General features: G+C 64.9%; 42 protein-coding genes. All 42 read left to right on the top strand.

The features are described from left to right. Positions 1–1439, top strand: a 1439-nt coding sequence (locus ACIP0B_RS17080) for a calcium-binding protein (RefSeq protein WP_400834012.1), incomplete at its 5' end; no start/stop codon positions are given. Between the two features lie 271 nt (positions 1440–1710). After that, entirely contained in the window at positions 1711–3717 is a 2007-nt protein-coding gene (locus tag ACIP0B_RS17085) for a calcium-binding protein (RefSeq protein WP_400834015.1), read from the top strand. 255 nt (positions 3718–3972) lie between these two features. Then, on the top strand, positions 3973–4746 hold the full coding sequence (gene rfbF, locus ACIP0B_RS17090) for a glucose-1-phosphate cytidylyltransferase (RefSeq protein WP_400834018.1): 774 nt from the start codon (positions 3973–3975) through the stop codon (positions 4744–4746). Then, positions 4728–5810 (top strand): CDP-glucose 4,6-dehydratase, encoded by a 1083-nt coding sequence (gene rfbG / locus ACIP0B_RS17095; protein WP_085640304.1) that lies wholly within the window; start codon positions 4728–4730, stop codon positions 5808–5810. The genes rfbF and rfbG overlap by 19 nt, the downstream gene beginning before the upstream one ends. Continuing rightward, a complete protein-coding gene (locus ACIP0B_RS17100) occupies positions 5807–6367 on the top strand; it encodes a dTDP-4-dehydrorhamnose 3,5-epimerase family protein (RefSeq protein WP_085631121.1) in 561 nt (186 codons plus the stop codon). The genes rfbG and ACIP0B_RS17100 overlap by 4 nt, the downstream gene beginning before the upstream one ends. Beyond that, a complete protein-coding gene (locus ACIP0B_RS17105) occupies positions 6364–7590 on the top strand; it encodes a methyltransferase domain-containing protein (protein ID WP_400834022.1) in 1227 nt (408 codons plus the stop codon). Before ACIP0B_RS17100 ends, ACIP0B_RS17105 begins: the two co-directional genes overlap by 4 nt. Next, positions 7587–8444, top strand: a complete 858-nt coding sequence (locus ACIP0B_RS17110) for an NAD-dependent epimerase/dehydratase family protein (protein WP_400834024.1) — start codon at positions 7587–7589, stop codon at positions 8442–8444. Before ACIP0B_RS17105 ends, ACIP0B_RS17110 begins: the two co-directional genes overlap by 4 nt. Then, positions 8434–9504 (top strand): class I SAM-dependent methyltransferase, encoded by a 1071-nt coding sequence (locus ACIP0B_RS17115; RefSeq protein WP_400834026.1) that lies wholly within the window; start codon positions 8434–8436, stop codon positions 9502–9504. Before ACIP0B_RS17110 ends, ACIP0B_RS17115 begins: the two co-directional genes overlap by 11 nt. Positions 9505–9521: 17 nt before the next feature. Next, complete coding sequence (locus ACIP0B_RS17120) at positions 9522–10259, top strand: cephalosporin hydroxylase family protein (RefSeq protein ID WP_085577829.1); 738 nt, start codon at positions 9522–9524, stop codon at positions 10257–10259. A gap of 54 nt (positions 10260–10313) precedes the next feature. Then, complete coding sequence (locus ACIP0B_RS17125; RefSeq protein ID WP_085694623.1) at positions 10314–13229, top strand: TIGR00180 family glycosyltransferase; 2916 nt, start codon at positions 10314–10316, stop codon at positions 13227–13229. A 29-nt stretch (positions 13230–13258) separates the two neighbouring features. Beyond that, positions 13259–14260, top strand: coding sequence for a UDP-N-acetylglucosamine 4,6-dehydratase (inverting) (gene pseB, locus ACIP0B_RS17130; protein WP_085577827.1), 1002 nt, complete (start codon positions 13259–13261; stop codon positions 14258–14260). Further along, entirely contained in the window at positions 14257–15414 is a 1158-nt protein-coding gene (gene pseC, locus ACIP0B_RS17135) for a UDP-4-amino-4,6-dideoxy-N-acetyl-beta-L-altrosamine transaminase (RefSeq protein WP_085640295.1), read from the top strand. Before pseB ends, pseC begins: the two co-directional genes overlap by 4 nt. 28 nt (positions 15415–15442) lie before the next feature. Further along, positions 15443–16063 (top strand): pseudaminic acid biosynthesis-associated methylase, encoded by a 621-nt coding sequence (locus ACIP0B_RS17140; RefSeq protein WP_400834031.1) that lies wholly within the window; start codon positions 15443–15445, stop codon positions 16061–16063. Continuing rightward, on the top strand, positions 16060–16755 hold the full coding sequence (gene pseF, locus ACIP0B_RS17145) for a pseudaminic acid cytidylyltransferase (protein WP_400834034.1): 696 nt from the start codon (positions 16060–16062) through the stop codon (positions 16753–16755). Before ACIP0B_RS17140 ends, pseF begins: the two co-directional genes overlap by 4 nt. Further along, entirely contained in the window at positions 16752–18254 is a 1503-nt protein-coding gene (pseG, locus tag ACIP0B_RS17150; protein ID WP_400834037.1) for a UDP-2,4-diacetamido-2,4,6-trideoxy-beta-L-altropyranose hydrolase, read from the top strand. The genes pseF and pseG overlap by 4 nt, the downstream gene beginning before the upstream one ends. Further along, positions 18251–19303, top strand: coding sequence for a pseudaminic acid synthase (gene pseI, locus ACIP0B_RS17155; RefSeq protein WP_085577822.1), 1053 nt, complete (start codon positions 18251–18253; stop codon positions 19301–19303). Before pseG ends, pseI begins: the two co-directional genes overlap by 4 nt. 227 nt (positions 19304–19530) lie before the next feature. Then, positions 19531–20457, top strand: coding sequence for a ketoacyl-ACP synthase III (locus ACIP0B_RS17160; RefSeq protein WP_400834040.1), 927 nt, complete (start codon positions 19531–19533; stop codon positions 20455–20457). Positions 20458–20545: 88 nt separating this feature from the next. Next, positions 20546–21838 (top strand): motility associated factor glycosyltransferase family protein, encoded by a 1293-nt coding sequence (locus ACIP0B_RS17165; RefSeq protein WP_400834043.1) that lies wholly within the window; start codon positions 20546–20548, stop codon positions 21836–21838. After that, positions 21835–22101 (top strand): hypothetical protein, encoded by a 267-nt coding sequence (locus ACIP0B_RS17170; RefSeq protein WP_085577819.1) that lies wholly within the window; start codon positions 21835–21837, stop codon positions 22099–22101. Before ACIP0B_RS17165 ends, ACIP0B_RS17170 begins: the two co-directional genes overlap by 4 nt. Before the next feature lie 243 nt (positions 22102–22344). After that, a complete protein-coding gene (locus ACIP0B_RS17175) occupies positions 22345–23196 on the top strand; it encodes a flagellin domain-containing protein (RefSeq protein WP_085577818.1) in 852 nt (283 codons plus the stop codon). A gap of 73 nt (positions 23197–23269) precedes the next feature. Then, positions 23270–23626 (top strand): flagellar protein FlaG, encoded by a 357-nt coding sequence (locus tag ACIP0B_RS17180; protein ID WP_217893137.1) that lies wholly within the window; start codon positions 23270–23272, stop codon positions 23624–23626. A gap of 81 nt (positions 23627–23707) precedes the next feature. Next, entirely contained in the window at positions 23708–25150 is a 1443-nt protein-coding gene (gene fliD / locus ACIP0B_RS17185; protein WP_400834048.1) for a flagellar filament capping protein FliD, read from the top strand. A gap of 129 nt (positions 25151–25279) precedes the next feature. Next, positions 25280–25678 (top strand): flagellar export chaperone FliS, encoded by a 399-nt coding sequence (gene fliS, locus ACIP0B_RS17190; protein WP_400834051.1) that lies wholly within the window; start codon positions 25280–25282, stop codon positions 25676–25678. Between the two features lie 10 nt (positions 25679–25688). Beyond that, positions 25689–25985 (top strand): flagellar protein FliT, encoded by a 297-nt coding sequence (locus ACIP0B_RS17195; protein ID WP_085577889.1) that lies wholly within the window; start codon positions 25689–25691, stop codon positions 25983–25985. Between the two features lie 173 nt (positions 25986–26158). After that, positions 26159–27634, top strand: coding sequence for a sigma-54 dependent transcriptional regulator (locus ACIP0B_RS17200; protein ID WP_400834054.1), 1476 nt, complete (start codon positions 26159–26161; stop codon positions 27632–27634). A gap of 128 nt (positions 27635–27762) precedes the next feature. Further along, positions 27763–28956 carry a sensor histidine kinase gene (locus ACIP0B_RS17205; protein ID WP_400834098.1) on the top strand — a complete coding sequence of 398 codons (1194 nt, stop codon included), beginning with the start codon at positions 27763–27765 and terminating at the stop codon, positions 28954–28956. A 5-nt stretch (positions 28957–28961) separates the two neighbouring features. Continuing rightward, the gene (locus ACIP0B_RS17210; RefSeq protein ID WP_400834057.1) at positions 28962–30353 is read left to right on the top strand and encodes a sigma-54-dependent transcriptional regulator; all 1392 of its coding nucleotides are present in this window, start codon (positions 28962–28964) and stop codon (positions 30351–30353) included. Positions 30354–30482: 129 nt separating this feature from the next. Continuing rightward, complete coding sequence (gene fliE, locus ACIP0B_RS17215; protein WP_085577814.1) at positions 30483–30812, top strand: flagellar hook-basal body complex protein FliE; 330 nt, start codon at positions 30483–30485, stop codon at positions 30810–30812. A 15-nt stretch (positions 30813–30827) separates the two neighbouring features. Further along, entirely contained in the window at positions 30828–32612 is a 1785-nt protein-coding gene (fliF, locus tag ACIP0B_RS17220) for a flagellar basal-body MS-ring/collar protein FliF (protein ID WP_400834060.1), read from the top strand. Continuing rightward, entirely contained in the window at positions 32605–33624 is a 1020-nt protein-coding gene (fliG, locus tag ACIP0B_RS17225; protein WP_400834063.1) for a flagellar motor switch protein FliG, read from the top strand. Before fliF ends, fliG begins: the two co-directional genes overlap by 8 nt. A gap of 4 nt (positions 33625–33628) precedes the next feature. Then, on the top strand, positions 33629–34435 hold the full coding sequence (gene fliH / locus ACIP0B_RS17230) for a flagellar assembly protein FliH (protein ID WP_400834066.1): 807 nt from the start codon (positions 33629–33631) through the stop codon (positions 34433–34435). Beyond that, complete coding sequence (gene fliI / locus ACIP0B_RS17235) at positions 34425–35783, top strand: flagellar protein export ATPase FliI (protein WP_400834069.1); 1359 nt, start codon at positions 34425–34427, stop codon at positions 35781–35783. Before fliH ends, fliI begins: the two co-directional genes overlap by 11 nt. Before the next feature lie 6 nt (positions 35784–35789). Further along, entirely contained in the window at positions 35790–36239 is a 450-nt protein-coding gene (gene fliJ / locus ACIP0B_RS17240; RefSeq protein ID WP_400834072.1) for a flagellar export protein FliJ, read from the top strand. A gap of 101 nt (positions 36240–36340) precedes the next feature. Continuing rightward, on the top strand, positions 36341–36646 hold the full coding sequence (locus ACIP0B_RS17245) for an STAS domain-containing protein (RefSeq protein WP_400834075.1): 306 nt from the start codon (positions 36341–36343) through the stop codon (positions 36644–36646). Positions 36647–36651: 5 nt separating this feature from the next. Beyond that, on the top strand, positions 36652–38355 hold the full coding sequence (locus tag ACIP0B_RS17250; protein WP_400834078.1) for a SpoIIE family protein phosphatase: 1704 nt from the start codon (positions 36652–36654) through the stop codon (positions 38353–38355). A gap of 30 nt (positions 38356–38385) precedes the next feature. Next, a complete protein-coding gene (locus tag ACIP0B_RS17255; RefSeq protein ID WP_400834081.1) occupies positions 38386–38733 on the top strand; it encodes an Hpt domain-containing protein in 348 nt (115 codons plus the stop codon). Positions 38734–38838: 105 nt separating this feature from the next. Next, positions 38839–40209 carry a flagellar hook-length control protein FliK gene (locus ACIP0B_RS17260; RefSeq protein WP_400834084.1) on the top strand — a complete coding sequence of 457 codons (1371 nt, stop codon included), beginning with the start codon at positions 38839–38841 and terminating at the stop codon, positions 40207–40209. A 210-nt stretch (positions 40210–40419) separates the two neighbouring features. Further along, complete coding sequence (fliL, locus tag ACIP0B_RS17265) at positions 40420–40923, top strand: flagellar basal body-associated protein FliL (protein ID WP_400834087.1); 504 nt, start codon at positions 40420–40422, stop codon at positions 40921–40923. A 9-nt stretch (positions 40924–40932) separates the two neighbouring features. Continuing rightward, positions 40933–41901, top strand: a complete 969-nt coding sequence (fliM, locus tag ACIP0B_RS17270; RefSeq protein ID WP_085577803.1) for a flagellar motor switch protein FliM — start codon at positions 40933–40935, stop codon at positions 41899–41901. 57 nt (positions 41902–41958) lie between these two features. Further along, positions 41959–42417, top strand: a complete 459-nt coding sequence (gene fliN / locus ACIP0B_RS17275; protein WP_085577802.1) for a flagellar motor switch protein FliN — start codon at positions 41959–41961, stop codon at positions 42415–42417. Continuing rightward, the gene (fliO, locus tag ACIP0B_RS17280; RefSeq protein ID WP_400834091.1) at positions 42418–42870 is read left to right on the top strand and encodes a flagellar biosynthetic protein FliO; all 453 of its coding nucleotides are present in this window, start codon (positions 42418–42420) and stop codon (positions 42868–42870) included. Beyond that, positions 42870–43556 (top strand): flagellar type III secretion system pore protein FliP (gene fliP, locus ACIP0B_RS17285; RefSeq protein ID WP_400834094.1); only part of this gene is annotated, 687 nt, incomplete at its 3' end. The genes fliO and fliP, both read left to right, overlap by 1 nt.

The raw sequence follows: 43556 nt of genomic DNA on the forward strand, positions 1-43556 counted from the left end.
GGATGACACCGACCATCGTCGAGCAGGCCGGCGGCGGCAATGACGAAGTGCGCGTCACCGTGGTCAACCCGAGCGGCACCTACCTGGCAGATAATGTCGAACGCCTGACCTTCATCGGCAACGGCGCGTACACCGGTTGGGGCAATGCCGGCGACAACATCATCACCGGCGGTTCGGGCAACGACACGCTGTACGGTGGCGCGGGCGCGGACCAGTTCATCGGCGGCACCGGTTACGACACAGTGGGTTACCTCGACAGCAAAGTGGCGGTGACCCTCAACCTGAAGACCGGCGTGCACTCCGGGATCGCTGCCGGTGATACCTACACCGGCATCGAGGCGGTTCGCGGGTCGAACTACAACGACATCTTCTATGGCGCTGCTTCGGCCATGGGCCTGGATGGCGCGGGAGGCCAGGACCTGGTCAGCTACGAGCTCTCGGACAGCGCCGTGACCATCGACCTGACCACCGGCGCCAACGCCGGCGATGCGGCGGGCGACACCTACGTCAACATCGAGCTGTTCCAGGGCTCCGGCTTCAACGACACGCTGTCGGGCTCGCGCCTGGCCGACACCTTCATCGGCGGTGCCGGCGCCGACACCATCGACGGGCGCGAAGGCCAGGACAGCGTCTGGTACATCACCAGCGCCACGGGCGTCACGGTCAACCTGCAGACCAACGTCAACCAGGGCGGCGACGCCGAGGGCGATGTGCTGCGCAACATCGAGCGGGTGGTGGGCAGTCACTTCAACGACAGCCTGACTGGCGATGCCGGCGTCAACTACCTGGAAGGCGGCCTCGGCAACGATGTCATCTACGGCGGCGACGGCAACGATTACCTCTATGGCGGCCTGGTGTCGCAGATCGGGCCGTTCACCCTCGACGGCTTGACCAACGGGCCGCAGGCCGACGTGATCTACGGCGGCAACGGCAACGACACCATCGTCACCGCCGCCGACGACCACGGCAGCCGCGCCTACGGCGAAGCGGGCGGCGACGTCATCACCGTGACCTACGGCATGGCCGACGGCGGCGACGGCAATGACCTGCTGACCGGCACGGGCACCGGCTTCTCGCTGTTCGGCGGCGCGGGCGACGACCGGCTGGTGCTGCAGGGCAGCGGCTGGGCCAACGGCGGTGAAGGTGACGACACCTATACCGTCAACACCCGGGCGCTGGTCTCGATCCAGGATGACGGCGCCAGCCGTGGCGACACAGTGGTTCTGTCGTTCATCCGCAGTACGGATCTGCTCGCTGACCGCGTCGGCGACGACCTCTATCTGCACGATTCGAAGTTCGTGGCCGGGCAGACGCCGAAGGAGGGGGTGCTGCTCAAGGACTGGTTCGCCGGCTCCGCCACCATCGAGCAGATCCAGACGGCCGACGGACAGTTGATCAACCTGCCGGCCAACGGTGATGCGTTTGCCCTGTTTGGTTGATCGGCGCGCTGCGAAGGGTTGAAGTGTTTGCTTGAACACGCCGGCCTAAAAAAGGCACGCCCCCGGATCTGAAGATTCGGGGGCGTGCCTTTTTTGCGGCTGGCGTTCATACCCGACGACCACCGCAAAGTCCTTTTCGCGGCGGGTCTCAAGCTTTGGTTTTTTCGAGTCGATAGCTTCGTATTCGCCGTTTAGGTGATCAGGTGGCAGGCCTGGGAGAGAAGTCTGCGCCACCGGTTCAGGATTCAACAACCACGCAAGGAAGAAACACATGGCAGTGATAAATGGAACGAGTGATGCGGATTTCATGGGCGGCACTCAAGACAATGACGAACTCTACGGACTGGAGTCGGACGATCGGCTTTGGGCCAGCGCCGGCTCGGATCTTCTGGATGGCGGGGAAGGGTTCGATGCGGCGGACTATGGGCTGATGCAGGCGGGGGTCAGTGTCGATCTGCGCGAAACGCTGGCGACGGTCACCAAGGCGGATGGATCCGTCGATACGCTGGTCAATATCGAGAAAGTCATCGGCAGCTCCAACAACGACACGCTGGCCAGTTCGGTTGCCGGGGTGACGCTGGAGGGTGCGGGCGGTGACGATATCTACCTCATCGACAGCGAAGGCGTGACGATCATTGAAGAGGAACGGGGCGGCTATGACGAGCTGCGCACCAGCGTCAACACCATGAAGCTTGATCCGTTCCTGGAGAAACTCACCTTCACCGGCACGGGCGACTTCAAGGGCTACGGCAATGCCCAGATGAACGTGATTGTTGGCGGTGCCGGCAATGACGTGCTGTGGGGCGGCGATGGCGGCGATCAGTTCGTGGGCGGTGAAGGCTTCGATACTGTCAGCTACACCGACAGCCCTGAAGGGCTCAGTATCGAGTTGTCCAGCATCTGGGGCGCCACCGGTTTCGCTTTCGGCGATACCTACTCGAGTATCGAGGGCGTGCAGGGCTCGAATTTCAACGATGTGATCTTTGCCGGCGAGAGCGCCATGGTCATGGACGGCGCCGATGGTTTCGACGCTGCCGACTACAGCCGTTCGAACGATGCGGTCACCTTCGAATTCCACGATGGCAAGGCCTTTGGAACGGGTGGCTACGCCGAAGGCGACACCCTGATCAACGTGGAAAAAATCGTCGGTTCGGATCTGGCCGACCATTTCACCGCCAACTCGGCGGGCATCACCTTCGAAGGTGGCCGAGGCGGTGACATCTATACGGTCAACAGCATTGGCGTGAGCATCATCGAGGGCGAGACTGATGGCTTTGACGAGCTGTACACCAACCTGTCGCTGATGAAGATGGATCCGTTCATCGAAAAAATGACCTACACCGGCACTGCCGATTTCACAGGTTATGGCAATGACGGTGACAACATCATCGTCGGTGGCATCGGCAATGACGTGTTCTACGGTGGTCTCGGTCAGGATGTCTTCGACGGCGGCGAGGGGATGGATACCGTCAGCTATGAGGACAGCGATGTCGGTGTGGCGGTCGGGATGTGGCAACTGGGCCAGAACGGCACGGCCCAGGGCGATATGTATCTGAACATCGAGGCGCTGCGTGGCAGTCACTTCGACGACGTCATGACGGGCAGCATGGGCGACGATATCTTCGAAGGCAGCGACGGCAACGACACGCTGAACGGCGACTACGGCAACGACTACCTTTACGGCGGACTGAAGTCGGGGCTCGACAGCGATGCCGCGCAGGCTGACATCCTCAATGGCGGTGCCGGCGATGACGTGATCGTCGGTGCCAAAAATGACTTGGGCACCCTTGCCTACGGTGGCGATGGCAATGACACCATCACGGTCGGCAGTGGCAGTGCCTTTGGTGAGGAGGGCTTTGACCTGCTCACCGGTACCGGCAGCCATTACCTGTTGTCCGGTGGCGGCGGCAACGACGTGCTGGTGCTCAACCTTGCCGGGCAGTCGAACAGCGGCGGCGTCGCGATGGGCGGCAGCGGGGACGATACCTACATCGTCAACACGACCGGTCTGGTGACGATTCAGGACCAGCCCGGCTGGGAGATCAACGACACCCTGATCCTCAATACCATTGCCAACATCAGCCAGTTGAACGTCACCCGTGTCGGCGACGACGCGTACCTGCACAGCGTCAATGATGGCAGCGCCGGCGTTCCGGACAGCGGCGTCAAGCTGCAGGGTTGGTATGCCGGGAATGACAACATCGAGATCCTGCAGACCGCCGACGGCCAGTCCTACGACCTGCGTGCCACTGTCGACGGGTTCGCGCTTTTCGGCTGATCCACCGATGCATTGATGCAGCCACACGAAAGGGATGGCCCCGGCAACGGATCCATCCCTTTTTCATGCCCGCCGTCCCCGCCGACGCAACGCCCGCAGAGCTGGCGCGTTTCCTGCAAGTCCCCCTCAAATCGCCATAAAACGAGCGCTCGCGGCCATTGCCCCGGCGCCCGCACCGGCAAAAAGGTTTAGCCAGAAGGCCCGCCAGGCTCAAGAACGCCGCGCGCAGCCCTGTGACGAACGAGAGGGGAGACGATGAAGGCAGTTATTTTGGCGGGTGGGCTCGGTACGCGCATCAGCGAGGAGTCGCACCTCAAGCCCAAGCCGATGATCGAGATCGGCGGCAAGCCAATTCTCTGGCACATCATGAAGCAGTATTCCGCCCACGGGATCCACGACTTCGTGATCTGCCTCGGCTACAAGGGCTACGCGATCAAGGACTTCTTCGCCAACTACTTCCTGCACACCTCCGACGTCACCTTCGACATGCGCAACAACCGCATGGACGTGCACCAGAACTACAGCGAGCCATGGCGCGTGACGCTGGTGGACACCGGCGAAGACACCATGACCGGCGGCCGACTGCGCCGCGCCGCACGCTACCTGGAAGGCGAAGAGGCGTTCTGCTTCACCTACGGCGACGGCGTGTCCGACCTCAACATCGGCGAGCTGGTGGACTTCCACCTGAGCCACGGCAAGCTGGCCACCGTCACCGCCGTGCAGCCGCCGGGCCGCTACGGCGCGCTGGAGCGCGACGGCGACCGCGTGCTGGGCTTCACCGAAAAGCCCCGGGGCGACGGTGGCTGGATCAACGGCGGCTTCTTCGTGCTGTCGCCCAAGGTGCTGCCTTACATCGCTGACGATCAGACTTCCTGGGAAGCCGAGCCGCTGGCCAACCTCGCCGCCGAACAGCAGTTGCAGGCGTTCCAGCACGAAGGCTTCTGGCACCCGATGGACACCCTGCGCGACAAGAACCACCTCGAAGCGCTGTGGCAGAGCGGGGAGGCCCCATGGAAGCAATGGGCCTGAGTCCGGAGTTCTGGCGCGGCAAGCGGGTCCTGGTCACCGGCCACACCGGTTTCAAGGGCAGTTGGCTGACCCTGTGGCTGCAAAGCCTGGGCGCGCAGGTCAGCGGCTTCGCCCTCGACCCGGCGACCGAACCGAACCTGTTCGGACTGGCGCGGGTGCACGAAGGCATCAACGATCAGCGCGGCGACCTGCGCGACCTGGGCGCCTTGCTGGAGATCATCGCCGACACCGAGCCTGAGATCGTCCTGCACCTGGCGGCCCAACCGTTGGTGCGCGAAGGCTACCGCGATCCGCTGGGCACCTACTCCAGCAACGTCATGGGCACCCTCAACCTGCTTGAGGCGATCCGTCAGGTCGGCTGCGTGCGCGCCTGCGTGCTGGTGACCACCGACAAGGTCTACGCCAACAAGGAATGGCTGTGGCCGTACCGCGAGGACGAAGCCCTCGGCGGGCATGACCCTTACAGCAGCAGCAAGGCCTGCTGCGAACTGTTGGCGCAGTCTTACGCGGCGTCGTTCTTCCCGGCGGACAAGTACGCCGAACACGGCCTGGCGCTGGCCACCGCCCGCGCCGGCAACGTGCTGGGCGGCGGCGATTTCGCGCCGGAGCGTCTGATCCCCGATGTGCTCAAGGCCTGGACCGCGGACGAGCCGGTGACCCTGCGCTACCCGCAGGCCGTGCGTCCGTGGCAGCACGCGCTGGAGCCGTTGGCCGGCTACCTGCAACTGGCGGCCGGCCTCTACGAAGAGGGCCCGGAGTACGCCGGTGCGTGGAACTTCGGCCCGGGCGAGGCGGACATGTGCAGCGTCGGCGAAGTGGTCGAACTGCTCGCCAACCGCTGGCCCCAGGCCCGCGGCCTGCGCATCGAGCCGAGCGAGCTGCACGAGGCCGGCCTGCTGCGCCTGGACAGCAGCCGCGCCCGTCAGGTGCTGGGCTGGCAGCCGCGCTGGACCTTGCAGCAATGCCTGACCCAGACCCTCGACTGGCACCTGGCCTGGCAGAACGGCGATGACATGCGCCGGGTCTCCCTCGGCCAACTGAACCTGTACCGGGGCGCGCTGTGAGCGAATTCTCCTTGCAGGCCCTGCCGCTGGCCGGGCTGTTCAACGTCCGCCACAAACGCTTCGAAGACCAGCGCGGGCACTTCGCCCGGCTGTTCTGCGAGGGCAGCCTGAGTGCGTTCGGTCGCGAGTTCCACATCCGTCAGATCAACCACTCCTGCACCCGCGAGAAGGGCAGCGTGCGCGGCCTGCATTACCAGAACGCCAATGCGCCGGAAGCCAAGCTGATCACCTGCCTGCGCGGTGAGGTGTGGGACGTGGCGGTGGATCTGCGCCCGGACTCCGAGACCTTCCTGCACTGGCACGCCGAACACCTGAAGGCCGGCGACGGCCGCAGCCTGCTGATTCCGGCCGGCTTCGCCCACGGCTTCCAGACCCTGACCGACGACGCCGAACTGCTTTACCTGCACAGCGCCGACTACGCGCCGGAGCACGAGGGCGGGCTGTCGGTGAACGATCCGCGGCTGGCCATCGCCTGGCCGCTGCCTGTCAATAATTTGTCGGCGCGGGACTCCAGCCATCCCGCGCTCGATCAACACTTCGCTGGAGTGCGTCTATGAATTGCCGTGGGTGCGCCGCACCGCTGAGCCTGCCGCTGATCGACCTCGGCACCTCGCCGCCGTCCAACGCCTACGTGCATGCCGACCGCCTGGAGCAGGCCGAGCAATGGGTGCCTTTGAAGGTCGCCGTGTGCCAGCAATGCTGGCTGGTGCAGACCGAGGACTACACCCGCGCCGACAGCCTGTTCGACGCCGAGTACGCCTATTTCAGCTCGTTCTCCAGCACCTGGCTGGCCCATGCCGAGCGCTATGTGGCCGAGATGGCCGAGCGCTTCGGCCTGGACGCCGACAGCCGCGTTGTCGAGGTGGCCGCCAACGACGGCTACCTGCTGCAGTACGTGGCCGGTCGCGGCATCCCGTGCCTGGGCGTCGAGCCGACCCGCAGCACCGCCCAGGCGGCACGGGAAAAGGGCCTGGAGATCCGCGAGCTGTTCTTCGGCCGCGACACCGCCGCGCAACTGAAGGCCGACGGCTGGGCCGCCGACCTGATGGCCGCCAACAACGTGCTGGCCCATGTACCGGACATCAACGATTTCCTCGGCGGTTTCGCCACGCTGCTCAAGCCCACCGGCGTGGCCACGTTCGAATTCCCGCAACTGCTGACGCTGATGGCCGGCGCGCAGTTCGACACGCTGTACCACGAGCACTATTCCTACCTGTCCCTGACCGCCGTGCAGACCCTGTGCGAGCGCAACGGCCTGGAAGTCTTCGACGTCAGCCAACTGAGCACCCATGGCGGTTCGCTGCGGGTGTTCGTGCAGCGCCGGGACGGCGAGCGCCGCGCCGTGCAGCCGTCGGTGCAGCAGCAGTTGCAGGCCGAGCTCGACGCCGGGGTGAAGACCGCCGGCTACTACGCGACGCTGGCGCCCGCCGCCGAACGCATCAAGCACGACCTGCTGCGCTTCCTGCTCAAGGCCAAGGCCGACGGCAAGCGCGTGGTCGGCTACGGCGCGGCGGCCAAGGGCAACACGCTGCTCAACTACGCCGGGGTCAAGCCAGACCTGCTGGCGTGGGTGGCCGACGCCAACCCGCACAAGCAGGGCAAGCTGTTGCCGGGCAGCCGCATTCCGATCGTGGCGCCTGAGCGCATCGATCTTGAGAAACCGGACTACGTGCTGGTGCTGCCGTGGAACCTGCTGCACGAAGTCAGCCAGCAACTGGCGCACGTGCGTCAGTGGGACGGGCGCTTCGTGATCGCCGTGCCGGAGATGAAAGTCCTGTGAAGGTCCTGGTCACCGGAGCCACCGGCTTCGTCGGTCGCCACCTGGTCGCGGCGCTGCTCGCCCGCGGCTGCACGGTGCGGGCGGTGGCGCGCAATGCGCAGACTGCGCAAGGCATGCCGTGGATCAACGACGTCGAGTTCGTGGCGGCGGATATTCACGCACCGGACCTGGATGCCGTGGCCTTGACCGACGGCGTCGACGCCCTCGCGCACCTGGCCTGGCCGGGGTTGCCGAACTACCGCGCGCTGTTCCATTTCGAACACAACCTGATGGCCGACTACCGCTTCGTCAAAAGCGTGGTGGAGGCGGGCGTGAAGCAAGTGCTGGTGACCGGCACCTGCTTCGAGTACGGCATGCAGAGCGGCCCCCTCAGCGAAGAGACCGCGCCGCAGCCGGCCAACCCGTACGGCCTGGCCAAGCACACGCTGCACCTGTTCCTGCGCACCCTGCAGCAAGAGCTGCCGTTCACCCTGCAATGGGCGCGGCTGTTCTACCTGCACGGCGAAGGGCAGAACCCCAACAGCCTGCTGGCGGCGCTGGACCGGGCCATCGAGGCCGGAGCGCCGTCGTTCGACATGTCGGCGGGTGAGCAACTGCGGGACTTCCTGGCGATCGAGACGGCCGCCGGGCACCTCGCCGCGATCCTCCAGCGGCGCGGTTTCGACGGCACGGTCAACTGCGCCAGCGGCCGGCCGGTGTCGGTGCGTTCGCTGGTCGAGCAACGCCTGCGCGAGCGCGGCGCCCGTCTGGACCTGAACCTGGGCCACTACCCGTACCCGACCCACGAGCCGATGGCGTTCTGGGCGGTGACCGAGCGTCTGCAACAGTTACTGGGAGACCGCCATGAAGCATGAGTTGTACCGCGCCACCGACCTGCCGGTGCTGCAGAACCGCACCTTTGCCGATCCCGAGTCGGCGAAGGCGTCGGCCCGCGCCGACATGCTGCTGGTCCAGGACGAGCGCAGCGGCCTGATCTTCAACGCGGCGTTCGACGCCGACAAGCTCAGCTACGACGCCGACTACCAGAACGAGCAGGCCCACTCCGGCCAGTTCCAGAAGCACCTGCACGACGTCGAAGGCATCATCGCCAAGCACTTCAAGGGCCGGGAGCTGATCGAGGTCGGCTGCGGCAAGGGCTACTTCCTTGAGCTGCTCAAGGGCCTGGGCTACCGCATCACCGGCATCGACCCGGCCTACGAAGGCAACAACGCCGACGTGATCAAGGCCCCGTTCACCCGTGGCCTGGGCCTGGCGGCGGACGCCGTCGTGCTGCGCCACGTGCTGGAGCACATCCAGGATCCGGTGAGCTTTCTGGCGGTGATCGCCGAAGCCAACCAGGGCGGGCAGATCTACATCGAAGTGCCGTGCTTCGACTGGATCCTCGAACACCGCGCCTGGTTCGACCTGTTCTACGAGCACGTCAACTATTTCCGCCTCGACGACCTGCGCCGGATGTTCGGCACCGTGCACGAGGCCGGCCACCTGTTCGGCGGCCAATACCTTTACATCGTCGCCGACCTGGCCACGCTGCGCCTGCTCCCGGAGCAACCGGTGCCGCGCCTGGCCCTGCCGGACGGCTTCACCGCCAGCCTCGAGCGGGCGGTGCAGATCATCCAGGCCGCGCCCGGACAGGGTTCGGCGATCTGGGGCGCGTCCTCCAAGGGCGTGATCTATTCGCTGTTCCTGCAACGGGCGGGCGTGGCGGTGGACCGCGTGGTGGACATCAACCCGGCGAAGCAGGGGCGCTACCTGCCCCTGAGCGGCGCCCGGGTGTCCTCGCCGCAGGAGGCCATGGACGCCTTGCCCGAAGGCGCCAACCTGTTTGTGATGAATTCCAATTACCTCGAAGAGATCAAGCGGATGACCGATGGACGCTACGTCTATCACGCCGTTGACAGCGCTTCGTTCCAGTGACTACCGAGATCGTGAACATGACCGACAACAGCATCAACAAAGCCTTCGAAGCCGAGTGCCGCGAGCAGATCGCCCAGCAGGGCGACGACCAGAAGCTCACTGGCCTGGCCCGGGACTTCTTCAACGAATCGGCCAAGCACAAGTACAGCTACCACTTCTCGTGGATGGGCCGCCCGATCATCCAACTGCCGCAAGACATGATGGCGATGCAGGAGATCATCTGGCAGGTCAAGCCGGATCTGGTCATCGAGTGCGGCATCGCCCACGGCGGTTCGATCATCTACTACGCCTCGCTGCTGGAGCTGCAAGGCCACGGCGAAGTGCTGGGCATCGACCTGGACATCCGCCCGCACAACCGCGAAGCCATCGAGAGCCACCCGATGAGCAAGCGCATCTCCATGATCGAAGGTTCGAGCATCGACCCTGAGATCGCCGCCAAGGTGCGCGCCGCCGCCGAAGGCAAGAAGGTCATCCTGGTGCTGGACTCCAACCACACCCACGACCACGTGCTCGAAGAACTGCGCCTGTACGCGCCGCTGGTGTCGGTGGACAGCTACTGCGTGGTGATGGACACCGTGGTCGAAGACATGCCGGCCGATTTCTTCCCGGATCGTCCGTGGGGCCCGGGCGACAACCCGAAGACCGCCGTGTGGAAGTACCTGGAAGAGAACAAGGATTTCGAGATCGACGTTCAGCTGCAGAACAAGCTGCTGATCACCGTGGCGCCGGACGGCTACCTGCGTCGCGTGCGTTAATCGAAACATCATCAAAGCGTAGATTTGGCGATTCGCCGGTAGTGGGGAGAGGTTATGCAAGGCAAGTACGGTTCGGAACAGGCGCCGGTGCTCAATGAGCTGTTGACCGTGGTGCTGTTTACCCATAATCGTCCGGCGTTCCTGCGCCGGGCGGTGAAGTATTACAGCGCCTTGCCTTGCAGGATCATGGTGCTGGACTCGAGTCCGGAACTGCCCGAAGGCGACTTTTCCGCCGTCGACTATCACCACGTGCCGCAGTTCGCCTACTGGGGCATGCAGGCCAAGCTAGCCTATGGCGTGGAGCGCGTGACCACGCCGTACACCGTGCTGGCGGCGGACGACGACTTCATCCTGCACGATTCGCTGGCCGAGTCCGTGGGCTTCCTGCAAGACCATCCCGACTACGGCATGTGCCACGGCTACTGCCTGATGTACCTGACCCTGGCCGGCGACGTGAGCTACTACCGCCGCGACAAGAAGGTCTGCGAGGACTACGGCTCCGAGCGGGCCCAGGACCGCGTCATCGATTACATGAGCCAGTACATCCCGCCGTTCTACGCGGTGACCCGCACCGACCTGATGAAGTCCTGGCACGCGGCGATGCCGGCCGGCACCAGCTTCCAGTGGCAGGAGATCGGCCATGTGTACTACATGCTGGCCTGCGCCAAGGCGCGGATCCTGCCGATCCCTTACGTGGTGCGCGAAATCAACTACGGCAACTCCGAGCACAGCACCGAGGTGTACCACTCGCTGACGTACATGGACGCCAAGTCGGTGGCCGAGCGCGAGGCGTTCGCCGAGTTCCTGGCATCGTTGCCCACCGGCATCCAGGGACTGGACGCCGAGCAGGGCAAGGCCTTCGCCCTGGAGAGTTTCGAGGCGATGGTCGACAGCCTGCAATCGGGGCGCGCACTGACCGCCGAGCTGATTTTCCAATCCACCTGGCACCAGGCGCTCAAGCGTCCGGATCGTCGGTTCGGGCCGTTGCAGTATGTGGAAATGCCGTTCTACAACCAGGCCTTCTTCGATCGCCTGGAGCAGATCGAATTCATGCTCCACACCATGCCGGCCGGCCGCGTTCAGCTGAACGGGCTGGAGGGCGTGTGGACCCGTCAGGCGCACCTGCTGCAGGCGCGCAACAACGACACCGCCGAGAGCGTGCTGGACCGTCTGTGGCAGGCCCACGACCTCAACGCCTTCAACCGTGAAGTGCTCAAGCGCCTGCTGGCGCAGCTGGAGCAGGCGGGCGAAGACGAAGAGGCGCAGAAGACCCGCGACTGGCTCGCGCGCCTGGAGGCTGTGACCCTGGAGGATCACCGTCAGACGTTCGGGAAGATGCAGTCCGGCAAGCTGCTCAAGTGGCTGGCCGCGCGTCAGCCGGATGCGCAGCAACGCGAAGCGATTGCCGGGCACCTGGCGGTCAACGGCGGCGGCCCGCAGTTCGGCGTGTTCCTGCTGGACCTGGACAACGACATCGACAAGGTGCAGGTCACCCTCGATAGCCTGCTCGAAGGCCAGTGCAAGGCGTTCCGGATTGTCGTGTTCACCACCGGTGAGCCGCCGGCCGCCACCACGGCGCAGAACACCTTGCACTTTGTCCGCGTCACGCCGGGCAACCTGGTCGAGAAGCTCAATCAGAGCGCCCGCCAGTCGCCGTGCGACTGGGTGCTGCTGGCCGAAGCGGGCGACGAGTTCACCGCCGGCGGCCTGCTGCGCGCCAGCCTGGAACTGATGGCCGCCGACGGCTGCAGCGCGGTGTCCACCGACGAGATTCAGCGTCAGGACAGCGGCGCGCTGGCGGATGTGTTCCGTCCGGGCTTCAACCTGGACTTGCTGCTGAGCCTGCCGGGCATGATGGCGCGCCACTGGCTGATCCGCCGCGAGGCGCTGGTCGCGGTCGGCGGCTATCGGGCGGACTTCAGCAAGGCGCTGGAGTTCGACCTGCTGCTGCGCATCCTCGAGCAGGACGGCCTCAACAGCCTGGCCCACCTCGACGAGCCGCTGCTGATCGCCCGCGCGCCGAAGCTTGAGGAGAACCCTCACGAGCGCCTGGCCCTGCTGCGTCACCTGGGCACCCGCGGCTACAAGGCCAAGGTCACGTCCTCGACGCCGGGGATCTACCAGATCGACTACCACCACACTGAGCGTCCGCTGGTGTCGGTGATCGTGCCGGCCGGCAACGACTTGCCTGCCTTGCAGCGCTGCCTGGAAGGCGTGCTCCTGCGTACCCGTTATCACCATTACGAGATCCTGGTGGCCGCGACGACGCAGCAGACGGCCGAGGTCAACGACTGGCTGGGCGCCTATCAGCATCCGAAGGTTCAGGTGCTGCGCGCCGAGCAGCCGTTGAGCGAACCGGCGCTGATCAATGCCGCCAGCCGGCAGGCCCAGGGTGAGTACCTGGTGCTGCTCGCCGCCGACGCGGAGGTGGTCAACCCGAACTGGCTCGACTCGCTGCTCAACCACGCGCTGCGTCCGGAAGTCGGCGTGGTCGGCCCGAAACTGGTCGACCGCGACGGCAAGGTCAGCCAGGCCGGCCTGATCCTGGGCCTGAACGGCGGGGTCGGTTCGGCCTTCATCGGCGAGAAGCACGACGCTGACGGTTACCTGTACCGCCTCTCGGTGGAGCACGGCTATTCGGCGGTGTCGGGCGTCTGCCTGATGGTGCGCAAGGCGCTGTTCGATGGTCTGGACGGTCTGGACGACAGCACCTTCGCCGACGGCTTCAGCGACGTCGACCTGTGCCTGAAAGCCGGGCAGGCCGGCTACCTCACCGTATGGACGCCGTCGGTGCAGGTGCTGCATCCGGGCCAACTGCCGCAGGCGCCGCAAGCGCTTGAGGCGCTGCGGGAAAAATGGGCCGCGGCCTTCGCCGGGGATCAGGCCTACAACGCGAACCTGAGCCTGACCGGCAAAGGCTACACCCTCAACGAAAGCGCTTCGCTGGACTGGGCGCAACTGCTTGCCTAAGCCTTCGCGCAGGGGACGGGACTCAAGACATGTTCAACGGTAAATCGATCTTCATCTCCGGCGGCACCGGCTCGTTCGGCCGCCAGTTCATCCGCCGCCTGCTGGAGCAGTACCAGCCCAAGCGGGTGGTGGTGTTCTCCCGGGATGAGCTCAAACAATACGAAATGCAGCAGACGTTCAACGCGCCGTGCATGCGCTATTTCCTGGGCGACGTGCGCGACGCCGACCGCCTGCGCCAGGCCATGCGCGGCATCGACTACGTGGTGCATGCCGCGGCGCTCAAGCAGGTGCCGGCGGCGGAGTACAACCCCACCGAATGCATCCGCACCAACGTCAACGGCGCGGAGAACATCATCGCCGCGGCCATCGACAACGGCGTGAAGAAGGTGGTGGCACTGTCCACCGACAAGGCCGCCAGCCCGATCAACCTGTACGGCGCGACCAAGCTGCTGTCGGACAAACTGTTCGTCGCCGCCAACAACATCGCCGGCGAGCAGCAGACCCGTTTCGCCGTGGTGCGCTACGGCAACGTGGCCGGCTCGCGGGGCTCGGTGGTGCCGTTCTTCAGCAAACTGATCGCCGAAGGCGCCCGGGAGCTGCCGATCACCGACGAGCGCATGACCCGCTTCTGGATCACCCTCGACCACGGCGTGCAGTTCGTCCTCGACAGCTTTGCGCGGATGCACGGCGGCGAAGTGTTCGTGCCGAAGATCCCGTCGATCCGCATCGTCGACCTGGCCCTGGGCATGGCCGAGCACCTGCCGCACAAGCACGTCGGCATTCGTCCGGGGGAAAAGCTGCATGAGCTGATGGTGCCGCTGGACGATGCGCGGATGACCCTGGAGTTCGACGACCACTACACGATCCAGCCGTCGATCCGCTTCACCAGCGTCGACGTGGACTTCTCCGTGGACAAGCTCGGCGAGCGCGGCCGGCCGGTGGGCGAGGACTTCGAGTACCGCTCCGACACCAACCCGCACTTCCTGTCGGTGGGCCAGATCGCCGACCTGCACGCGAAGCTCTCGGCATGATCCCGTACGGCCGGCAGAGCCTCGACCAGGCGGACATCGATGCGGTGGTGGAGGTGCTGCGTTCGGACTGGCTGACCCAAGGGCCGACCATTGAGCGCTTCGAGCAGGCCGTGGCCGAGCGTTGCCAGGCCGATTTCGCCGTGGCGGTGAGCAACGCCACGGCGGCGCTGCACATCGCCTGCGTGGCGGCGGGGCTGGGGCCGGGCGACCGCCTGTGGACGACGCCGAACACCTTTCTGGCGTCGGCCAACTGCGGGCGCTACTGCGGCGCCGAGGTCGATTTCGTCGACATCGACCCGCTGACCTGGAACCTCGACGCCGAGGTGCTGGCCGCCAAGCTGGATGAGGCCGAAGGCAACGGCACGCTGCCCAAGGTGCTGGTGGCGGTGGCGTTCTCCGGGCAGAGCTGCGACATGCGGCGCATCGCCGGATTGGCCGAGCGCTACGGCTTCACCGTGATCGAAGACGCCTCCCACGCGGTGGGGGCGAGCTACGCCGGGCGTCCGGTCGGCTGCGGCGAGTTCGCCGCCATGACCGTGTTCAGCTTCCACCCGGTGAAGATCATCACCAGCGCCGAGGGCGGCATGGTGCTGACCAACCGTCGGGAACTGGCCGAGCGCCTGCAACGCCTGCGCAGCCATGGCATGACCCGCGACCCGCAGCAGATGACCGAACCCAGCCACGGCCCCTGGTACTACCAGCAGGTGGAGCTGGGCTTCAACTACCGCATCACCGACTTGCAGGCCGCCCTGGGGCTCTCGCAACTGGGCAAGCTGGACGCCTTCGTAGCCCGCCGCCGCGAGCTGGCGGCGCGCTACGACCGTCTGCTGGCGTACCTGCCGCTGACGTTGCCCAGCGCCCAGGCCGAGGCCGAGTCCGCCTGGCACCTGTACGTGGTGCGCCTGCAGACCGAGCGCATCGGCCGCAGCCACCGCGAGGTGTTCGAAGGCTTGCGGGCGGCCGGGATCGGCGCGAACCTGCACTACATTCCGGTGCACCTGCAGCCGTACTACCGAGAGCTCGGATTCGCCGAAGGGGATTTCCCCGAGGCCGAGCGCTATTACACCGAGGCCATCAGCCTGCCGATGTTCCCGTTGCTGACCGAAGCGCAGCAGGATCATGTGGTCGAGCAGTTGCGCCGCCTGACCGAATGAATGCCGCTGCGGCGGACGGGTATCTGAAATGCGTGATTTGAGCGAACAGGAAAAGTTCTGGCAGGGCGAGTTCGGCAACCAGTATGTCGGCCGCAACGTCGGCCAGCCGCTGGTGGCGGCCAACCTGGCGCTGTTCGCCAAGGCGCTGGCCCGCGCCGGGCGCATCGACAGCCTGGTGGAGCTGGGCACCAACGCCGGCAACAACTTGCAGGCATTGCGTCAGTTGCTGCCCGGGTGCGAGCTGTTCGGCGTCGAGATCAACGCCAGCGCCTGCGAGCAGGCGAGGGCGCTGGACATCGCGCAGATCTGGCACGGCTCGCTGTTCGACTTCCCCCGCGAGCGCAGCTACGACCTGACCCTGAGCAAGGGCGTGCTGATCCATCTGGCGCCCGAGCTGCTGGCGAATGCCTACGAACAGCTGTATCAGCTGAGCCGTCGCTACATCCTGATCGCCGAATACTACAACCCGGCGCCGGTGGAGGTGTCCTACCGCGGCAACAGCGGCAAGCTGTTCAAGCGCGACTTCGCCGGCGAAATGCTCGACCGCTACGCCGACCTGCACCTGCTGGACTACGGCTTCGCCTACCACCGCGACCCGCAGTTCCCGGTGGATGACATCACCTGGTTCCTGCTGGAAAAACGCCCTTGAGCAACGTGGCGATCATCCCGGCCCGGGGCGGCAGCAAGCGCATCCCGCGCAAGAACCTCAAGCCGTTCGACGGCGTGCCGATGATCGTCCGTTCGATCCGCACGGCGCTCGAGTCAGGGCTGTTCGACCAGGTCGTCGTCAGCACCGACGATCAGGAGATCGCCGACGTCGCACAAGCCCATGGCGCGCAGGTGCCGTTCTTGCGTCCTGCGGATCTGGCCGATGACTTCACCGGCACCGCTGCGGTGATCGAACACGCGTTGCGGCAATTGCCGGCGTTCGATTACGCCTGCTGCGTGTACGCCACCGCGCCGCTGTTGCAGGCGCGTTATCTGCGCGAAGGGTTCGACGCGCTGGAGTGCCATCCGGACAAGTCGTTCGCCTTCTCCGTGTGCGGCTTCGGCTTCCCGGTGCAGCGCGCGCTGACCCTCGACGGACAGGGCGCCCTGACGGCGTTGTACCCTGAGTTTCGCAACACCCGTTCGCAGGATCTGCCCGAGGCGTTCCAGGACGCCGGCCAGTTCTACTGGGGCCGCCGTGAGGCCTGGCTGCGCGGCGAGGCGCTGTATTCGCCGGCCAGCCTGCCGGTGATCCTGCCCAGGCACCTGGTGCAGGACATCGACACCCCGGAAGACTGGATGCGGGCCGAGTACCTCTACGCCGCGCTCAAGGCCGGCGGAGAACTGACATGAGAGTCCTGATCCGCGCCGACGCCTCGCCGACCATCGGCAGTGGCCACATCGCCCGCTGCCTGCCGCTGGCCCGGGTGCTGTGCGCCCAGGGCAGCCATGTGGCGTTCGCCTGCCGCCGGCTGCCGGGCCATCGCCTGGAGGCTTTGCAGGCCGAGGGCTTCGAGACCTTCGCGCTACCGGAGCGCTACCCCGGCGAAGACCCGCACCAGGCCATCGAATCGATGCTGCCGTGGCAGGCGGACATCGACGCGCTGGCCGCGCAGCTGGAAGGCCAGGCCGGGTTCGACTGGATCATCGCCGACCATTACGGCCTCGACCACCATTGGCAGACCGCCGCCCGCCGCTGGGCGCCCCGGATCGCAGCGGTGGACGACCTGGCGACCCGCCGCTACAGCGTCGACCTGCTGCTCAACCAGAACCTCTCCGGCCTGCACGAAGACTACCGGCCGCTGCTGCCCGCGCATTGCCGCACGCTGCTCGGCCCGCGCTACGCCATGCTGCGCCAGGAATTCAGTTGCCCGCCCATCGCCATCAAGCCTGTGGCCAAGCGTGTGCTGGTGAACTTCGGCGGCTTCGATGCGGCCCGGCAGACCCATCACGCGATGCTGGCGCTGGCGGACTTTCCCGAGCTGGAGGTGGACTTCGTCGCCGGCGCCGACAACCCGGCCTGGACGCAGATGCAGGCGTTGGCCGAGACGCGGCCGAACTGGCGCCTGCACAGTTTCGTCAGTGACTTCCACCGACGCATGACCGAAGCCGACCTGTTCATCGGCGCCGGCGGCGGCACCAGTTGGGAGCGGGCGGCCCTGGGCCTGCCGACGATCTGCATCGCGGTGTCGAACAACCAGCAGGCCAACGGCGAAGTGATGGCGGCGGCGGGTGCGCACGTGTTCATGGGCACCCGTGAGCAGGTCAGCGTCGAGCAGCTGCGCCAGGCGGTCGGCTTTGTGGTGAACAACCATTACTTGCGCCAGAGCCTGGCCGAGCGTTCGCGCACACTGGTGGACGGGCGCGGTGCCCTGCGGGTCGCGGCCGCGCTGGCCGGCGCGGTGCTTACGGTGCGGCCGGCGACGACGGACGATGCGCAACTGCTGTTTGACGGACGCAATGCCGAGCCGGTGCGGCGCTGGTCGCTGGAATCCGGCGTGATCGAATGGCCGCAGCACCTGAACTGGCTGACGGCGAGCTTGAGCAATCCCCGGCGTCTGTTGCTGATCGCCGAGGCCGACGACGGCCCGGTCGGCGTGCTGCGCTATGATTTGCGCGGTTTCGAGGCCGAAGTGTCGATCTACCTGCTGGAGGGGCGTTTCGGCCTCGGCTGGGGCCGGGCGCTGCTGGCCCGTGGCGAAGCGTTCGTCACCGCGCACTGGCCGCAGCTGACCGCCGTCACCGCGCAGGTGCTGCCGGCCAACCAAGCCTCATTGAATGTGTTTCGCGACGCCGGGTTCTCCCAGAGTGCCTGTGCGTTCACCCGTGTCCTGAAGGAATCCCGCCCATGAGCCGTTTCAAGATCGGTGACCGCCTGATCGGTGCCGACGCGCCGCCGTTCATCATTGCAGAGATGAGCGGCAACCATAACCAGTCGCTGGACGTGGCCCTGCAGATCGTCGAAGCGGCGGCCAAGGCCGGCGCCCATGCCTTGAAGCTGCAGACCTACACCGCCCAGACCATGACGCTGGACCTGGCCGAAGGCGAGTTCTTCATCAAGGATCCCGGCAGCCTGTGGGCCGGCACCTCGCTGTACGACCTGTACGAAAAGGCCCACACCCCGTGGGAATGGCACGCGCCGATCTTCGCCCGGGCCAAGGAACTGGGCATGCTCGCGTTCTCGACGCCGTTCGACGACACGGCGGTGGACTTCCTGGAAAGCCTCGATGTGCCGGCCTACAAGATCGCCAGTTTCGAGAACACCGACCTGCCGCTGATCCGCCGGGTGGCGGCCACCGGCAAGCCGCTGATCATCTCCACCGGCATGGCCAGCCTCGCCGAGCTGGACGAGACCGTGCGCGCCGCCCGCGAGGCCGGCTGCAAGGACCTGGTGCTGCTCAAGTGCACCAGCACCTACCCGGCGACGCCGCTCAACAGCAACGTGCGCACGATTCCCCATCTGCGCGAACTGTTCGGCTGCGAGGTGGGGCTGTCCGACCATTCCATGGGCGTCGGCGTGTCCGTCGCCGCCGTGGCGCTGGGGGCGACGGTGGTGGAGAAGCACTTCACCCTCGACCGCTCGGCCGGCGGGGTGGACGCCAGCTTCTCGCTGGAGCCGGCCGAACTGGCCAGCCTGGTGGTGGAGACCGAGCGCGCCTGGCAGGCCCTGGGCCAGGTGCATTACGGCGTCACCGAGGCCGAGCGCAAGTCGCTGGTCTATCGCCGCTCGCTGTACGTCACCGCCGACATGGCGGCCGGCGAACCCTTCACGGCGGCCAACCTGCGCGCCATCCGTCCCGGCCTGGGCCTGGCGCCCAAGCACGCCGAAAACGTCCTCGGGCGCCGTGCGCGCCAGCCGATCAAACGCGGCACGCCGCTGGACTGGTCCTTGGTCGAATGACCTGATCCGCACCGATTCGGCAAAATAGCGTGACCTGCGAGTCATAACGCGCATCTTCACTGTATTGTATTGACCGGGGAGATGGCGCCTGGCCCGTGATTCGGTTCCAGTGATAGCCCTTTGCGCTCCCCGTGGCTGCCCTTTGCGGCGGCCGTTTTCTGTTTGTCGGCGCCCCTCGAAATCCTTGCGAGCGGTGGTATTGGGCTGTTTATTATTGGGAAGCCGTAATGATTGGCATAAAAAGCATTGCGAGCTACGTTCCTGTAGCCGGCGTGGACAATTACGCACAAGGTGCAAAATTCGAGAAGGATGAAGAGTTCATCCTCGGCAAGATCGGTTCGGCCTTCCTGCCGCGCAAGGACGCAGAACAGGAAACCTCCGACCTGTGCGTCGAAGCGGCCAATGCGCTGTTTGCCAGCAACCCTGACCTGAAACGCGAATCCATCGACGCCCTGATCGTCGTCACCCAGAACGGCGACGAAGAAGGCCTGCCGCACACCGCGGCCATCGTCCAGGACAAACTGGGCCTGCCGACCCACGTCGCGGCGTTCGACATTTCCCTGGGCTGCTCGGGCTACGTCTACGGCATCTATGCGATCAAGGGCTTCATGGAAGCCGCCGGCCTGAAGAACGGCCTGCTGATCACCGCCGACCCGTACTCCAAGATCGTCGACCCGGAAGACCGCAACACCACCATGCTGTTCGGCGACGCCGCCACCGCCACCTGGATGGGCGAAGACCCGACCTGGGCGCTGGGCAAGGCCAAGTTCGGCACCGACGGTTCCGGCGCGCCGCACCTGAAGGTCACCGACGGCGTGTTCTTCATGAACGGCCGCCAGGTGTTCAACTTCGCGCTGCTCAAGGTGCCGGCGCACCTGCATGAGCTGCTCGACGATTCGGGCCTCAAGGCCGACGACATCGATGCGTTCTGCATCCACCAGGGCAGCGCGGCCATCGTCGATGCCGTGGCGCGGCGCTTCGAGGGCGACCCGGAGAAGTTCGTCAAGGACATGGTCGAGACCGGCAACACCGTGTCGTCGAGCATTCCGCTGCTGCTGGAGAAGCATGCGCTGGACTCGTCGTGGCAGCGTGTGGCGCTCAGCGGTTTCGGCGTCGGGCTGTCGTGGGGTTCGGCGATCATCTACCGTCCCTGAGCCCGGCCGGAAACAACGGATACAAAAATGGCGTTCAAGGGTTAACCTTGAACGCCATTTTTTTGCCTGAACGAAATGCGAGGTGCCAGTGAGCGAGTTTTTCCGGGATAACGCCGAGGTCATCGAACGCCGTTGGCCGGCGCTGTCCGCGCGGTTGATGGCCGAGGACAGTTCGGCGGTCCAGGCAGAGTTGACGCAGGGGCTGGGGGCGACACTGAGCGTGGCCGGCATCCAGCTCACCAGCCGCCACGACCGTGTGCACGAGGCCCGGATCCAGGCGGCGAGCCTGCCGGCCGACAAGGCGCAACTGCATGTCTACGGCACGGGCCTGGGGGACTTGCCGGCGGTGCTGCTGGAGCGCCCGGGACTTGAGCGGCTGTACGTGCACATCCTCAACGGCGCGCTGTTCTCGCTGGTGCTGCAACTGCTCGATCAGCGCCACTGGCTGGACGATGCCCGGGTGGAGCTGTTGTACGCCGGGGATCTCTGCGACATCTGCACGCCGTTCTTTGCCCTGCCGGCGGAGATGCTGCTGGCCGACGACTACAACGCGAAGATCCGCGATCGGCTGGTCAGCGAAGTGCACCTGAGCTTCAACAACCGCGAGTTCGACCCGCAGTCGCCGTTCATTGTCCAGCGCTTGCAGGATTGTCTGCCGGTGCTGCTGGCGGACGACGACGTGGCGCAACTGTTCGGCACCTGCGCCGGCCGTGAGGTCTATGTGATCGCCACCGGGCCGACCCTGGAGGGACACCTTGAGCAGTTGGCGCAGATTCGCGCTCAGGCCGAGCGCCCGCTGTTCATTTGCGTCGACACCGCTTACCGGCCGCTGCGCGAGCACGGGATCGTGCCGGATCTTGTGGTGAGCATCGATCAGCGCATCAGCTTCCGGCATTTGCCGTTCGAAGGCTCCGACGGCATTGCGCTGGTGTACCTGCCGATGAGCGATCCGCAGGTGCTGAAGGCCTGGAAGGGCAAGCGCTACGGCGGCTACTCGCTCAGCCCGGTCTATGCCGAGCTGCGCGAGCGGCACCCGCGGGCCTTGCTGCATGTGGGCGGCAGCGTGATTCATCCCGCCGTGGACCTGGCGGTGAAGATGGGCGCGGCGAGCATCACGCTGTTCGGCGCCGACTTCGCCTTTCCGATGAACAAGACCCACGCCGGTTGGGGCGACGGCGACCTGGGGCCGTCGGTCAACCAGGCGCGGCACTGGGTGCATGACGGCAACGGCGAGCGGGTCAAGACCCAGCTCAACTTCCGCGGCTACCTCTGCGTGCTGGAGCGCTACATCGCCCGACACCCGCAGGTGGAGTTCCTCAACAGCAGCCGGGCGGGTGCGAGGATCGCCGGGACGGGGTTCAACCAGGAGTTCGTGCAATGAGTGCGTTGCAGCAGTGCGTCGACGAGTGTCGACAATGTGCCGGGCTGTTCCGGTTGGGGCGGGATGTCGAAGCGGCGCTGGAGATGGTCGATGTGTTCGAGAAAGCGCAGCGGCTGATGGTCGGCGCAACGGCAGAAAACCAGCAGGGGTGGATGCAGGTGCTGACGCGCATCCTGGCGTGCCAGGAGCGCCAGGATTGGCTGGGACTGGCCGATTACATGGAATGTGAACTGGTCGACCTTCTGCAAAACCTGCCGGGCTGAACGGCAGCGGAGGCGCTAGCCCGCAGGTTTGCGCCGCGGACGGTTTTATGACGTCATTTTTTCGTGGGTAAAGGGCGGCTAAGTCCTTGTTTTCTGAGGGGTGGCAGGTTGATGGCAAATTTTTTGAAAAAAGCCCTCAAGCAACCTGCGATCCCGACGATAACTATTACGAAGGTTCTCTAGGCCATACCCGGCGGTTGCCAGGGCCGGAAGCCGCAGTACCCAACCAACGAGGAATTCGTCATGGCTTTAACTGTAAACACCAACACCACGTCGCTGAACGTTCAGAAAAACCTGAACCGTGCTTCCGACGCTCTGTCGACTTCGATGCAGCGCCTGTCTTCCGGCCTGAAAATCAACAGCGCCAAAGACGACGCCGCTGGCCTGCAAATCTCCAACCGCATGTCTTCGCAGATCCGCGGTAACACCCAGGCCATCCAGAACGCCAACGACGGTATCTCCGTTGCCCAGACCGCTGAAGGCGCTCTGCAAGCTTCGACCGACATCCTGCAGCGTATGCGTGAACTGGCTGTTAAAGCCCGTAACGGAACCAACGGCACCGCTGACCAGACCGCGACCAACGCCGAATTCGCTCAGATGTCTGACGAACTGACCCGTATCGCTCAGTCCACCAACCTGAACGGCAAGTTCCTGCTGGACGGTTCGGCTGGTACTGTGACCCTGCAAGTGGGCGCGAACACTGGCTCCGCCAACCACATCGACCTGGTGCTGAGCGCCAAGTTCGACGCCGCCAGCCTGTCCGTAGGCAGCGGTACTGTGGTTCTGACCGGTGCTACCGTAACTGGCGCTGCACAGAACATCGACAACGCGATCACCGCTATCGACGCCGCTATCGCCACCATCGGTGCAACCCGTGCAAACCTGGGTGCTTCGCAGAACCGTCTGACCAGCACCATCCAGAACCTGCAGAACATCAACGAAAACACCACCGCTGCACAAGGTCGCGTACAAGACACCGACTTCGCCGCGGAAACTGCTAACCTGACCAAGCAGCAGACTCTGCAGCAGGCTTCGACCTCCGTTCTGGCTCAAGCCAACCAACTGCCTTCCGCCGTACTGAAGCTGCTTCAGTAATTTCGGAATGAGTTTAGGCGGGGGAGTGCGCTGGTCGTGCTCTCTCGCTTTTTCACGTTAGGAGGTGATGGACATGGACATGAGCGTCAAGCTTAACGTGTCTTATCCGGCTCCCAAGCCAGCGAATACCGTTGCTGAAAAACCGTCCGAGCCTGCCAAGGCGGCTGAAGTCACCCCCGTCGCGGACAAGAAGACCCGTGAAACCGAGGAGACCAAGTTGAAGCTGGCCGTGCAGGAGATCGAGAAGTTCGTGCAGTCGATCAAGCGCAACCTCGAGTTTTCGATCGACGAGAACTCCGGGAAGGTCATCGTCAAGGTGATCGCGAGCGAGACGGGCGAGGTCGTTCGACAGATCCCCTCCGCGGAGGCGCTCAAGCTGGCAGACAGCCTGGCCAACGCGAGCCACGTGTTGTTCGACGCCAAAGTCTGACAACTGGCATGAATAGTGTTTGAAGTGTCTTAGGCGCTGGCAAAGGTCAAAAGACCGGCAGCAAACTGAAGGGAGATGCACATGGCAAGTCCAATTCTACCGGGTACCGGCCTGGGTTCCGGCCTGGACATCGGTGCGATCGTCACCGCGCTGGTCAATGCCGACAAGGCAGCGAAGCAGACGCAGCTCGATACCCAGACAAAAAACAACACCCTGAAGATTTCGGGTGTGGGCACGCTCAAGAGCGCGCTGACCACATTCCAGTCGACGCTGGCCACCCTGGGCAGCAAGACCAACCCTGCGTTCGCCGGTTACACGGCCACGTCGAGCAAGCCTGAAACGCTGACCGTCACCTCCGACAACACCGCGGTGTCCGGCTCCTACAGCGTCGTCGTGAACAATCTGGCCACAGGTTCGAAAGTCGCCAGCGCGGCCTTCGCCGGCGGTGCGTCCAGTGCCATTCCGAGTGGTACCCTGAAAATCAGTCAGAATGGCACTGATTACAATGTCACCATTCCGGCCAACGCCACCTTGCAGAGCACCCGCGACGCCATCAACACGGCCCAGGGCAGCAATGGCATTTCCGCCAACATCGTGACCGACGCCAGCGGCGCCTCGCGTCTGGTGATCAGCTCGAACAAGACCGGTGCGGGCTCCGACATGAGTGTCAGCGGCATCGCCGGCCTGGAAATCGACGGCACCAAGGTCATGTCGGCCACTCCGGCGGCCGGTGACTCGGGCTCTGTCGGCGGTCTCGCCAAGGATGCGTCGCTGACCATCGACGGTCTGCCGGTGACCAGCAAGAGCAACACGGTTTCCGGTGCGATCAGCGGCATGACCCTGAACCTGGTGGCCGCCAACGCGACGCCGACCACGATCACCGTCGACAACAACACCAAGGGCCTGCAGACGTCGCTCCAGACCTTCATCGACGCCTACAACACGCTCAAGAGCACTGTCGACAGCCTGTCCAAGGCGACGCCGGACGAAGACGGCAAGCTGACCGTGCAGGCCGCCTTCACGGGCGATGCCTTGCCGCGCTCGCTGATCGCCGGCATCCGTGCCGAGTTCACCAACACGAAGACCAGCGGCAAGATTTCGTTCCTGTCGGAAATCGGCGTGAACACCGATCCCCTCACCGGTAACCTGAAGCTCGACACCACGGCCTTCAACAAGGCGATGGCGGTTCCGGGGGCGTCCGGCCAGGTGCAGCAACTGTTCACCGGCACCGACGACACCAACGGTCTGCTGGCGCGCGTGAGCAAGTCCGTGGATCCGTACCTCAAGGCTTCGGCCGACGGCAAGACCAAGGGCTTGCTGGATCAGCGGCTCGCGATCCTGAACAACAATACCCGGGACATCTCCGACCAGCAGAAAGCGTTGGATATCCGGGTGGCCAGTCTGACCAAGACGCTGACCGCCAAATACAACGCCATGGACTTGCTCGTAGGGCAAATGAAGGCCACGGCGAGCAACATCACGTCGTTCTTCACGTCGCTGACCGCTCAGCAATCTGCGAAGTAACACGCAAGAATGACAAAAACCCGGCTACGCACTTGAGCGTGCGCCGGGTTTTTGTCTTATGGTCTAAAGTTTCCCGACTCGCTGGCGATATATTGGCTATACGAGTCATTGTGGCAAATGAGGTAGAACATGAATCCGATGTTAGCCCTTCGGCAGTACCAGAAGGTCGGCTCCCACGCCCAGACTTCCGAAGCCAGCCCGCACCGTCTGGTGCAGATGCTGATGGAAGGTGGCCTGTCGCGCATCGCCCAGGCCAAGGGCGCCATCGAGCGCAAGGACATCCCGGCCAAGTGCACGGCGATCAGCAAGGCGATCGGCATCGTCAGCGGCCTGCGCGAAGGCCTGGACCTTGAGAACAGCGCCGAGGCGCTGGCCGACCTGGACGGTCTTTACATCTACATGATGAAGCGTCTCGCCGAGGCGAACATCAGCAGCGATCCGCGCATCCTGGATGAGGTGTCAGGCCTGCTGACCACCGTCAAGGAAGGCTGGGACGCCATTGCGCCTGCGCCCGGTGCGCAGCCCTGAGGAGGCCATCATGAGCCCTGTGTTGCAGCGAATCGAAGATACCCGCATGGCGCTCGTCAGTGCGCTGGCCGAGCGCAATTGGGAGGCCATCGGGCAACTGGATCTCGATTGCCGTTCCTGCATGGAAGATGTCTTGAGCGAAGCGTCGCTGGACGAGGAAGAGTTGCGCAGCAACCTTGAGCAATTGCTGCACGTGTACAAGGATCTGCTGGAGGTGGCGATGGGGGAGCGTCAGGCTATAGTCGACGAGATGACGCAGATCAACCAAGCCAAGAACGCGGCAAAGGTTTACCATCTGTTTGGTTAATTAACCCTCAGTTAATCCAGATGTGTGCGCCATAAATTTGACTGTGCACGGTTTTTTGACTTAACTAGTGGCTGTTTTCAGATTTCGGACGTCTACGGGCACACGGTGTCCTGCAAGCGTCGCGCTTGCCCACTCATTTCGGGCATTGAGTTGACTAGGGAAGTTGCTATTGCATGTGGCGTGAAACCAAAATTCTGCTGATCGATGACGATAGCGTCCGCCGCCGCGACCTGGCGGTGATCTTGAATTTTCTCGGCGAAGAAAATTTACCCTGCGGCAGCCATGACTGGCAGCAGGCTGTCGGCTCTTTGTCATCCAGTCGTGAAGTCATTTGCGTGCTGATCGGGACGGTCAATGCTCCGGGTGCGCTGATGGGCTTGTTAAAGACACTCTCGACCTGGGATGAGTTCCTTCCGGTGTTGCTGATGGGTGAAAATTCTTCCGTCGACCTGCCGGAAGACCAGCGCCGCCGGGTGCTGTCGACCCTTGAGATGCCGCCCAGCTACAGCAAGCTGCTCGATTCCCTGCACCGTGCCCAGGTCTACCGCGAGATGTACGACCAGGCCCGCGAACGCGGCCGTCACCGCGAGCCCAACCTGTTCCGCAGCCTCGTCGGCACCAGCCGGGCGATCCAGCATGTGCGCCAGATGATGCAGCAGGTGGCCGACACCGACGCCAGCGTGCTGATCCTCGGCGAGTCCGGCACCGGCAAGGAAGTGGTCGCGCGCAACCTGCATTACCATTCCAAGCGCCGCGATGCGCCGTTCGTGCCGGTCAACTGCGGGGCGATTCCGGCCGAGCTGCTGGAAAGCGAACTGTTCGGCCACGAGAAGGGCGCCTTCACCGGTGCGATCACCAGTCGTGCCGGCCGCTTCGAGCTGGCCAACGGCGGTACGCTGTTCCTCGACGAGATCGGCGACATGCCGTTGCCGATGCAGGTCAAGCTGCTGCGCGTATTGCAGGAGCGCACCTTCGAGCGGGTGGGCAGCAACAAGACCCAGAGCATCGACGTGCGCATCATCGCCGCGACCCACAAGAACCTCGAGAGCATGATCGAGATCGGCACCTTCCGCGAAGACCTCTACTATCGCCTGAACGTGTTCCCGATCGAGATGGCGCCGCTGCGCGAGCGCGTCGAAGACATCCCGTTGCTGATGAACGAGCTGATCTCGCGCATGGAGCACGAAAAGCGCGGTTCGATCCGTTTCAACTCGGCGGCGATCATGTCGCTGTGCCGTCACGGCTGGCCGGGCAACGTCCGCGAACTGGCCAACCTGGTGGAGCGCATGGCGATCATGCATCCGTACGGGGTGATCGGTGTGGCCGAGCTGCCGAAGAAATTCCGCTACGTCGATGACGAAGACGAGCAGATGGTCGACAGCCTGCGCAGCGACCTGGAAGAGCGCGTCGCGATCAACGGCCACACGCCGGACTTCACCGCCAACGCCATGTTGCCGCCGGAAGGCCTGGACCTGAAGGACTACCTCGGTAGCCTGGAGCAGGGCCTGATCCAGCAGGCGCTGGACGACGCCAACGGCATCGTGGCCCGTGCCGCCGAGCGCCTGCGCATCCGTCGCACGACGCTGGTGGAGAAGATGCGCAAGTACGGCATGAGCCGGCGTGACGGTGACGAACAGGCGGATGATTGACGCCTGTTTTCCAAGTGCTTCATTCATAAGCTGTTTTTTTTAGGCACGGGTATTGCTACATCCCTCGCAACGTTCCGTTTAACTGACGGTCAGCCATGCGAGAGAGCACGATGCCCCAAGCCGCCCAGATGTCTTCTGTCCCCGACGCTCCGGGGCAACCGTCGTCCGTAGAGCAGGCGAGCCGGCAGGGGCTTGAGCAGGCGTTCGCGCTGTTCAATCAGATGTCGAGCCAGCTGACCGATTCCTACAGCATGCTGGAGGCGCGGGTCACCGAGCTCAAGGGCGAGCTGGCGGTGGTCAGCGCCCAGCGCATGCAGGAGCTGGCGGAAAAGGAACGCCTGGCCAACCGCCTGCAGAACCTCCTCGACCTGTTGCCCGGCGGCGTGATCGTCATCGATGGCCACGGCATCGTACGTGAAGCCAACCCGGCGGCCACCGAACTGCTCGGGCTGCCGCTGGAGGGCGAGCTGTGGCGTCATGTCATTGCCCGCTGCTTTGCGCCGCGTGAAGACGATGGCCACGAAGTGTCCCTGAAGAACGGTCGGCGCGTGTCGATCGCCACCCGGTCGCTGGATGCCGAGCCGGGGCAGTTGGTGCTGCTCAACGACCTGACCGAAACCCGTCACCTGCAGGATCAGCTGGCGCGCCACGAGCGGTTGTCCTCGCTGGGGCGCATGGTGGCGTCGCTGGCCCATCAGATCCGCACGCCGTTGTCCGCCGCCTTGCTCTACGCCAGCCATCTGGCCGAGCAGGAATTGCCGGTCGCCACCCAGCAGCGATTTGCCGGGCGTCTGAAGGAGCGTTTGCATGAGCTGGAGCATCAGGTGCGCGACATGCTGGTGTTCGCCCGCGGCGAGCTGCCGCTGACCGATCGCGTCACGCCCAGTGCACTGATGCAGTCGTTGCAGGCGGCGGCGCTGACCCATGTGCAGGATCTGCCGATTCGCTGGCAGTGCGACAGTCATGCCGGCGAGTTGCTGTGCAACCGCGACACCCTGGTCGGCGCCATCCTCAATCTGATCGAAAACGCCATTCAGGCCAGCGGCGGCGATGTGCGCCTGAAAGTGCACTGCTACACCCGCGACAACACCTTGCGCCTGTGCGTCAGCGACAGCGGCAGCGGCATTGAGCCGACGGTGCTGGCACGGTTGGGCGAGCCGTTCTTCACCACCAAGGTCACCGGCACCGGTCTGGGGCTGACAGTGGTCAAGGCGGTTGCCCGTGCGCATCAGGGAGAATTGCGGCTGCGTTCGCGCATCGGGCGCGGCACGTGTGCGCAGGTGATCCTGCCGTTGTTTTCCGCAGGACAGGGAGCTGAGTGAAGGACATGGGCATCAAGGTTTTGCTGGTCGAGGATGACCGTTCGTTGCGCGAAGCGCTGGCCGACACATTGCTGCTCGCCGGGCATGACCACCATGCGGTGGGCTCGGCCGAAGAGGCGTTGAAGGCCGTCGAGCGGGAATCGTTCAGCCTGGTGGTCAGCGACGTCAACATGCCGGGCATGGACGGCCATCAGTTGCTGAGTCTGTTGCGTGCCCGTCAGCCGCAACTGCCGGTGCTGCTGATGACGGCGCACGGCGCGGTCGAGCGTGCCGTGGATGCGATGCGCCAGGGCGCGGCGGATTACCTGGTCAAGCCTTTCGAGCCCGCCGCTTTGCTGGCGCTGGTGGCGCGGCATGCCCTGGGTGCGCTGGAGGCTTCGGAGGGCGAGGGGCCGGTGGCGGTCGAGCCGGCCAGCGCGCAGTTGCTGGAGCTGGCGGCGCGGGTCGCGCGCAGCGACTCCACGGTATTGATTTCCGGTGAGTCCGGCACCGGCAAGGAAGTGCTGGCGCGTTACATTCACCAGCAGTCGCACCGCGCCCGCCAACCGTTCATTGCGATCAACTGCGCGGCCATTCCCGACAACATGCTGGAAGCCACGCTGTTCGGCCACGAGAAGGGGTCGTTCACCGGCGCCATCGCGGCACAGGCCGGCAAGTTCGAGCAGGCCGACGGCGGCACCATCCTCCTCGACGAGATTTCCGAGATGCCGCTGGGCCTGCAGGCCAAGCTGCTGCGGGTGCTGCAGGAGCGGGAAGTGGAGCGGGTCGGGGCGCGCAAGCCGATCAGCCTCGATATCCGCGTGGTGGCGACCACCAACCGCGATCTGGCGGGGGAAGTGGCGGCGGGGCGTTTCCGTGAGGATCTCTATTACCGCCTGTCGGTGTTCCCGTTGGCGTGGCGTCCGCTTCGCGAGCGCACCGCCGATATCCTGCCGCTGGCCGAGCGTCTTCTGGCCAAGCACGTCAATAAAATGAAACACGCCATGGCGAAGCTTTCGGCTGAGGCGAGGGCGTGCCTGGTCGGTTATCCGTGGCCGGGCAATGTGCGCGAGCTGGACAACGCGATCCAGCGTGCGCTGATTCTGCAGCAGGGCGGCCTGATCCAGCCCCAGGATTTCTGCCTGGCCGGGCCTGTGACGTTCGCTGCGCCGCCGGCGGTCGCGGTGGCGGCGCCGGTCGTGCGTGAGGTCGAGATCGAGGCGGATTCGGCCGGCGCCCTGGGGGACGACCTGCGCCGCCACGAGTTCCAGATGATCATCGACACCCTGCGCGCCGAACGCGGCCGACGCAAGGAGGCGGCTGAAAAGCTGGGCATCAGTCCCCGTACCCTGCGCTACAAGCTGGCGCAGATGCGCGATGCGGGCATGGATGTCGAAAGGTACCTGTTCGCCACGTGAGCGGTCGCGCAAACGTTTGAAGGAAGGTTTTCTGAAGAGGGTGCCCGTGAGCTGGCACCCTTGTTGCTAATACCTGTGTACCCGCCGAGTGAGCGTCAAAAAATTGCGGGCCGCCCAAGAGAGTAGACCATGAGCCAAGGTATTGAATTTAATCGGTTGATGCTGGATATGCGCGCCATGCAGATGGACGCCATGTCTGCGCCGAAATCGACTGCCGCCGTCCCTGAAATGGCGGGCAGCAGCTTTTCCGACATGCTCGGTCAGGCCATCAATAAAGTGAGCGACACCCAGCAGGCCTCGACCCAGCTGGCCAATGCGTTCGAGATCGGCAAGAGCGGCGTCGACCTGACGGACGTGATGATTGCCTCGCAGAAAGCCAGCGTGTCGTTCCAGGCTCTGACCCAGGTGCGCAACAAGCTGGTTCAGGCCTATCAAGACATCATGCAGATGCCGGTTTAAGGACGAGATTGAGTCATGGCAGAAGCAGTCGCCGATAACGTTCCGGCCAAGGCCACCCCGATAGACGGCAAACCGCCGCTGTTCGGCCTGTCCTTCCTGGAAAACCTCTCCCAGATGACCATGCTGCGTCAGGTCGGCCTGCTGGTCGGCCTGGCCGCGAGCGTGGCGATCGGCTTTGCCGTGGTGCTGTGGTCGCAGCAGCCGGACTACCGGCCGCTGTACGGCAGCCTCGCCGGCATGGACGCCAAGCAGGTCATGGACACCCTGGCCTCCGCCGACATTCCCTACACCGTCGAACCGAACTCCGGCGCCTTGCTGGTCAAGGCCGATGACCTGTCCCGTGCGCGGCTCAAGCTCGCGGCCGCTGGTGTCACTCCCAGCGACGGCAACATCGGCTTCGAGATCCTCGACAAGGAGCAGGGCCTGGGCACCAGCCAGTTCATGGAGGCGACCCGTTACCGTCGCGGCCTGGAAGGCGAACTGGCGCGCACCATCTCCAGCCTGAACAACGTCAAGGGCGCACGTGTTCACCTGGCGATCCCGAAAAGCTCCGTGTTCGTGCGCGACGACCGCAAGCCGAGCGCCTCGGTGCTGGTCGAGCTGTACTCCGGCCGCTCGCTGGAGCCTGGCCAGGTGGTGGCCATCGTCAATCTGGTGGCGACCTCCGTTCCCGAGCTGAGCAAGTCGCAGATCACCGTCGTCGACCAGAAGGGCAACCTGCTGTCGGACCAGGCGGAAAATTCCGAAATGACCATGGCCGGCAAGCAGTTCGACTACAGCCGTCGCATGGAAAGCATGCTCACCCAGCGGGTGCACAACATCCTGCAGCCGGTGCTGGGCAACGACCGCTACAAGGCCGAGGTGTCGGCCGACATCGATTTCAGCGCCGTCGAGTCCACCGCCGAGCAGTTCAACCCGGATCAGCCGGCGCTGCGCAGCGAGCAGTCGGTCAACGAACAGCGCACCGCCAGCAACGGCCCGCAAGGCGTGCCGGGTGCCCTGAGCAACCAGCCGCCGTCGCCGGCGTCGGCGCCGCAGACCACCGGTGGCGCCCAAGCGGCCGCCGGCATGGTGCAGCCGGGCCAGCCATTGGTTGACGCCAACGGCCAGCAGATCATGGATCCGGCCACCGGCCAGCCGATGCTCGCGCCGTACCCGGCGGACAAGCGTCAGCAATCTACCAAGAACTTCGAGCTCGACCGTTCCATCAGCCACACCAAGCAGCAGCAGGGCCGCCTGAACCGTCTGTCGGTGTCGGTGGTGGTGGACGATCAGGTCAAGGTCAACCCGGCCAACGGCGAAACCACCCGTGCGCCGTGGAGCGCCGACGAATTGGCGCGCTTCACCCGCCTGGTGCAGGACGCCGTCGGCTTCGACGCCAGCCGCGGCGACAGCGTCAGCGTGATCAACATGCCGTTCTCCGCCGAGCGCGGCGAAGTGATCGCCGACATTCCGTTCTACTCGCAGCCGTGGTTCTGGGACATCGTCAAGCAAGTGCTGGGCGTGCTGTTCATCCTGGTGCTGGTGTTCGGTGTGCTGCGTCCGGTGCTCAACAACATCACCGGCGGCGGCAAGAGCAAAGAGCTGGCGGCGCTGGGCGACGTGGAGCTGGGCGGCATGGGCGGTCTGGACGGCGAACTGGCCAACGACCGCGTGAGCCTCGGCGGTCCGCAGAGCATCCTGCTGCCGAGCCCGAGCGAAGGCTATGACGCACAGTTGAACGCAATCAAGAGTCTGGTGGCAGAAGACCCGGGCCGTGTGGCCCAGGTCGTGAAAGAGTGGATTAACGCAGATGAGTGATAACCGAGCCGCCGTCGCCAAACTGTCCCGGGTCGATAAAGCCGCGATCCTGCTGCTGTCCCTCGGGTCGACCGATGCTGCACAAGTGCTGCGCCACATGGGCCCCAAAGAGGTCCAGCGGGTGGGTGTGGCCATGGCCCAGATGGGCAACGTCCACCGCGAGCAGGTCGAGCAGGTGATGAGCGAGTTCGTCGACATCGTCGGCGACCAGACCAGCCTGGGCGTCGGCTCCGACGACTACGTGCGCAAGATGCTCACCCAGGCGCTGGGCGAGGACAAGGCCAACGGCCTGATCGACCGCATCCTGCTGGGCGGCAACACCAGCGGCCTGGACAGCCTGAAGTGGATGGAACCGCGCGCCGTCGCCGACGTGATCCGCTACGAGCACCCGCAGATCCAGGCGATCGTGGTGGCGTACCTCGATCCGGATCAGGCCGGTGAAGTGCTGGGCAACTTCGATCACAAGGTGCGCCTGGACATCATCCTGCGCGTCTCGTCGCTGAACACCGTGCAGCCGGCGGCGCTGAAGGAACTGAACCAGATCCTGGAGAAGCAGTTCTCCGGCAACTCCAACGCTTCGCGCACCACCTTGGGCGGCATCAAGCGCGCGGCGGACATCATGAACTTCCTCGACAGCTCGATCGAAGGTCAACTCATGGATTCGATCCGCGAGGTCGACGATGACCTGTCCACGCAGATCGAAGACCTCATGTTCGTGTTCAACAACCTGGCCGACGTCGACGACCGCGGCATCCAGGCGCTGCTGCGCGAAGTGTCTTCCGACGTGCTGGTGCTGGCCCTCAAGGGCTCGGACGAAAGCGTCAAGGAAAAGATCTTCAAGAACATGTCCAAGCGTGCCGCCGAACTGCTGCGCGACGACCTCGAGGCCAAGGGCCCGGTGCGCGTCAGCGACGTGGAGACCGCGCAGAAGGAAATCCTCACCATCGCCCGCCGCATGGCCGAAGCCGGAGAGATCGTGCTCGGCGGCAAGGGCGGCGAGGAAATGATCTAAGCCCATGGACAAGCATGACGACGACGTGACGGATCTGATCCGCGCCCGGGATGTCCGCGGTTTCGATACCTGGGCGCTGCCCAGCTTCGATCCGCCGCCGCCGGAACCGGAGCCTGAGCCGGAGCCCGAACCGCCGGAAATCGAGGAAGTGCCGCTGGAGGAAGTCCAGCCGCTGACCCTGGAAGAACTCGAAAGCATCCGCCAGGAGGCTTACAACGAGGGCTTCGCCATCGGCGAGAAGGAAGGCTTCCACAGCACGACCCTCAAGGTGCGTCAGGAGGCCGAGGTGGTGCTGGCGGCGAAGGTCGCGAACCTCGAGCAACTGATGGGTCACCTGTTCGAGCCGATCGCCGAGCAGGACACCCAGATCGAAAGGTCCCTGGTCGACCTCGTGCGGCACATCGCCAAACAGGTGATTCAGCGCGAGCTGGCCATCGACTCGACGCAGATCGAGCATGTCATGCGCGACGCCCTCAAGCTGCTGCCGTTGGGCGTCGGCAATGTGCGGCTGTACGTCAATCCGCAGGACTTCGCCCAGGTCAAGGCCCTGCGCGAGCGCCACGAGGAAACCTGGCGCATCGTCGAGGACGAGGCCCTGCTGCCGGGCGGCTGCCGGGTCGAGACCGATCACAGCCGCATCGACGCGAGCATCGAGACCCGCATCGCCCAGGTCATGGACAAGCTGTTCGACCAACTGCACGAGCAGGCCCTGCACCCGGCCGCGCCGGATCTGAGCCTGGATCTGCCGGAGGCCGCAAAACCGGCGCCTGCCGTCGACGGGTCGCCTGCGGACGCTCCCGATGCGCCTTGAACGCACCAGTTTCGCCAAGCGCCTGAGCACCTACGCCGAGGCCACCGAGCTCGCCGGTGCGCCGATCCTCGAAGGCCGCCTGCTGCGCATGGTCGGCCTCACCCTCGAAGCCGAGGGGCTGCGGGCCGCCATGGGTACCCGCTGCATGGTGATCAACGACGACACCTACCATCCGTCCCAGGTCGAAGCCGAAGTCATGGGCTTTTCCGGCGGCAAGGTCTTTCTGATGCCGGTCGGCAGCGTGGCCGGCATTGCCCCGGGCGCCCGCGTGGTGCCGCTGGCCGATACCGGCCGTCTGCCGATGGGCATGAGCATGCTCGGCCGGGTGCTGGACGGCGCCGGCCGTGCGCTGGACGGCAAGGGCGGCATGAAGGCCGAAGACTGGGTGCCGATGGACGGCCCGACGATCAACCCGCTCAACCGCGATCCGATCAGCGTGCCGCTGGACGTGGGCATCCGCTGCATCAACGGGATGCTGACGGTGGGCCGCGGCCAGCGCCTCGGCCTGTTCGCCGGCACCGGCGTCGGTAAGTCGGTGCTGCTGGGCATGATGACCCGCTTCACCGAGGCGGACATCATCGTCGTCGGCCTGATCGGCGAGCGGGGCCGCGAGGTGAAGGAGTTCATCGAGCATATCCTCGGCGAAGAAGGCCTCAAGCGTTCCGTGGTGGTGGCTTCGCCGGCGGACGATGCGCCGCTGATGCGCATGCGCGCCGCCATGTATTGCACGCGCATCGCCGAGTATTTCCGCGACAAGGGCAAGAACGTCCTGCTGCTGATGGACTCGCTGACCCGTTTCGCCCAGGCCCAGCGGGAAATCGCCCTGGCCATCGGCGAGCCGCCGGCGACCAAGGGTTATCCGCCGTCGGTGTTCGCCAAGCTGCCGAAACTGGTGGAGCGCGCCGGCAACGCGGAGAAGGGCGGCGGTTCGATCACGGCCTTCTACACCGTGCTGTCCGAGGGCGACGATCAGCAGGATCCGATCGCCGACTCGGCGCGGGGCGTGCTGGACGGGCATATCGTGCTGTCCCGGCGCCTGGCCGAGGAGGGCCATTACCCGGCCATCGACATCGAAGCCTCGATCAGCCGGGTGATGCCGGCGGTGGTCTCGCCGGAGCACATGAGCCGTGCGCAGTACTTCAAGCAGTTGTGGTCGCGCTATCAGCAGAGCCGCGACCTGATCAGCGTCGGCGCCTACGTGGCCGGCGGTGACCGCGAGACCGACCTGGCGATTTCGCTGCAGCCGCAAATGGTCAGGTACCTGCGCCAGGGCCTGAACGACAGCATCAGCCTGGGCGAAAGCGAAGCCTACCTCGAAACCCTGTTCGCTCCGGCGGCCGGCGGGTAACCGGTCATGGCCCTGAGTCGAGCCGCGCGCCTGGCGCCGGTGGTGGACATGGCCGAGAAGGCCGAGAAGACCGCCGTGCAGCGTCTGGGCTACTTTCAGGGGCAGGTCAAGGTCGCCGAAAGCAAGCTCGCCGACCTTCAGGCGTTTCGCCTGGACTATTCCGAGCAGTGGATCGTCAGGGGCAGCACCGGCGTGACCGGGCAGTGGCTGCTGGGCTTTCAGGGCTTTCTGGCCCAGCTCGACACGGCGGTCGACCAGCAGCGCCAAAGCCTGAACTGGCACCAGAACAACCTGAACAAGGCCCGCGAAACCTGGCAAGAGGCGTTCGCACGGGTCGAGGGCCTGCGCAAACTTGTACAGCGCTACCGCGACGAAGCGCAGCGGGCCGAAGACAAGCGCGAGCAGAAGCTGCTGGACGAACTGTCCCAGCGTTTGCCGAGGCACGAGGCCTACTGACGGGGCGATCGCTGACAGCGGCCGGCGGCATCATGCCTTGCCGCCGTCTCCGCCAAGTGCTAAACCTTGTACAGGTTCGTCAATGACAAGGAAGCCAGCGCATGTCAGTCGTTACAGAAGTCTCTCCCGATGGGCAAAAACTGACGATTTCGATCAAGGGTCGGTTCGATTTCGGTCGCCATCAGGAATTTCGCGAGTCCTATGAGCGGCTCAGCAAGAAACCCGACTCCATTGTGGTGGACCTCAAGGAGGCCACCTACCTCGACAGTTCGGCGTTGGGCATGCTGCTCCTGCTGCGTGACCATGCCGGCGGCGACCATTCCGACGTGCGGGTGATCAACAGCAGCTCGGATGTGCGAAAGATCCTCGCCATTTCCAATTTCGACAAGCTGTTCTACATCGCTTGACGGCCATGCAGTTGCAGGAGCCGCTGACCATCCTGATCGCCGAGGACAGCACCGCCGACCGCTTGCTGCTGTCGACCATCGTCCGCCGTCAGGGCCATGAGGTGCTGACCGCCGACAACGGTGAGGAAGCGCTGGAGGTGTTCCGTCGCGAGCAGCCGCAGCTGGTGCTGATGGACGCGATGATGCCGGTGATGGACGGCTTCGAGGCGGCGCGCCGGATCAAGGCGCTGGCGGGGGAAACCCTGGTGCCGATCATCTTTCTGACGTCGCTCACCGAAAGCGAGGCGCTGGCGCGTTGCCTGGATGCCGGTGGCGACGATTTTCTGGCGAAGCCGTACAGTCCGGTGATCCTTGCCGCCAAAATCAAGGCGATGGATCGCCTGCGACGCCTGCAGGCCACGGTGCTGGAGCAGCGTGACCTCATTGCCCGGCACCACGATTACCTGATCAACGAGCAGCGGGTCGCCAAGGCGGTTTTCGACAAGGTCGCCCATTCCGGCTGCCTGAGCGCGCCGAACATCCGTTACCTGCAATCGCCTTATGCCCTGTTCAACGGCGACCTGTTGCTGGCGGCGTATACCCCCGCCGGCGACATGCATGTGCTGCTCGGCGACTTCACCGGGCATGGCTTGCCCGCCGCCGTCGGGGCCATGCCGCTGGCCGAGGTGTTTTACGGCATGACCGCCAAGGGCTACGGGCTGGCCGAGACCCTGCGCGAGATGAACGCCAAGCTCAAGCGCATCCTGCCGGTGGACATGTTCTGCTGCGCGACCCTGCTGTGCCTGAGTGCGCAGCGCCGCTCGGTGGAGTACTGGAACGGCGGCTTGCCCGACGGCTACCTGCACCGCATCGCCACCGGTGAGCGCACACCGCTGGCGGCGCACCACCTGCCGTTGGGGGTGCTCAGCCCGCAGGCCTTCGACGACCGCACCGAGGTGCTGCCGATGGCGGTCGGGGACCGGGTGTTCCTGCTCTCCGACGGGGTGATCGACACGTGCGACGCCAATGACCAGTTGTTCGGCGTCGAGCGCCTGCAGCAGGTGTTCGCGGCCAACCGTGAGCCCGACCGGCTCTTCGATGACATCGAGCTGGCGCTCAAGGCGTTTCGCGGCGAGGCCCGGGACGATGTCAGCATGGTCGAAGTCAGCCTGCTGGAGGCTGCCCAGGTCAACGTGCCGGTGCCGGTGTACTCCGACAGCGGCCAGTCCTGCCCGCTCGACTGGTCGGTGGGCTTCGAGTTCCGCGGGGCGACCCTCAAGCGCTTCAATCCGTTGCCGTACCTGCTGCAGCTGCTGCTGGAGGTGCACGGGCTGCGCGCGCAGAGCGGGGCGCTGTACAGTGTGCTTGCGGAGTTGTATTCCAATGCCCTGGAGCACGGCGTCCTGGGGCTCGATTCGAGCCTCAAGTGCGATGCCAGCGGGTTTGCGCGTTACTATGAGCAGCGCAACGCCCGTCTCGACGCCTTGCGGGACGGTTACGTGCGGGTGCATTTTCAGGTGGTGCCGAAGGGTGGGGGCGGAAGCCTGGTCATCCGGGTCGAGGACAGCGGCAACGGTTTCGACGTGGCGCGGGTGATGGAGCGACCTTCGGCGGATGTCCGTCTGTCGGGACGCGGGGTCAGCCTGATCCGCCAGTTGGCGCGCAGCGCCCATTGGTCGGACGACGGCCGCAGTGCCCGCGTGGAGTTTTCCTGGGAGGCTCTGGCATAATCCGCGCATTCTTGATCAGGGAGTGAACAAGTGGCTGACATACATGTGGATCGCGACGTACTGAGTGCGATGGCTGAAGTCATGGAGGACAACTATCCGGAGTTGCTGGATGCCTTCATGGCCGACTCCGAAAACCGGCTGCGGGAGCTGCAGAAGACCGTCGATGCCGACGTGCTGTCTTTCGTGGCCCACAGCTTCAAGGGCAGCAGCAGCAACATGGGGGCCACCCGGTTGGCCGAGCTTTGCCATGAGCTGGAGCTGCACGCCAAGGACAAAAGCCCGTCCGAAATCATCAAGCTGGTCGCCGACATCAACAGCGAGTTCGCGGATGTGCGGCCTGTCTACGAGGCCGAGCGACAGCGTTCGCTGACTCACTGAGCGTGCCGTCCGGCGTTTTTGTTCCGTGGGTCGTGAAACTGGCCCGGCACTTGCAGTCATCTCGCTCAACTGTACCTACGATCCCAGTGCAGCGGAGACCGTATCATGCCTGCAACCCCTAACATTCTTCTTCAGGCTGCCGCCCAGGCCAAGGCGCAGGCCGCCTCTGCCAAAAGCTCGGCCGTGGCCGCAGAGCCCGGGGACAAGGCCTCCAGCTTCGCTCAGGTGTTTGCCGACCAAGGGCCGGCAAAGCCTTCGGTCGCCACCGCTACGCCGGTGAAATCTGCGCGCGACAGCGGCGCGGACAGCGGCGGCAAAAAGGACGTCGGCAAGGATCAGTCTGCCGCTCCCGAACCTGCGGTTGCCGATAGCGGCAAACCCTTGCCCGCCGACAAGCCGGCCTCCGGCTCGACGGATGAGCGCAGCGCCAGCGACGACGATTCGACGCAAACCCCTCAGACGCCTGTGGCGGATGCGCCGCCGGTGGATCCGGCGCTGGATCCGGCCTTGGTCGAGGCGGTGCAGCCGCCGGTGACCGTGCCGGCCGAGCCTGCGCCCGTGGTGGAGACGCCCGCACCGGTCAAGGCCGAAACCCCGGCGGTGGCGGCGTTGCCGACGCCGGCCCCGGCGCCGGTGGCCGACAGCGGTTTCGACCCGGAGGCCGATCCGCTCGACAACTTGCCGGCCGTGCGCCTGGCGATGGAGCAGAGCGGCCACATTTCCGCTTCCAGCCAGGCCCAGCCCAAAGCGGCGCCGACCTCGGCACAGGCTCAGGCCGACGGTGAATTGACTGCGGCGCAGAACTTCGCCGCCGGCATGGCCAACATGCTCGATGTGCAGGCGGACAAGGACAGCACCAGCCAGGGCGGCGAAAAGGCCTTCAGCGGCCTGCTCGATGAGGGGCTCAAGGATCTCAAGTCCGCCAGCAGCGATACCCGCGTCGATGATTTCGCCAACCGTCTGGCGGCGCTGACGCAGGCGGCCACACCGAAAACCGCCAATGCCCTGCCGGTGAACCAGCCGATCGCCATGCACCAGAGCGGCTGGACCGAAGAGGTGGTCAACCGCGTCATGTACCTCTCGAGCGCCAATCTCAAGGCGGCCGACATCCAACTGCAGCCGGCCGAACTGGGGCGGTTGGACATCCGGGTGAACATGGTGCCGGACCAGCAGACCCAGGTGACGTTCATGAGCGCCCATCCGAGCGTGCGTGAGGCGCTGGACGGCCAGATGCACCGTCTGCGCGAGATGTTCACCCAGCAGGGGATGGGGCAGGTCGACGTCAACGTCTCCGACCAGAACCGTGGCTGGCAGGGTCAGGAACAGGCACAGCAAGGCCAGCAGGGCGGTCGCGCCCAGGCAGCCGGCGGACGCCTGGACTCGACAGACGAAGAATTGGCGGCCGTGGCGGCGGCTGAGTCGGCTGCCCAGGCCACCAGCGTGATCGGCACCAGCGCCGTCGACTACTACGCCTGACGCAACGCGATACCTTGTGGGAGCCAGCCTGCTGGCGATAGCGTCCTGACGGTCAACCCGTGGTTGACGGTGAGGGGGGCATCGCCAGCAGGCTGGCTCCCGCATTCGTTTTGCGGCGTGTCCGGGCCTGCGCTCCGACACTTCTGGCATAACACTTGCTCTTGCCTTGCCGTGCGACTGTGAAAACCCGATTAATGACGGATTATTGGCATGGCGAAGAGCGAAGCAGCAGCTGTAAAAGACCCCGCAACCAAAGGCAAACTCAAGCTGATCATCCTGATTGTGGTGGCATTGCTGCTGGCGATCGGTGCCTCCGTGGGCGCGACCTGGTACTTCATGCACAGCGCTCAGAGCAAGCCTGCACCGACGGCCGAAGCGGCCCCGGTGGGCAAGCAGCCGGCGATCTTCGAGCCGATGGCGCCGGCCTTCGTGGCCAACTACAACCAGAACGGCCGCCAGCGCTACATGCAGGTGAGCATCACCATGCTGGCGCGCAACCAGGCGGACCTGGACGCGCTCAAGGTGCACATGCCGGTGATCCGCAACAACCTGGTGATGCTCTTCTCCGGTCAGGACTTCGCCACCCTGGCGACGCCGGTCGGTCAGGAAATGCTGCGTCAGAAGGCCACCGCCAGCGTGCAGGAAGTGGCGCAGAAGGAACTGGGCAAAGTGGTGATCGAACAGTTGCTTTTCACTAATTTCGTATTGCAGTAGGAACACGACATGGCCGTGCAGGATCTGCTGTCCCAGGATGAGATCGACGCGCTGTTGCATGGCGTCGACGACGGTCTGGTACAGACCGATAACGCCGCCGAGCCGGGCAGCGTCAAAAGCTACGACCTGACCAGCCAGGATCGCATCGTCCGCGGACGCATGCCGACCCTGGAGATGATCAACGAGCGTTTCGCCCGCTACACCCGCATCAGCATGTTCAACATGCTGCGCCGTTCGGCGGACGTCGCCGTCGGCGGCGTGCAGGTGATGAAGTTCGGCGAGTACGTACACTCGCTGTACGTGCCGACCAGCCTCAACCTGGTCAAGATCAAACCGTTGCGCGGCACCGCGCTGTTCATCCTCGACGCCAAGCTGGTGTTCAAGCTGGTGGACAACTTCTTCGGCGGCGACGGCCGTCACGCCAAGATCGAAGGGCGTGAGTTCACCCCGACCGAGCTGCGCGTGGTGCGCATGGTGCTGGAGCAGGCCTTCGTCGACCTGAAGGAAGCCTGGCAGGCGATCATGGAAGTCAACTTCGAGTACATCAACTCGGAAGTGAACCCGGCCATGGCCAACATCGTAGGCCCGAGCGAAGCCATCGTGGTGTCCACGTTCCACATCGAGCTCGACGGCGGCGGCGGCGACCTGCACGTGACCATGCCGTACTCGATGATCGAACCGGTGCGCGAGATGCTCGACGCCGGCTTCCAGTCGGACCTGGACGACCAGGACGAGCGCTGGGTCAACGCCCTGCGCCAGGACGTGCTCGACGTGGCGGTGCCGATCGGCGCCACCGTCGCCCGCCGCCAGCTGAAGCTGCGCGACATCCTGCACATGCAGCCGGGTGATGTGATCCCGGTCGAGATGCCGGAAGACATGATCATGCGCGCCAACGGCGTGCCGGCCTTCAAGGTCAAGATGGGCTCGCACAAGGGCAACCTCGCGTTGCAAGTGATCGAGCCGATCGAGCGGCGCTGAGCCGCGCCTCCACCCCTTTTGGTTTTTACCGGTTTTTTTGCCCGCCGAGGACAAATGATGAACGACGATATGAACACCCAGGACGACCAGGCGCTGGCCGACGAGTGGGCTGCGGCCCTGGAAGAGACCGGCGAGGGCGGCCAGGCCGACATCGACGCGCTGCTGGCGGCCGATGCGGGCGTCTCCAGCTCCAACCGTGTGCCGATGGAAGAGTTCGGCAGCCACCCGAAGAACAATGAGCCGGTGTCGCTGGACGGTCCGAACCTGGACGTGATCCTCGACATCCCGGTGTCGATCTCGATGGAAGTGGGCAGCACCGACATCAACATCCGCAACCTGCTGCAGCTCAACCAGGGCTCGGTGATCGAGCTGGACCGTCTGGCCGGCGAGCCGCTGGACGTGCTGGTCAACGGCACTCTGATCGCCCACGGCGAGGTGGTGGTGGTCAACGAAAAGTTCGGCATCCGCCTGACCGACGTGATCAGCCCAAGCGAACGCATCAAGAAGCTGCGCTGAGTGAACAAGGCGCTCGGTTTCTTGTTGGGCATGGCGTTGCCGGTCGCGGCGCTGGCGGTCGAGCCGGCGGCGACTGCCGCCACGGCGGCCGCGCCTGCGGTCAGCGGCGGCGTCGCCGGTCAGCTGACGCAACTGGTGCTCGGCCTGCTGCTGGTGCTCGGCCTGATCTTCTTTCTCGCCTGGCTGCTGCGCCGGGTGCAGCAGGCCGGTCCCGCCGGCAAGGGCCAGGTGATCGAGCTGATCGGCTCCCGCGCGCTCGGCCCCCGCGACCGCCTGGTGCTGGTGCAGGTCGGCAACGAGCAGATCCTGCTCGGCCTGAGCCCCGGCACCATCACCGCGCTGCATGTGCTCAAGGAGCCGGTCGACGTGCCGGCCGCCGCCGAAAAGGCCACTCCGGAGTTTGCCCAGCATCTGTTGAAGGTGCTCGGCAAGGATCAGAAGGATAAGAAGTAATGGGTGCGTTGCGCATCGTCTTGACCCTGGCCCTGATGCTGGCCGCGCCGCTGGCGTTCGCCGCCGATCCGCTGTCGATCCCGGCGATCACGCTGGGCACCAACGCCGAGGGCGCGCAGGAGTATTCGGTCAGCCTGCAGATCCTGCTGATCATGACGGCGCTGAGCTTCATTCCGGCGTTCGTCATCCTGATGACCAGCTTCACCCGGATCATCATCGTCTTCTCGATCCTGCGTCAGGCCCTGGGCCTGCAGCAGACGCCGTCGAACCAGATCCTCACCGGCATGGCGCTGTTCCTGACCTTGTTCATCATGGCGCCGGTGTTCGACCGGGTGAACAACGACGCGCTGCAGCCTTACCTGGCGGAAAAGCTCACGGCCCAGCAGGCGGTGGAAAAGGCCCAGGTGCCGATCAAGGACTTCATGCTGGCCCAGACCCGCTCCACGGACCTTGAGCTGTTCATGCGCCTGTCCAAGCGCACCGACATCGCGACGCCGGAGCAGGCGCCGCTGACGATCCTGGTGCCGGCCTTCGTGACGTCCGAGCTCAAGACCGCGTTCCAGATCGGCTTCATGATCTTCATCCCGTTCCTGATCATTGACCTGGTGGTCGCGAGCGTGCTGATGGCGATGGGTATGATGATGCTGTCGCCGCTGATCATTTCCCTGCCGTTCAAAATCATGCTG

This window comes from Pseudomonas sp. NPDC089534 (assembly GCF_044749305.1).
In the GTDB taxonomy this organism is placed as follows: Bacteria; Pseudomonadota; Gammaproteobacteria; order Pseudomonadales; family Pseudomonadaceae; genus Aquipseudomonas; species Aquipseudomonas ekonensis.

What these genes read in the sequence shown, in the direction of transcription:
- ACIP0B_RS17250 (WP_400834078.1), top strand. Translation starts at nt 36,652, where the DNA reads ATGCAGTTGCAGGAGCCGCTGACCATCCTGATCGCCGAGGACAGCACC.
- fliD (WP_400834048.1), top strand. Translation starts at nt 23,708, where the DNA reads ATGGCAAGTCCAATTCTACCGGGTACCGGCCTGGGTTCCGGCCTGGAC.
- ACIP0B_RS17115 (WP_400834026.1), top strand. Translation starts at nt 8,434, where the DNA reads ATGAAGCATGAGTTGTACCGCGCCACCGACCTGCCGGTGCTGCAGAAC.
- rfbG (WP_085640304.1), top strand. Translation starts at nt 4,728, where the DNA reads ATGGAAGCAATGGGCCTGAGTCCGGAGTTCTGGCGCGGCAAGCGGGTC.
- ACIP0B_RS17245 (WP_400834075.1), top strand. Translation starts at nt 36,341, where the DNA reads ATGTCAGTCGTTACAGAAGTCTCTCCCGATGGGCAAAAACTGACGATT.
- fliN (WP_085577802.1), top strand. Translation starts at nt 41,959, where the DNA reads ATGAACGACGATATGAACACCCAGGACGACCAGGCGCTGGCCGACGAG.
- ACIP0B_RS17105 (WP_400834022.1), top strand. Translation starts at nt 6,364, where the DNA reads ATGAATTGCCGTGGGTGCGCCGCACCGCTGAGCCTGCCGCTGATCGAC.
- ACIP0B_RS17175 (WP_085577818.1), top strand. Translation starts at nt 22,345, where the DNA reads ATGGCTTTAACTGTAAACACCAACACCACGTCGCTGAACGTTCAGAAA.
- pseG (WP_400834037.1), top strand. Translation starts at nt 16,752, where the DNA reads ATGAGAGTCCTGATCCGCGCCGACGCCTCGCCGACCATCGGCAGTGGC.
- fliM (WP_085577803.1), top strand. Translation starts at nt 40,933, where the DNA reads ATGGCCGTGCAGGATCTGCTGTCCCAGGATGAGATCGACGCGCTGTTG.
- ACIP0B_RS17210 (WP_400834057.1), top strand. Translation starts at nt 28,962, where the DNA reads ATGGGCATCAAGGTTTTGCTGGTCGAGGATGACCGTTCGTTGCGCGAA.
- ACIP0B_RS17120 (WP_085577829.1), top strand. Translation starts at nt 9,522, where the DNA reads ATGACCGACAACAGCATCAACAAAGCCTTCGAAGCCGAGTGCCGCGAG.
- ACIP0B_RS17180 (WP_217893137.1), top strand. Translation starts at nt 23,270, where the DNA reads ATGGACATGAGCGTCAAGCTTAACGTGTCTTATCCGGCTCCCAAGCCA.
- ACIP0B_RS17260 (WP_400834084.1), top strand. Translation starts at nt 38,839, where the DNA reads ATGCCTGCAACCCCTAACATTCTTCTTCAGGCTGCCGCCCAGGCCAAG.
- fliH (WP_400834066.1), top strand. Translation starts at nt 33,629, where the DNA reads ATGGACAAGCATGACGACGACGTGACGGATCTGATCCGCGCCCGGGAT.
- fliE (WP_085577814.1), top strand. Translation starts at nt 30,483, where the DNA reads ATGAGCCAAGGTATTGAATTTAATCGGTTGATGCTGGATATGCGCGCC.
- ACIP0B_RS17195 (WP_085577889.1), top strand. Translation starts at nt 25,689, where the DNA reads ATGAGCCCTGTGTTGCAGCGAATCGAAGATACCCGCATGGCGCTCGTC.
- fliS (WP_400834051.1), top strand. Translation starts at nt 25,280, where the DNA reads ATGAATCCGATGTTAGCCCTTCGGCAGTACCAGAAGGTCGGCTCCCAC.
- fliI (WP_400834069.1), top strand. Translation starts at nt 34,425, where the DNA reads ATGCGCCTTGAACGCACCAGTTTCGCCAAGCGCCTGAGCACCTACGCC.
- pseC (WP_085640295.1), top strand. Translation starts at nt 14,257, where the DNA reads ATGATCCCGTACGGCCGGCAGAGCCTCGACCAGGCGGACATCGATGCG.
- ACIP0B_RS17205 (WP_400834098.1), top strand. Translation starts at nt 27,763, where the DNA reads ATGTCTTCTGTCCCCGACGCTCCGGGGCAACCGTCGTCCGTAGAGCAG.
- ACIP0B_RS17140 (WP_400834031.1), top strand. Translation starts at nt 15,443, where the DNA reads ATGCGTGATTTGAGCGAACAGGAAAAGTTCTGGCAGGGCGAGTTCGGC.
- ACIP0B_RS17170 (WP_085577819.1), top strand. Translation starts at nt 21,835, where the DNA reads ATGAGTGCGTTGCAGCAGTGCGTCGACGAGTGTCGACAATGTGCCGGG.
- fliJ (WP_400834072.1), top strand. Translation starts at nt 35,790, where the DNA reads ATGGCCCTGAGTCGAGCCGCGCGCCTGGCGCCGGTGGTGGACATGGCC.
- pseI (WP_085577822.1), top strand. Translation starts at nt 18,251, where the DNA reads ATGAGCCGTTTCAAGATCGGTGACCGCCTGATCGGTGCCGACGCGCCG.
- ACIP0B_RS17085 (WP_400834015.1), top strand. Translation starts at nt 1,711, where the DNA reads ATGGCAGTGATAAATGGAACGAGTGATGCGGATTTCATGGGCGGCACT.
- fliG (WP_400834063.1), top strand. Translation starts at nt 32,605, where the DNA reads ATGAGTGATAACCGAGCCGCCGTCGCCAAACTGTCCCGGGTCGATAAA.
- fliL (WP_400834087.1), top strand. Translation starts at nt 40,420, where the DNA reads ATGGCGAAGAGCGAAGCAGCAGCTGTAAAAGACCCCGCAACCAAAGGC.
- ACIP0B_RS17200 (WP_400834054.1), top strand. Translation starts at nt 26,159, where the DNA reads ATGTGGCGTGAAACCAAAATTCTGCTGATCGATGACGATAGCGTCCGC.
- ACIP0B_RS17160 (WP_400834040.1), top strand. Translation starts at nt 19,531, where the DNA reads ATGATTGGCATAAAAAGCATTGCGAGCTACGTTCCTGTAGCCGGCGTG.
- fliF (WP_400834060.1), top strand. Translation starts at nt 30,828, where the DNA reads ATGGCAGAAGCAGTCGCCGATAACGTTCCGGCCAAGGCCACCCCGATA.
- pseB (WP_085577827.1), top strand. Translation starts at nt 13,259, where the DNA reads ATGTTCAACGGTAAATCGATCTTCATCTCCGGCGGCACCGGCTCGTTC.
- rfbF (WP_400834018.1), top strand. Translation starts at nt 3,973, where the DNA reads ATGAAGGCAGTTATTTTGGCGGGTGGGCTCGGTACGCGCATCAGCGAG.
- ACIP0B_RS17125 (WP_085694623.1), top strand. Translation starts at nt 10,314, where the DNA reads ATGCAAGGCAAGTACGGTTCGGAACAGGCGCCGGTGCTCAATGAGCTG.